The organism is Pseudomonas fluorescens, from assembly GCF_041354075.1.
GTDB lineage: Bacteria > Pseudomonadota > Gammaproteobacteria > Pseudomonadales > Pseudomonadaceae > Aquipseudomonas > Aquipseudomonas fluorescens_CE.
The window spans coordinates 1-51,056 of record NZ_JARZGC010000031.1; the positions used below are offsets into that span (position 1 = coordinate 1).

General features: G+C 62.5%; 43 protein-coding genes. 19 read left to right on the forward strand and 24 right to left on the reverse strand.

Features of this window, described 5'->3' with window-relative positions; genetic code table 11:
* Positions 1–90 precede the first annotated feature (90 nt).
* On the forward strand, positions 91–312 hold the full coding sequence (locus QIW53_RS25435) for a cbb3-type cytochrome c oxidase subunit 3 (protein ID WP_371052328.1): 222 nt from the start codon (positions 91–93) through the stop codon (positions 310–312).
* A gap of 149 nt (positions 313–461) precedes the next feature.
* Here the strand turns inward: QIW53_RS25435 and QIW53_RS25440 are convergent, their stop codons facing one another.
* Positions 462–902 carry a carboxymuconolactone decarboxylase family protein gene (locus QIW53_RS25440; RefSeq protein ID WP_371052330.1) on the reverse strand — a complete coding sequence of 147 codons (441 nt, stop codon included), beginning with the start codon at positions 900–902 and terminating at the stop codon, positions 462–464.
* A gap of 204 nt (positions 903–1,106) precedes the next feature.
* Here QIW53_RS25440 and pdxR point away from each other — a divergent pair, with 204 nt between their 5' ends.
* The 3 genes from pdxR (at position 1,107) to QIW53_RS25455 (ending at position 3,482) form a co-directional block, all read left to right on the forward strand.
* Complete coding sequence (gene pdxR, locus QIW53_RS25445) at positions 1,107–2,540, forward strand: MocR-like pyridoxine biosynthesis transcription factor PdxR (RefSeq protein WP_371052331.1); 1,434 nt, start codon at positions 1,107–1,109, stop codon at positions 2,538–2,540.
* A gap of 123 nt (positions 2,541–2,663) precedes the next feature.
* Complete coding sequence (locus QIW53_RS25450) at positions 2,664–2,957, forward strand: putative quinol monooxygenase (RefSeq protein ID WP_371052333.1); 294 nt, start codon at positions 2,664–2,666, stop codon at positions 2,955–2,957.
* Positions 2,958–3,077: 120 nt separating this feature from the next.
* Positions 3,078–3,482: a cupin domain-containing protein gene (locus QIW53_RS25455; RefSeq protein WP_371052334.1), complete on the forward strand. Its 405-nt coding sequence runs from the start codon at positions 3,078–3,080 to the stop codon at positions 3,480–3,482.
* Positions 3,483–3,677: 195 nt separating this feature from the next.
* Here QIW53_RS25455 and QIW53_RS25460 read toward each other — a convergent pair whose 3' ends face one another.
* Positions 3,678–8,570, reverse strand: coding sequence for an NAD-glutamate dehydrogenase (locus tag QIW53_RS25460; RefSeq protein ID WP_371052335.1), 4,893 nt, complete (start codon positions 8,568–8,570; stop codon positions 3,678–3,680).
* 515 nt (positions 8,571–9,085) lie between these two features.
* Here QIW53_RS25460 and QIW53_RS25465 point away from each other — a divergent pair.
* From QIW53_RS25465 to QIW53_RS25510, 10 genes are all read left to right on the forward strand, one after another.
* Positions 9,086–9,439: a hypothetical protein gene (locus QIW53_RS25465; RefSeq protein WP_371052336.1), complete on the forward strand. Its 354-nt coding sequence runs from the start codon at positions 9,086–9,088 to the stop codon at positions 9,437–9,439.
* A gap of 240 nt (positions 9,440–9,679) precedes the next feature.
* Complete coding sequence (locus QIW53_RS25470) at positions 9,680–10,639, forward strand: AAA family ATPase (RefSeq protein WP_192302915.1); 960 nt, start codon at positions 9,680–9,682, stop codon at positions 10,637–10,639.
* Positions 10,640–10,644: 5 nt separating this feature from the next.
* Positions 10,645–11,589, forward strand: a complete 945-nt coding sequence (locus QIW53_RS25475; RefSeq protein ID WP_371052338.1) for a DUF58 domain-containing protein — start codon at positions 10,645–10,647, stop codon at positions 11,587–11,589.
* The gene (locus tag QIW53_RS25480; protein WP_371052339.1) at positions 11,586–12,080 is read left to right on the forward strand and encodes a DUF4381 domain-containing protein; all 495 of its coding nucleotides are present in this window, start codon (positions 11,586–11,588) and stop codon (positions 12,078–12,080) included. Before QIW53_RS25475 ends, QIW53_RS25480 begins: the two co-directional genes overlap by 4 nt.
* Positions 12,073–13,152, forward strand: a complete 1,080-nt coding sequence (locus QIW53_RS25485; protein ID WP_371052340.1) for a vWA domain-containing protein — start codon at positions 12,073–12,075, stop codon at positions 13,150–13,152. Before QIW53_RS25480 ends, QIW53_RS25485 begins: the two co-directional genes overlap by 8 nt.
* The gene (locus QIW53_RS25490) at positions 13,149–14,885 is read left to right on the forward strand and encodes a tetratricopeptide repeat protein (RefSeq protein WP_371052341.1); all 1,737 of its coding nucleotides are present in this window, start codon (positions 13,149–13,151) and stop codon (positions 14,883–14,885) included. The genes QIW53_RS25485 and QIW53_RS25490 overlap by 4 nt, the downstream gene beginning before the upstream one ends.
* Positions 14,882–16,522 carry a BatD family protein gene (locus QIW53_RS25495; RefSeq protein WP_371052342.1) on the forward strand — a complete coding sequence of 547 codons (1,641 nt, stop codon included), beginning with the start codon at positions 14,882–14,884 and terminating at the stop codon, positions 16,520–16,522. Before QIW53_RS25490 ends, QIW53_RS25495 begins: the two co-directional genes overlap by 4 nt.
* A gap of 453 nt (positions 16,523–16,975) precedes the next feature.
* Entirely contained in the window at positions 16,976–18,220 is a 1,245-nt protein-coding gene (locus tag QIW53_RS25500; protein ID WP_371052343.1) for an exonuclease SbcCD subunit D C-terminal domain-containing protein, read from the forward strand.
* Positions 18,217–21,858: an SbcC/MukB-like Walker B domain-containing protein gene (locus QIW53_RS25505; protein WP_371052344.1), complete on the forward strand. Its 3,642-nt coding sequence runs from the start codon at positions 18,217–18,219 to the stop codon at positions 21,856–21,858. Before QIW53_RS25500 ends, QIW53_RS25505 begins: the two co-directional genes overlap by 4 nt.
* Positions 21,855–22,451, forward strand: a complete 597-nt coding sequence (locus QIW53_RS25510) for a glutathione S-transferase (RefSeq protein WP_371052345.1) — start codon at positions 21,855–21,857, stop codon at positions 22,449–22,451. The genes QIW53_RS25505 and QIW53_RS25510 overlap by 4 nt, the downstream gene beginning before the upstream one ends.
* A gap of 4 nt (positions 22,452–22,455) precedes the next feature.
* Here the strand turns inward: QIW53_RS25510 and QIW53_RS25515 are convergent, their stop codons facing one another.
* From QIW53_RS25515 to QIW53_RS25555, 9 genes are all read right to left on the reverse strand, one after another.
* A complete protein-coding gene (locus QIW53_RS25515; protein ID WP_371052347.1) occupies positions 22,456–22,713 on the reverse strand; it encodes a hypothetical protein in 258 nt (85 codons plus the stop codon).
* Entirely contained in the window at positions 22,710–22,922 is a 213-nt protein-coding gene (locus QIW53_RS25520; protein ID WP_368558581.1) for a hypothetical protein, read from the reverse strand. The genes QIW53_RS25515 and QIW53_RS25520 overlap by 4 nt, the downstream gene beginning before the upstream one ends.
* Positions 22,923–23,037: 115 nt before the next feature.
* Entirely contained in the window at positions 23,038–23,163 is a 126-nt protein-coding gene (locus QIW53_RS25525) for a hypothetical protein (RefSeq protein ID WP_371052349.1), read from the reverse strand.
* A 188-nt stretch (positions 23,164–23,351) separates the two neighbouring features.
* Complete coding sequence (locus QIW53_RS25530; RefSeq protein ID WP_368558583.1) at positions 23,352–23,531, reverse strand: hypothetical protein; 180 nt, start codon at positions 23,529–23,531, stop codon at positions 23,352–23,354.
* A 154-nt stretch (positions 23,532–23,685) separates the two neighbouring features.
* Positions 23,686–24,855: a lactonase family protein gene (locus QIW53_RS25535; RefSeq protein WP_371052374.1), complete on the reverse strand. Its 1,170-nt coding sequence runs from the start codon at positions 24,853–24,855 to the stop codon at positions 23,686–23,688.
* Entirely contained in the window at positions 24,848–25,141 is a 294-nt protein-coding gene (locus tag QIW53_RS25540) for a DUF5629 family protein (RefSeq protein WP_371052350.1), read from the reverse strand. The genes QIW53_RS25535 and QIW53_RS25540 overlap by 8 nt, the downstream gene beginning before the upstream one ends.
* Before the next feature lie 203 nt (positions 25,142–25,344).
* A complete protein-coding gene (locus QIW53_RS25545; protein WP_371052352.1) occupies positions 25,345–26,925 on the reverse strand; it encodes an aldehyde dehydrogenase (NADP(+)) in 1,581 nt (526 codons plus the stop codon).
* Positions 26,926–26,935: 10 nt separating this feature from the next.
* The gene (gene araD1, locus QIW53_RS25550; protein WP_371052353.1) at positions 26,936–27,928 is read right to left on the reverse strand and encodes an AraD1 family protein; all 993 of its coding nucleotides are present in this window, start codon (positions 27,926–27,928) and stop codon (positions 26,936–26,938) included.
* Between the two features lie 158 nt (positions 27,929–28,086).
* Complete coding sequence (locus QIW53_RS25555; protein ID WP_371052354.1) at positions 28,087–29,409, reverse strand: MFS transporter; 1,323 nt, start codon at positions 29,407–29,409, stop codon at positions 28,087–28,089.
* Between the two features lie 193 nt (positions 29,410–29,602).
* Between QIW53_RS25555 and QIW53_RS25560 the strand changes: the two genes are divergently transcribed.
* Complete coding sequence (locus QIW53_RS25560; RefSeq protein WP_371052355.1) at positions 29,603–31,339, forward strand: IlvD/Edd family dehydratase; 1,737 nt, start codon at positions 29,603–29,605, stop codon at positions 31,337–31,339.
* A gap of 198 nt (positions 31,340–31,537) precedes the next feature.
* Positions 31,538–32,257 (forward strand): FadR/GntR family transcriptional regulator, encoded by a 720-nt coding sequence (locus QIW53_RS25565; protein ID WP_371052356.1) that lies wholly within the window; start codon positions 31,538–31,540, stop codon positions 32,255–32,257.
* 174 nt (positions 32,258–32,431) lie between these two features.
* On the opposite strand, the gene QIW53_RS25570 is transcribed toward QIW53_RS25565, so the two are convergent.
* The 8 genes from QIW53_RS25570 to QIW53_RS25605 form a co-directional block, all read right to left on the reverse strand.
* A complete protein-coding gene (locus QIW53_RS25570) occupies positions 32,432–34,807 on the reverse strand; it encodes an efflux RND transporter permease subunit (protein WP_371052357.1) in 2,376 nt (791 codons plus the stop codon).
* A gap of 25 nt (positions 34,808–34,832) precedes the next feature.
* Positions 34,833–35,885: a WD40/YVTN/BNR-like repeat-containing protein gene (locus tag QIW53_RS25575; RefSeq protein ID WP_371052358.1), complete on the reverse strand. Its 1,053-nt coding sequence runs from the start codon at positions 35,883–35,885 to the stop codon at positions 34,833–34,835.
* Positions 35,886–36,142: 257 nt separating this feature from the next.
* Positions 36,143–38,800, reverse strand: a complete 2,658-nt coding sequence (pepN, locus tag QIW53_RS25580) for an aminopeptidase N (RefSeq protein ID WP_371052359.1) — start codon at positions 38,798–38,800, stop codon at positions 36,143–36,145.
* A 10-nt stretch (positions 38,801–38,810) separates the two neighbouring features.
* On the reverse strand, positions 38,811–39,641 hold the full coding sequence (locus QIW53_RS25585; RefSeq protein WP_371052360.1) for a DUF2797 domain-containing protein: 831 nt from the start codon (positions 39,639–39,641) through the stop codon (positions 38,811–38,813).
* A complete protein-coding gene (locus QIW53_RS25590) occupies positions 39,638–39,898 on the reverse strand; it encodes a YeaC family protein (RefSeq protein ID WP_371052361.1) in 261 nt (86 codons plus the stop codon). The genes QIW53_RS25585 and QIW53_RS25590 overlap by 4 nt, the downstream gene beginning before the upstream one ends.
* A gap of 20 nt (positions 39,899–39,918) precedes the next feature.
* Positions 39,919–40,800, reverse strand: a complete 882-nt coding sequence (locus tag QIW53_RS25595) for a rhomboid family intramembrane serine protease (RefSeq protein WP_371052362.1) — start codon at positions 40,798–40,800, stop codon at positions 39,919–39,921.
* Complete coding sequence (locus QIW53_RS25600; RefSeq protein ID WP_371052375.1) at positions 40,797–41,777, reverse strand: metallophosphoesterase; 981 nt, start codon at positions 41,775–41,777, stop codon at positions 40,797–40,799. The genes QIW53_RS25595 and QIW53_RS25600 overlap by 4 nt, the downstream gene beginning before the upstream one ends.
* Positions 41,774–42,664, reverse strand: a complete 891-nt coding sequence (locus QIW53_RS25605; protein ID WP_008028599.1) for an NAD(+) kinase — start codon at positions 42,662–42,664, stop codon at positions 41,774–41,776. Before QIW53_RS25605 ends, QIW53_RS25600 begins: the two co-directional genes overlap by 4 nt.
* A gap of 138 nt (positions 42,665–42,802) precedes the next feature.
* Between QIW53_RS25605 and QIW53_RS25610 the strand changes: the two genes are divergently transcribed.
* Positions 42,803–43,753 carry a DUF1853 family protein gene (locus tag QIW53_RS25610; protein WP_371052363.1) on the forward strand — a complete coding sequence of 317 codons (951 nt, stop codon included), beginning with the start codon at positions 42,803–42,805 and terminating at the stop codon, positions 43,751–43,753.
* Between the two features lie 45 nt (positions 43,754–43,798).
* Here QIW53_RS25610 and QIW53_RS25615 read toward each other — a convergent pair whose 3' ends face one another.
* The gene (locus tag QIW53_RS25615; protein WP_371052365.1) at positions 43,799–45,082 is read right to left on the reverse strand and encodes an arsenic transporter; all 1,284 of its coding nucleotides are present in this window, start codon (positions 45,080–45,082) and stop codon (positions 43,799–43,801) included.
* An 84-nt stretch (positions 45,083–45,166) separates the two neighbouring features.
* Complete coding sequence (locus QIW53_RS25620) at positions 45,167–45,724, reverse strand: NADPH-dependent FMN reductase (RefSeq protein ID WP_371052366.1); 558 nt, start codon at positions 45,722–45,724, stop codon at positions 45,167–45,169.
* A 176-nt stretch (positions 45,725–45,900) separates the two neighbouring features.
* Between QIW53_RS25620 and QIW53_RS25625 the strand changes: the two genes are divergently transcribed.
* Together QIW53_RS25625 and QIW53_RS25630 are read left to right on the forward strand one after the other, a co-directional pair.
* Positions 45,901–46,152: a hypothetical protein gene (locus QIW53_RS25625; protein WP_371052367.1), complete on the forward strand. Its 252-nt coding sequence runs from the start codon at positions 45,901–45,903 to the stop codon at positions 46,150–46,152.
* 85 nt (positions 46,153–46,237) lie between these two features.
* A complete protein-coding gene (locus tag QIW53_RS25630; RefSeq protein ID WP_371052369.1) occupies positions 46,238–47,131 on the forward strand; it encodes a LysR substrate-binding domain-containing protein in 894 nt (297 codons plus the stop codon).
* Here QIW53_RS25630 and QIW53_RS25635 read toward each other — a convergent pair.
* From QIW53_RS25635 to dnaQ, 3 genes are all read right to left on the reverse strand, one after another.
* Positions 47,097–47,711 (reverse strand): GNAT family N-acetyltransferase, encoded by a 615-nt coding sequence (locus tag QIW53_RS25635; RefSeq protein ID WP_371052370.1) that lies wholly within the window; start codon positions 47,709–47,711, stop codon positions 47,097–47,099. The two genes, QIW53_RS25630 and QIW53_RS25635, sit on opposite strands and share 35 nt — an antisense overlap.
* Positions 47,712–47,725: 14 nt before the next feature.
* Entirely contained in the window at positions 47,726–49,981 is a 2,256-nt protein-coding gene (locus tag QIW53_RS25640; protein WP_371052371.1) for an Orn/Lys/Arg decarboxylase N-terminal domain-containing protein, read from the reverse strand.
* 127 nt (positions 49,982–50,108) lie between these two features.
* Entirely contained in the window at positions 50,109–50,858 is a 750-nt protein-coding gene (dnaQ, locus tag QIW53_RS25645) for a DNA polymerase III subunit epsilon (RefSeq protein ID WP_371052373.1), read from the reverse strand.
* Between the last annotated feature and the right edge of the window lie 198 nt (positions 50,859–51,056).

Genomic DNA, 51,056 nt, shown 5'->3' on the forward strand with positions numbered 1-51,056 from the left:
TGATGGCCTACAACGTCTGGCGCACCGTGCGGGTGGCGGACGTGCGCCTGGCCGAACGTGAAGCGCAGATTGCCTGACGGGAGGCTTGAGATGGGCGAGATACTTTTGGATTTACTGTTTGTCGCCGGGTTGTGGCTGGCAGTCGAATACTGCTTGAGACAGGAGACTGCGCAGAGCCTTGACGACGCCAGCCTGATCCCCTTCGCCGACGATCCGGAGGTGGCCAAGCGCGTGGAAGTGGCGACGGGCAAGGTGGTGAAGGCCGTGGCACCGGAAGAGCCGAAGCCTGGTTGGATCAACCTCGAAATCTGATCCGACACAAATCCCCTGTAGGAGCGGACTTGTCCGCGATGGAGTCCCAGACACCACTGGGTGCCAGGCAGTCGGCACCATCGTTGACGTCCATCGTCGGAACGCCGCCCAGGGCAACCTCGCTCCTACAGGAATAAATGACCGACAGATCAGTTGCTCGGCGCCTGCCGAAAGCTCACCGCCAACCGATTCCAGCTGTTGATGGTGGTGACGGCAATGGTCAGGTCCACCAGTTCGCCTTCGCTGAAATGTTGCCGGGCCTGCTCGTAGACGTCGTCCGGCACATGGCTGTCGGCAAGCAAGGTCACCGATTCGGTCCAGGCCAGCGCCGCGCGCTCGCGGGGAGTGAAGAAGTTGCTGTCGCGCCAGACCACGATGGAATACAGGCGCCGGTCGCTCTCACCGAGACGTCGTGCATCCACCGAATGCATGTCGGTGCAAAAAGCGCAGCCATTGAGCTGGGAAGCGCGGATCTTGATCAGGTGCAGCAATTCCGGCTCGATGCTCAGGTGGCTGGTCAGCGCCTCCATGGCAATCATGGCCTTCATCGCCTTGGGCGATGCGCTGTAGTAATCCAGGCGGGAAGTCATGAAAAGCCTCGGGGTCGATGGGTCGTTCTCAAAATTAGGCGCTGACGCCTGAAAGTGACAGAGCCAATTACGCGAAAAACCACTGAGCCATTGCCTGAAAAGACCAATCCCCGATTTTTCGACTACGCAACTTCTGCGCAACAACGCTTGCGGGTAATCTTGCGCGACACAAGCGCGCGACAATTGCCCCAGGAGCCCGTCGGTATGGAACTTCATGTTGTCATCAACGGCCGCAAGGACCTGGCAGGCCAGTTGTACAACCAGTTGCGCGACGCCATCGAATCCGGCCGCCTGGCCGCCGGCACGCAGTTGCCGCCCAGTCGCCTGCTGGCTGAGCAGTTGGGGATTTCGCGCAAGACCATTTCCGACACCTACGCGCAGCTGACCTATGAGAACTACCTCACCGGGGTCACCGGCAAGGGGACCTTCGTCAACACCCGGCCGGCGAAAGCTCAGCCCAAGCAGAACCACACGCAACTGGCGAGCGCCGAGGTCATCGAGTCCTGGCGCAACCTGCCGGTGTTCCTGCGTCACCCGACCCTGGAAGGCTCGTTGCGTTATGACTTCATCGGTGGCGCGACCAGCAAGGGCCAGTTTCCCCAGGACGACTGGCGACGCTGCACTGCCCACGCGCTGCGCCAGATCGCCGGCTCCAAGGGGTTCTACAGTTATGCCGAAGGCCTCCCGGCGCTGCGCAACGCCATCGCCCGGCACATCGCATTTTCCCGTGGGGTGAACTGCCAGGACGAAGACGTGGTGGTGTGCAACGGCGCGCAGCAGGCGCTGGACCTGATTTCCCGGGTGATGACACGCCCCGGCAGCATCGTTGCCATGGAAGACCCTGGCTACCCGCCCGCGCGCCTGCTGTTCGGCACCCACGGCGCCACGGTGGTCGGTGTCCCGGTGGACGCCGAAGGCATTCAGGTCGACAAGATCCCCGACGGCACCCGCCTGATCTATGTGACCCCTTCGCATCAGTTTCCCCTCGGCATCGCGATGAGCCAGGTTCGCCGAGCGGCACTGCTCGAACGGGCCCGCGAATTGGGCGCGATCATCATCGAGGACGACTACGACAGCGAATTCCGCTACGAAGGCCGCCCCACCGACTCCCTGCAAAGCATGGACGAGCACGGGATCGTCGCCTACGTGGGGACCTTTTCGAAGACCCTGCTGCCGGAATTGCGCCTGGGCTACATGATTCTCCCGCCGGCGATCCTCGACGCCGTGGTCCGCGCCAAGCAACTGACCGACCTGCACACCTCCACCCTGCCCCAATGGGCGCTGGCCAAGTTCATCGCCGAAGGTTGCCTGCTCAAGCACATCCGGCGCTGTCATACGATCTATGCCGGACGGCGCGAACGCCTGCTGTCGCGTGTTGCCGGGGATCTGGCCCCCTGGCTCGAAGCGATCCCGAGCACCGCCGGTTTCCACATGACGCTTAGATGCAAAACACCTATCGATATGCCGTTGTTGGTCGAACTGGCGAAAAAAGTCGAAGTCGGCCTGTACTCCATCGAGCCCTTCTACTACCAGCAAACGCCGCAGGCCGGCCTGCTCATGGGCTTTGGCGCCATTGAAACCCTGGACATCGACACCGCCCTGGACCGGCTGCGGGACCTCTTGCAGCAGCTGGCGTAAGGCATTGGCCTGCGGTTTTATCCGGCGATTGGCTATTGGCGGTCCGGGAGTGCAGGCCTATTCTGCATGGGCGTTGTCCCTCAATGAGCAGGATTCGTCCGGCCTGATTCAGGAGTGTGAGTAATGTCCAACGAAGTGATCAATACCGTAAAGGTGCAGGCCGTCTCCGGTCGCTCGGAAGAGCTGGGCAAGCAACTGCAAAAGATTGTCGAAACCCTGCGCGAGTTACCGGGCTGTGAATCCTATATGGTCGACCGCTGCCCCGAGGACAGCAACCGCTGGAACGTCAGTGCCCGCTGGCAATCGGAAGCGGCCATGCACTCGCATTTCAACACCCCGCAAGCCCAGGGCTTCATTGAACTGATGGATTGTCAGCTGGCGAACGCCGTGGACTTCAACAGCTACCCGCTGCGCTGATGCAACCGATGTGGGGATCGGCTCATTGGTCCCCTTGCCTTCCAGAGTATTGGCTGTTTGATTCCCCCTGCTGGCGGACTAACGTTGGTACTGCCAATCAACCACCGCAGGTGAAGAACAATGAAAGCTTTGCGTCTGCTCGCTGCCCCGCTCGCCCTTCTCGTCCTCAGCGGCCCGGCTTTTGCCCACGACCCTTCGGAAAAAGTCACGATCCTGCAGGATGAAGTCCTCAAGAACGTTCCGGACAAAAAAGCCCTGATGCTTGAAGTCGACTACAAACCCGGCCAGTCGTCCATCGCCCACAAACACGAAGGCACCGCCATGGCCTACGTACTCTCGGGAGCGATCGTTTCCCAGGTCAAGGGTGAACCGGCAAAAACCTACAAGGCCGGTGAGTACTGGTATGAACCGGCAGGTTCCGAGCATCTGGTGTCGAAAAACGCCAGCAAGACCAAGCCCGCCAAGCTGCTGGTGTTCATGGTGCTGTCGCCGGACGAGAAAGTGTTGATACCGCTGGAACATTGAACAGACACGCGAGCGGTAACCCCAGTGTCGGAGCGGGCTTGCTCGCGATAGCGGTAGGCCTGCGGACAACTCAGCAGACTGTGCCGCCGCCTTCGCGAGCAAGCCCGCTCCCACAGGGTTTTTGCGGCGAGCCCGATTTCGGCCATAAAAAAACCCCGTATCTTTCGATACGGGGTTTTTTCATTCAACGTCTGATCAGGCCGGTTCCAGCTCCGCGCTGGCCTGGGCTGCTGCAGGCACTACCGCTTGCCCGCTCAACGCCAGATCCAGCAACTCACGGTTGGCGACCGCATACATGGCGTAGTCCGTACCGCTGGCGGCACGGATTTCCACCAGCATGGAGCGCCAGCGCTCGATCATGCTCTCGTGTTGCGCGATCCAGGCGTCCAGACGTGCTTCCACCGAGGCTTCGCACAGTTGCAGGACCGAGATGGTGATTGCGCGCTGTTGCCAGTCGACATCATCGCGGAACGCTTCACGGGCCAGGGCCTGCCAGTTGTTTTCAACCGGCAGGGCGCTGATCTGTTGCAGGTACCAGGTGATGTCCAGCTTCTCGCCCACGGCGAAGTAGGCCTTGGCCACTTCCGCAGGGTCCTGGCCGGTCACGTCGGACGCCTCGATGACAGGCAGCAGGGTGTACAGGTGCGAAGTGCCCGCCACCATCCGTGCCAGCAACTCTGGCACACCCGCCTCGACGTACGCCTGGTAACGCTTCTGCCAGCCCTCGCGGGTCGGCCCTTCCAGCAGTTCGTCGAGCTTCAGGCCCAACTCCTTGAGGTGCGGACCAAAATGCGCAACGTCACGGGCCGCATTCTGCTCGTTGCGGCGCGCACGCAGGAACCAGCGCGTGGCACGACGGCCCAGGCGCATCAGTTCGTCCATCATCTCCAGTTGCACGTCAGCGGACACCTTGTAGTCCAGGGCTTCGATCTGACGGAACCAGTGCGGGAGGTGGAAAATATCCCGAACGATGACATACGCACCCGCCACGTTCGCCGGGCTCATGCCGGTCGACTCCTTGAGTCGCTGAACGAAGGTGATACCCATGTGGTTCACCAGATCGTTGGCGATCTGGGTGCTGACGATTTCGCGCTTCAGGCGGTGACGGCGCATGGCTTCGGAGAACTTGCTCACCAGCGTTGGCGGGAAAGCGGTTTCCATGTCGCGGGTCAGGTAGTCGTCATCCGGTACCAGGGACTCGAGCAATTGTGCCTTGAGGTCGATCTTGCTGTAGGAGATCAGGACCGACAGTTCCGGACGCGTCAGGCCATGGCCCGCCGCGACGCGTTCGTTGATCTGCTCTTCGGCCGGCAGGAACTCGATGGCGCGATCCAGCTTGCCGCGACCTTCCAGGTCGTTCATCAGGCGCTTGTATTCGGCGATGCGCGGCAGGGCACGGCGAGCCGCCAGGGACAACGCCTGGGTCTGCTTGTAGTTGTTGCCCAGCACCAGGCCACCGACTTCGTCGGTCATGCTCGCCAGCAACTGGTTGCGCTGCTTGTCGGTCATGTCGCCAGCCTGAACCACTTCGTTCAGCAGGATCTTGATGTTCACTTCGTGGTCGGAGCAGTCCACGCCACCGGCGTTGTCGATGAAGTCGGTGTTGGAACCGCCACCATTGAGCCCGAACTCCACACGACCCAGTTGGGTCATGCCGAGGTTACCGCCCTCGCCCACGACTTTGCAGCGCAGCTCGTTGCCGTTCACGCGCAGCGCATCGTTGGCCTTGTCGCCGACATCGGCGTGGCTTTCGGTGCTGGCCTTGACGTAGGTCCCGATACCGCCGTTCCACAGCAGGTCGACCGGCGCCTTGAGCAAGGCATTGAGCAACTCGGTCGGGGTCAGCTTGTCGGCCTTGATGTCGAAACGTTCCTGCATCTGCGGGGAAATCGCGATGCTCTTCGCGCTGCGCGAGAAGATCCCGCCGCCTTCGGACATGATGCTGGTGTCGTAATCCGACCACGCCGAACGTGGCAGGTCGAACAGGCGCTGACGCTCGGCGAAGCTGGTCGCCGGGTTCGGGTTCGGGTCGATGAAGATGTGCAGGTGGTTGAACGCCGCGACCAGTTGCAGCTTGTCGGACATCAGCAAGCCGTTGCCGAACACGTCACCGGCCATGTCGCCGACGCCCACCACCGTGATGCTGTCTTCCTGGACATTGATGCCGCGCTCGCGGAAGTGGCGTTGTACGCCGACCCACGCGCCCTTGGCGGTGATGCCCATCTTCTTGTGGTCGTAACCGGCCGAGCCGCCGGAGGCGAAGGCGTCGCCGAGCCAAAAACCGTAGTCGATGGCGATGCCGTTGGCGATGTCGGAGAAGGTCGCGGTGCCTTTGTCGGCGGCGACGACCAGGTACGGGTCATCGTCGTCATGCCGCACGACGTTGGCCGGCGGAACCAGCGCGCCATCCTTCAGGTTGTCGGTGATGTCCAGCAACCCGGAAATGAAGATGCGGTAGCAGGCGACGCCTTCGGCCGCGATCTCGTCCCGGCCACCGCCCAGTGGCAGGCGACGTGGCAGGAAACCACCCTTGGCGCCCACGGGCACGATGACCGAGTTCTTCACTTGCTGGGCTTTTACCAGGCCCAGCACTTCGGTGCGGTAGTCTTCCTCGCGGTCGGACCAGCGCAGACCGCCGCGCGCGACGTTGCCGAAGCGCAGGTGCACGCCTTCGACCCGTGGCGAATACACGAATATCTCGAACTTCGGCACCGGCTTGGGCAGTTCTGGAATCAGGTGCGGGTTGAACTTGAAGCTGAAGTACGACTTGTTCTGGCCGTTGGCGTCGGTCTGGTAGAAGTTGGTGCGCAGGGTCGCCTTGATCAGGTCCAGGTAACGACGCAGGATGCGGTCTTCGTTGAGCACCTGAACCTCGTCCAGCGCCGTCAGAATCGCTTGTTCCAGACGTTGCTGCTTGTCGTCCAGGTCGTCGCCGCTGAGCTTGCGCGCCAGGTAGAAGCGGGTCTTGAACAACCGGGTCAGTTCGCGAGCGATGTCGGTGTGGTTGTTCAGGGTGCTGGCGATGTAGCCCAGGTCGAAGCCCAGACGGATCTGCTTCATGTAACGGGCGTAGGCACGCAGCAGCGCCACGTCGCGCCATGGCAGGCCGGCAGTCAGCACCAGGCGGTTGAACGCATCGTTCTCGGCATCGCCACGCACGATGTGGACGAAAGCGTCCTGCAGCGTGTCGTTGAGCTGCTGGATATCGAGGTCCAGGCCTTCGGCAGCGGTGAACGCGAAGTCATGGATCCAGAACTCGCGGCCATTGGTGTGACGCAGGCGGTACGGGAACTCGCCCAGCACGCGCAGGCCGAGGTTTTCCAGAATCGGCAACACGTCGGACAGCGCCAGCGGGGTGTCGGCGTGATACAGCTTGCAATGCAGCTCGCGCTGGCCGGAGACCTGACCCAGCGGCTGATAGAAGCTCATCACCAGCGGATTTTTTTCGTTCAGGCTCAGCAGGTGCTGCATGTCGACCACCGCCGAATGCGCCGCGAAACGCTCGCGGTAACCGGCCGGGAAGCCTTTCGGGTAGTCAGCCAGCACGTTGGTGCCGTGGGCTTCGCCGAAGCTCTCGACGGTCAGCGCCGCGTAATCGTCCTGCCAGCTGCGGCAGGCCTGGATCACTTCGTTTTCCAGTTGCTGCGGGTCGATGTCGATGCGGTTTTTCGGGTCCACGCGCAGGATCAACTGCACACGGGCCAGCACGGACTCGGAGAAGAAGGTCCAGAACTCGCAATCCGAGGCTTTCAGGCGATCCATCAGCACTTGCTGGATCTTCTGGCGCACTTCGGTGGAGTAGATGTCGCGCGGCACATAGGCCAGGCAGTAGCAGAAACGGCCGTACGGGTCCTTGCGCAGGAACACGCGAATCTTGTTGCGTTCCTGGATCTGCACGATCGACATCACGGTGCTGAACAGCTCGTCCACCGGGGTCTGGAACAGATCGTCCCGTGGCAGCACTTCGAGGACCTGTGCCAGCTCCTTGCCCAAGTGAGCCTTGGCCTGAAAGCCGGAACGGCGCTCGATTTCCGCGACCTTGCGGCGAATGAACGGGATCACCCGCACGCTTTCGCCGTACACCGAGGAGGTGTACAGGCCCATGAAACGGCATTCCTTGATGACCTTGCCGTCGGCGTCGATTTCACGGATCGACACGTAGTCAGGGTAAGCCGGACGGTGAACACGGCTCGGGTGCGCGGCCTTGGCGAACGACAGCAGGGTCGGCTCGCGCAGGTAGTTCACGGCGTAGTCTTCGATGCGGCGGTCTTCATTGGTCAGGCCGACGCGCAGCAGCTTGGTCAGGCCGAGGAAGGAGTTCTGGTCGTACTCGATGTGGCCGCCATCGGCCTGATCGGTGACCACGAACTCTTCGTAGCCGAGGAAGGTGAAGTGGTTGCCCACCAGCCATTCCAGGAAACTCTTGATTTCGTTCTTTTCTTCGGCATCGACGGCGAAACGGCTGTTGTCCAGGTTGGTCAGAATTTCCTGGACCTTGGCCTTCATCGGCTCGAAATCGGTGACGGCGACGCGCACTTCACCCAGCACCTGCTCCAGCTCTTTGGCCAGTACGTTCAGTTCGGCGGTGTTGGCGCAGCGGTCGATTTCCAGGTACATCAACGACTCTTGCAGCACGTCGTCGCCCTGGGTGCCTTTGGGCAGGATTTCCAGCAATTCGCCCTTGCTGCCACGACGCACGCTGAGCACGGTGGTCTGCAGGGTGTGAATGCTGTAGCCGCGGCGGTTCAGCTCGGTGCGCACCGAGTCGACCAGGAATGGCAGGTCGTGGTGCAGCACTTCGACCGCGGTGTGGGTCGACTGCCAGCCGTGGCGTTCGTAATCGGGGTTGTAGACGCGCACTTGCGGTTGCGCGTGATCGAAGCGCTCAAGCAGGCGCCACGCAGAAAGGGTACAGCCAGCGAGGTCGGACAGGCGACGCTGGGTCAGCTCGTCCAGGGAAATGATGCCGAAGAATTGTTCAGCGAACAGCGCCACTTGTGGCAGTGCCTGTTCACTGATGTGCTGCGCCAGTGCCGCTTGCAGTTGGTGCTGGAAGTCGGCTTTGCTGGCTGCGGTGAAGAACGCCATCTGTGGTACTCCGCTTGGGCTTGTTATTGATTGAAGCGTCGCGTGCAACACCCCTTTCGGGGCGATCCGTCATCCTGTTCCTGATTCTCGGGCAGAGGAAACAGGGTGACAGGTGGATGAAGCTGGACGGGACACTCAGGTCACATTCACCTTCCGTGAATGGGCATCTGCAAAAACCACTGTGCGATCAATTGCACACTCTCTTTACAGGCAGGTCTTTACAGGTATCCATTCGATGCGCAGCTTAACCAGTGCGGCAAGGCCGCTGCTTGCAGTGCTGCGACATATTCGGTCATCGGAATGCAGCTGGCGCGACATGCCTCGGACAACACTAGCAGCCGCAAGGGAAATTGGGCGTTTTATCCCCGTATTTACGGCACTGGCGTACCAGAAATGACCGACAGGACAGCGGATGTTCACGAAGGATTCGTCGAGTCAGCCAAGCAGAAATGCCCAAGGGCTGGCAGAATTGCCTTTTGTCGCTTTCACAACGCTCGTCGAGCCAGGAATTCCCCATGCAAATGACCACCGCCCTGTTGATCGTCAACCCGTGCGACGACGAAGAAGACAACATGGCCATGCTGGCCTGCCACAGCAACCAGGGGGAAATGTTCCTGATGACCCGCTATCCGGACGAGGACGAGCTGGAAATCACCCTCGACGGCGAACCTTCGACCCTGGACGGCGTGAAAGTCACCCTCAGCCCGACTCGCCTGCTGATCGAAATCGCCGCCGCGGATGCCGACGCGCTCAATGGTGATGATTCGCTGGAAATCATTCACGGCACCGATGCGGATGACCTGGCGGAGGTCGAGGAGACCTTGCGCAACATTCTCAAGGGCAGCGGGACCTACATCAGCGAGCTTTGAGGGTGTTTGGGCGGGCCCCGTCGCGAGCAGTCTCGCGCCCACAGGGGCCATGCAAACTGCCTCTTTGTGGGAGTGAGCCTGCTCGCGATGGCGCCCGCTAGGTCGCCATCGTTCCCATCATTTCCCACACTTTGCACAAAATGCCGTTAGTCGCCGCCCCCCGCGATGGATTAAAGTAACGCCCCCAGCCCTGGCGTTAATTCGAACGTCTTCGGTCTCCCTTTCCAGGAACAGTCATCGATGGAACATCGTGAAGCGCTGATCGCGCTGCGAACCTTTCTTTCAACGCAGATTCTCGGCCAGGAAAAACTCATCGAGCGCTTGCTCATCGCCCTGCTCGCCGATGGCCACATGCTGGTCGAGGGTGCACCGGGCCTGGCCAAGACCAAGGCCATCAAGGAGCTCGCCGAGGGTATCGAAGCCCAGTTCCATCGTATCCAGTTCACCCCCGACCTGCTGCCCGCCGACATCACCGGCACGGAGATCTATCGCCCGGAAACCGGCAGCTTCGTGTTCCAGCAAGGCCCGATCTTCCACAACCTGGTGCTCGCGGACGAAATCAACCGGGCGCCGGCCAAGGTGCAATCGGCCCTGCTCGAAGCCATGGCCGAGCGCCAGGTCAGTGTCGGGCGCAGCACCTACGAGTTGTCGCCGCTGTTCCTGGTGATGGCCACGCAGAACCCGATCGAGCAGGAAGGCACCTATCCGCTGCCCGAAGCTCAGCTCGACCGCTTCCTGATGCACGTGAAAATCGGCTTTCCGGACGCCGCGGTCGAACGCCGCATCCTGCAACAGGCCCGTGGCGAAGCGCTTAACGGCGAAACCAAGCCGGAACGCCGGGTCAGCCAGCAGGCAATCTTCGCCGCGCGCAAGGAAATCCTCGGCCTGTACATGGCCGACGCCGTGGAGGAATACCTGGTGCAACTGGTCATGGCCACGCGCACCCCGGCCAAGTTCGACCCGGAAATGGCCGAGTGGATCGCCTATGGCGCCAGCCCGCGCGGTTCGATCGCCCTGGACCGCTGCGCCCGGGCCCACGCCTGGCTGGCCGGTCGCGACTTCGTCAGCCCGGAGGACATTCAGGCCGTGCTGTTCGACGTGCTGCGCCATCGCATCATCCTGTCCTTCGAAGCCGAGGCCGCCGGCATTGACCAGGACCGGGTGGTCCAGCGAATTCTCGACGTCGTAGCCGTCGCTTGACCCCGATGAACGCCCACCTGCCGCCCGAGCCGGGCATCCGCATCAGCCTCGCCGACCTGATCGAGATGCGCCATCGCGTGCGCGAAGTGCAACTGTTCTCCACGCCAAGCCAGCGCAGCCCGCTGATCGGCCTGCACCACTCCAAGCTGCGAGGCCGTGGGGTGGATTTCGATCAGGTGCGGGTCTACCAGGCCGGCGACGACGTACGCACCATCGACTGGCGCGTCACCGCCCGAACCCAGGAACCGCACACCAAGCTGTTCCATGAAGAGCGCGAGCGACCGATCTTCATCATGGTCGAGCAAAGCCGTCGGCTGTTCTTCGGTTCCGGGCTGATGTTCAAATCGGTGCTCGCCGCCCAGGCCGCGAGCCTGATCGGTTGGGCGGCGCTCGGTCATAACGACCGGGTGGGCGGGCTGGTGTTCGGCGACAACGAGCACTACGAGATCAAGCCGCGCCGCAGCAAACAGAGCCTGCTGCAACTGCTCAACCGGCTGGTGCGGGTCAATCAGTCGCTGCACACCGAAACCGAACAGAATCGCGACACCCTCAACCTGGCCCTGCGCCGCGCCCGTGAAGTCTTGCGCCCGGGCAGCCTGGTGATCCTGATCTGCGACGAGCGCGCCTTGACCGAGGGCACCGAGCAGCAGCTGAGCCTGTTGTCGCGCCATTGCGACCTGCTGCTGTTGCCGGTATCCGACCCGCTGGACCACGCCCTGCCCGCCGCCGGCCTGCTGCGCTTCGCCGAACGGGGAGCACAACTGGAAGTCGACACCCTCAATTACGACCTGCGCCAAGCCTACCGCGCCCAGGCCGAGGCGCGGATCGCCCGCTGGGAACTGCTGGCGCAGAAGCTTCGGGTGTTGCTGATGCCATTGAGCACCCAGAGTGAAATGGTCGAGCAACTGCGCGAGTACCTCAACCCACAAAACGCGGGGACGGGTCGATGAGCAGCCTGGACCAGTTGCAACCGTTGATTTCGCCGCCGCCCATCAGCCTGTGGCCGCCAGCGCCGGGCTGGTGGCTGTTGCTGCTGGCACTGGCACTGATTGCGTTCGGCCTGTGGAAAGCCCGAAGCCTGCTACCGAACAAACGCCTCATCGTGCGTGCCGAACAGCCCTTGGACCCGGTGCGCCTTGCCGCGCTGGCCGAACTTGCGCTGCTGCCCAAGCCCTACGACGGCGCTCCGGCCGGCGCTTGGCTGCAACAGCTCAATGGCCTGCTCAAACGTCTGTGCCGCAACCATTACCCCTACAGCCAAAGCCACACCCTCAATGGCCGTAAATGGCTGGCGTTTCTCGACAACCGCTGCCCCGCCGCCGGTCTGACGCGCTGGATGGTACTGGTCGAAGGCGCCTACAAGCCCGAATGCAAACTCGACGACAAGGCCATCGCCGGCCTGACCCAGGCCGTCGACACCTGGATTCGCAAACATGTTTGAGTTCGCCTGGCCGTGGATCTTCGCCCTGCTGCCGCTGCCGTGGTTGATGCGCCTCGTGCTGCCGGTGGCCGACAGCGGCGAGCCGGCGCTCAAGGTCAGCTTCCTTGGCGACCTCGAAGGCCTGGCACGACGCCGGGCCCGGGCCAACCTGCCGGCCTGGCGCCAACAGGCACCGTTCATGCTGCTCTGGCTGTTCCTGCTGATTGCGGCGGCGCGCCCGCAGTGGCTCGGCGAACCGCTGCCCATTGCCGCCAGTGGCCGCGACCTGCTGGTGGCGGTGGACGTGTCCGGTTCGATGGATTTCCCCGATATGCAGTGGCAGGAGGACGAGGTCAGCCGCCTGACGCTGGTGCAACACCTGCTCGGCGACTTTCTGGAAAGCCGCGACGGCGACCGGGTCGGCCTGATCCTGTTCGGCAGCCGCGCCTATTTGCAGGCGCCGCTGACGTTCGATCGCCGTACGGTGCGGGTCTGGCTCGATGAAGCGCGGGTGGGCATTGCCGGCAAGAACACCGCCATCGGAGACGCCATCGGCCTGGCCCTCAAGCGACTGCGCCTGCGTCCGGCGCAAAGCCGCGTGCTGATCCTGATCACCGACGGCGCCAACAACGGCGGTGAAATCGACCCGTTGACGGCGGCGCGCCTGGCGGCCCGAGAAGGGGTAAAAATCTACACCATCGGCATCGGCGCCGACCCGGAGCAGTCCGGCACCCCGGGCTTTCTCGGCGTCAACCCGAGCCTGGACCTCGATGAACCGGCGCTGCAAGCCATCGCTGCCGCCACCGATGGGCAGTATTTCCGTGCTCGCGACGGCGCGCAGCTGGACGCGATCAAGGAAACCCTCGATCAACTGGAGCCCGTGACCCAACAACCGACCCAGGCCCGCCCCGCCCAGGCGCTGTACCACTGGCCGTTGGCGATGGCGCTGCTGCTGAGCATGTTGCTGGTGGTACGCGAACGCTGGCCGGACAACCCGTTGCAGCGTCTGTTCACCAAGGACCTGCTGTCGCAGACCACCCTGCCTGACTGGCGCCAGCGGCTCAGGCGCCTGCGCCTGCGGAGGCGCCGATGAGTGCGCTTTGGCCCTACTGGTTCCGGCCCTGGTGGCTGTTGCTGGTGCCGCTGCTGGGTTGGCTGCTCTGGCAACTGTGGCACCGGCAGAAGCGCGCCGGACGCTGGCAGATGATCCTGCCGCCGGTCTTCCACGCCGCGCTGCTCAGCGGCGGCAACGGTCGCGACAGCAAGTTGCCGTGGGCGGCGCTGGGCGTGGCCTGGTTGCTGACGATTCTGGCGCTGCTCGGGCCGAGCTGGGAGCGTGTCGAGCAAAACAGCCAGAAACCGGCTGACCCGCTGGTGGTGATCCTGGAGCTGACCCCGGAAATGCTCGCCACCGACGTCACGCCCAACCGGCTGGAACAGGCACGCCGCAAACTGTTCGACCTGTTGCAGAACCGCAGCGACGCGCAGACCGCCATCATCGTCTACGCCGGCAGCGCACACACGTTGGTGCCGCTGTCGGACGACCTGGCCACCAGTCGCAACCTGCTGGATGCGCTCAAACCGTCGCTGATGCCCCAGGCCGGCCATCGCGCCGACCTCGCGGTGACCAAGGCGCTGGCGTTGCTCAAGCAAGGCGCACTGGGCGATGGCCGGATCCTGCTGGTCGGCTCGTCCTTGAACGAGCTGGAACGCGAGGGCATTCAGCAGGCGCTGGAGAGCAAATCGACCCAGTTCCTGATGCTCGGCGTCGGCACGGCCGAAGGGTCGCCGATCACCCAGGAAGACGGCAGTTTCCTCAAGGACGATCAGGGCGCGATCCTGGTGCCGCACCTGGACGAGCCGAGCCTCAAAGCCTTCGTCAACGGCCTCGGCGGCCGTTATCGCCACGCACGCCTGGAAGATGCCGACCTGCGCGGCCTCGGCCTGCTGGCCGGTCCACGCAACCTGCGTGATGATGGCCAGACCCTGCGGCTCGATACCTGGGCCGATCAAGGTTACTGGCTGTTGCTGCCCCTGTTGTTGCTGGCGGCCTGTGCCGGGCGAAGGGGCTGGTTGTTCTTTGTGCCGCTGCTGTTCCTGCTGCCACAACCGAGTTACGCCTTCGACTTCAAGGATTTGTGGTTGCGTCCCGATCAGCAGGGCCTGCACCTGCTCAAGCAGAAACGCCCGGCCGAGGCCGCGCAGCATTTCGAGAATCGGCAATGGCAAGGCGTCGCGCTCTATGAGGCGGGCGACTACAGTGGCGCCGCCCAGCGCTTCGCCGAAGGCAATGACGCCCACGCCCACTACAATCGAGGCAACGCGCTGGCTCGCAGCGGTGAACTGGAAGCCGCGCTGGACGCGTACGAACAAGCCCTGGAGCTTCGGCCGGACCTGCGACCGGCGCTGACCAACAAGGCGCTGGTGGAAAACCTGCTGAAGCAGAAGAACGCGCCCAAGCAGGCCGAGCCGGAAAAAAGTCCGGACGAACCGGCCGGCGCCCCACAGGCGCCGCAGCCGGGTGCCGCCACCCCGCCGGCCAACACCGACGAATCCAGCCCCGACGCCCAGGCGCCGGCCACCGAAGCGCAGGACACGGCAACCGCACCGCCACGACCGGGCAGTAACGAAGTGCCCGGCAGCGAACTGGGCGACGAACAAAGCACCACCCCGCCCATGCGCCCGGCCAGCGATGCCATCGATGGCGAACAGCGCCAGGCGCTGGAGCAATGGCTGCGCACGATCCCGGATGATCCGGGGGAGCTGCTGAGGCGCAAATTCTGGTACGAACAGCAACAACATCAGGATCAGGAAAACATTCGATGAACCGCTTCACCGTTTTCTTCGTCAGCACGCTGCTCTGGTCCCTGCAGGCCCAGGCTGCGGAGCTGGTCGCCAGTGTCGACCGCACTCGCCTGAACTCCGGCGAAACGGTCGAGCTGACCCTGGAAACCAACGACGTCACGCAATTCGGCAAGCCTGACCTCGCGGCACTGGAACCGCTGTTCGAAGTGCGCGGCACGCGCCAGGTCAACCAGTTGACCACCATCAACGGCGACAGCCGCGCCACCACCCGCTGGATCATTACCCTGCTGCCACGCCAGAACGGCAGCGTGGTGATTGCCCCGCTGAAATTGGGCGAGGCGCAGAGCCAGCCGATCACCCTGCAAGTGGTTGAAAGCGAAACCCGCGAAGACAACGCCAACCAGGCGCCGGTTTTCATCGAAGCCAGCCTCGATCAGTCCAGCGTCTACGTGCAGGCCCAGGCGATCCTGACGCTGCGCATCTACCATTCCGTTTCGCTGTATGACGACAGCAACCTGACGCCGCTGCAGATTCCTGACGCACGTATCGAGCAGTTGGGCGAATCACGCACCTACGAAAAGGACATCAATGGCCTGCGCCACGGCGTGATCGAACTGCGCTACGCGATCTATCCGCAACACAGCGGCCAGTTGACCATACCGGCACAGATCTTCAGCGCCACCCTGGTCGACCCGCAGCCGGCCCAGGACATCGAAGCCCAGGTGCCGAAATCCGGCAAGTTGATGCGTGTCAGTTCCGCCGTACTGGCGCTGACCGTCAAGGCCAAGCCCGCGACCTATCCGGCTGATGTCCCCTGGCTGCCGGCGCGCAGCCTGAGCCTGAGTGAAAGCTGGAATCCGGAACCGGATCACGCACAGCTCGGCGACTCGCTGACGCGCAGCCTGACCCTGAAGGCCGAAGGCCTGGCCAGCTCGCAACTGCCGCCGCTACCGGCCACCGAGGTCAACGGCTTGCGGCGCTACCCCGACCAGCCGGTGCTGGGTAATCAGAACACTGAGCGCGGCCTGGTGGGCAGTCGTGAAGATCGCGAGGCCCTGGTGCCCGTGCACAGTGGCGATATCGAGCTGCCGGCTGTGGACGTGGTCTGGTGGAACACCTTCGAGGACCACCTGGAGCACACCAGCCTGCCGGCCCGGACCCTGCACGTGGCGAATAATCCGGGCCTGATCGTCGATACCCCGGCCGGCGCGCCAGCGGTCATCTCCGCTGCGGACAATGAAGCGCTGTGGTGGTGGAAACTCAGTACGCTGATCCTGGCCTGCACCACCCTTATGGGCTTCGGCCTCTGGTGGCGCGCCCGCTGGCAGCCGGCGATCCTGCGCGCCGCACAGACCGGCCCGAGCCCGCGCACCGTGCTGGACGACCTCAAGCGTGCCTGCCAGGCCAATGACACCCACGCCACCCGCCAGGCCCTGGACGCCTGGGCGCGCCAGCAACCGGAAACCCTGGCGGACATGGCCGCGCGCTTCGTCCCGCTGTCCGATGCCCTGGACGGCCTGAACGGCGCCCTCTACAGCGAAACCGGCCAGCACTGGCAAGGCGAAGAGCTGTGGCGCGCCATCCGCACCATGCCAATCGCCGAACGCGCCCAGGACCCGCTGGGCGACAGCGGGTTGCCGCCGCTTTACCCAAAATGAACAGCATCATTCCTGCCTGATCCACCGCCATCTTCGGAGCGCCGCCCGGAGCAGGCTCGCTCCCACACTGCCCAAGCTAGCGAGTACAGCGCAAATCCCTGTGGGAGCGGGCTTGCCCGCGAAGAGGCCGACAGATCCGACATCAATGGCGGCTGATACTCCGCCATCGCGAGCAAGCCAGCTCCCACACTGCCCGAGGCATGGCCAAGATACCCGGTGCAACGCATATCCCTGTGGGAGCGGGCTTGCTCGCGAAGAGGCCGGCACATCCAGCATCAATAGCGGCTGATACTCCGCCATCGTCGGAACGCAGCCCGGAGCAAACCGGCCCCCACCCTGTCCAATTTCCACGGCGAGCGTTAGGTATCACCCACGCTTTACCCTTAAACTCTTCCCCCTTCCGCCGCCGTCCATTTCCTCGCGGCCATTACCTTATTTCCTACGGAGCTCGCCTTGCGTCTGTTTCACACCTCCGACTGGCACCTTGGGCAGAACCTGCACGGCCAGGATCGCGATTTCGAGCACGGCTGCTTTCTTGAATGGCTGTTGCGTCAGCTGAAGCTGAACCAGCCCGATGTGCTGCTGATTGCCGGCGACATCTTCGACACGGTCAATCCACCGGTCAGAGCTCAGGAACGCCTGTACGATTTCATCGTCAGCGCCCACGAACAACAACCGAAGCTGACCATCGTGATGATCGCCGGCAACCACGATTCCGGCTCGCGCATCGAACTGCCGGCGCCGCTGATGCGCCGCTTGCGCACCCATGCGCTGGGTCGTGTGCTTTGGCTCGACGATGGTCAACTCGACGTCGAACGCCTGCTGCTGCCACTGCCGGATGCCAAGGGCAAAACGGTCGCCTGGTGCCTGGCGCTGCCGTTCCTGCGCCCGGCCGAAGTCACCGGCGCACATCTGGGTGACGACTACCTGCGCGGCATCGGCCAGGTGCACGAATGGCTGATAGAGGCCGCCAACGCCAAGCGAAAGAAGGGCCAGGCCCTGATCGCCATCAGCCATGCGCACATGGCCGGTGGCTCGGTGTCCGAAGACTCCGAGCGCAGCCTGATCATCGGCAATGCCGAAGCCCTGCCCGCCAGCCTGTTCGGCCCGAGCATCAGCTACGTCGCCCTCGGCCACTTGCACAAGCCGCAAAAGGTCAACGGTGAGGAGCGCATTCGCTACAGCGGCTCACCGATCCCGTTGTCCTTCTCGGAGATCGCCTATCAGCACCAGATTCTCGACATCCAGATCGATGGCGAAAAACTGGTCAGCGTCGAGCCCCGGCTGATTCCCCGCGCCGTCAATCTGCAACGCATCGGCCCTGCCCCATTGGCCGAGATCCTGTTGCAACTGGCCGACCTGCCCAACGTCGATTTGCTGGCGGACATCCAGCGCCAGCCGTGGCTGGAAGTGCGGGTGCGTCTCGACGAACCGCAGCCCGACCTGCGCAACCAAGTGGAGACCGCCCTGCAGGGCAAGGCCGTTCGCCTGGTGCGCATTGCCGCCGAGTACGCCGGCACCGGCAGCCGCGATGGCGTCGCCGACGGCGCGGCCTTGATCGAACTCGACCAGCTCACGCCCCAGGAACTGTTCAGCCGCGCCTGGCAGGACAACTACGGCAGTGAGGTCGACGCGCAAACGCTGAAGGACTTTGCCGAGTTGCTGCAGGACGTGCAGATGGAGCAGGAGCAGCCATGAAAATCCTCGCCATCCGCCTGAAAAACCTGGCCTCGCTGGCCGGCCCGTTCGAAATCGACTTCACCGCCGAACCCCTGGCCAGTGCCGGCCTGTTCGCCATCACCGGGCCTACCGGCGCGGGCAAGAGCACCCTGCTCGATGCCTTGTGCCTGGCGCTGTTCGGTGCCGTGCCGCGCCTCAACAGCGTGCAGGGCTCGGCCAAATCCCCCGACGTCGACGGTGAAATCAACACCGACGACCCCCGCACCCTGCTGCGCCGTGGTACCGGTGACGGATACGCCGAAGTGGACTTCGTCGGCATCGATGGTCGGCGCTATCGCGCACGCTGGGAGGCCAATCGCGCCCGGGACAAAGCTGCCGGGCGTTTGCAAGCCAGTCGCCAAAGCCTGCGTGACATCGATGAAGACCAGTTGCTCGCCAGTCAGAAGACCGAATTCAAGACGCGAATCGAATCCGTCCTGGGCCTTAATTTCGAGCAATTCACCCGCGCGGTTCTGTTGGCACAAAGTGAGTTCAGCGCATTTCTCAAGGCCAACGACAACGAACGCAGCGAACTGCTGGAAAAGCTCACCGACACGGCGTTGTACACACGCCTGGGCCGGCGGGCTTTCGACAAGACCAAGGATGCCCGCGAGGCCCACAAGCTGTTTCAGGATCAGGCGAGCGGCGTGACGCCATTGACGCCAGAGGCGCGGGCCGAACTCGATGAGCGTTTCAATCAGGCGCAGCAGCAGCTCAAGACTCGACAGGCGCAACTCAAGCAACTGGAGCTGCAGCACGCCTGGCTGAAACAGCTGGGCCAATTGCAGGACGAACGGCTCAGCGCCCACGAGCAACTGTCCAGTGCCGAGCAGGACTGGCAACAACTGGCCGGCGAACGCCTGACCCTGACCCGCCTGGAACAACTCGCGCCGCAGCGCCATCAGTTTGCCCGTCAGCGCGAACTCAAGGCCCAGCTCACACCGCTGGCGGCGCAGATCGAGCAGCACACCCGGCAGGAACAGGGTTTACAGGCGCGTCAGACGCAACTCGAACAGAGCCTGGTTGCCGCGCAAGCCGCGCTGATCGAAGCCCAGAACCAGCACACCTCTTGCGCGCCGCTGTTGCGCCAGGCCTTCGAAGCCCAAAGCACCCTCGCCCGCCTGACCCGCGAAGCCGGTCTCAGCGCGGACCTCAGGCAGCAAGCCGAATTGGCCTGCACCGACGGGCAGAACACCCTTCAAGGTCTGCTCGACCAGCAGCAACGCGTGGCCGAGCGCCTGCAACAGATTGCCGCCGAGCTTGAGCAAAGCACGCCGCTGGCGCCGATCAGCGAGGCCTGGAACGCTTACCGCGACCGCTTGCAGCAGTTGATGCTGATCGGCAATCGCCTCAACAAGGGCCAGGCCGAACTGCCCGCGCTGGAGCAGAACGCCAGCCTGGCCAGCGCCGAATGGGCAGCGCAACAACAACAGCTCGAAGTGCTGTACCAGGAAGCCGGCGCCGAACCTGAAGCGGTGACGGAACAGATTCAGTTGCTCGGCAACCTGTTGCAGGACAACCGCAAACAGCTGCGCGCCCTGGAAGAACTCACGCGTCTGTGGAGCAGCCAGCAGGCGCTGGATCAACGCCTCGCAGAATTGCAACAACGTCAGGCCAGCGCGCTCCAGGAACGCGAGCGCCTGACCCAGGACGGGGTAAAGACCCGCAACGAACTGGCGGTCGCCGAACAGACCCTGAGCGTCACTCGCGAGCTGCTCGAGCGCCAGCGCCTGGCCCGTAGCGCCAGCGTCGAAGAACTGCGCGCGCAACTGCAGGACGACCAGCCCTGCCCGGTGTGCGGCAGCCCGGATCACCCCTACCACCAGCCCGAAGCACTGCTGCAGAGTCTCGGCCGCCATGACGAAAGCGAACAGGCCAACGCGCAGACAGCGGTGGATTCGCTCAAGGAGAAGCTCACCGATCTGCGCACCGAGGTCGGCGGCGTGATCGCCCAGCAAAAGGAACTGCTGCAACAGCAGGAACACCTGCTCGCCCAGCAACAGGGCATGGCGTCGGAGCTTGAGGCGCACCCGTTGTCCGCGCAGCTGTTCAATCAGGATCACGCCAAACGGGATGCCTGGCTGGCCCAGCAGAACAGCCAGTTGAACCAGAGCATCAGTCAGGACGAACAACGTCAAACCGCCCTGCTGACCCTGCAACAGGACGCCGCGCGCCTGCAGCAGCAACTGCGCGATGCCGAGACTGCCAGCCAGCAGGCCAGCCAGCACCTGATCAATCAGCAGCGTGAGCTGAGCAACGATCACCAGCGCCTGGACGAGGAACTGAACGCGTTCAGCAGCCTGCTCCCGGCCGACACACTGGAGGCCTTGCGCGTCGAGCCGGCCGCGACCTTCATCCAGCTTGATCAACAGATCGCCCAGCGTCTGGAACAACTCGATCAGCAGCGCGACGAACTCGGCGAGCAGCAACAACGCCAGCAGACGCTGGAGAAGGAACAGGACCGGCAACTGACCCGCGTCCAGCACCTCGAAGCGGCGCAACAGCAATTCGCGGCGCTCGCCGATCAGCAGCAGGTCTGCCAGCAGCAATTGGCACAACTGCTCGGCGAGCACAGCAGCGCCGAACACTGGCAACAGGCGCTGGATCAGGCGGTCGAACAGGCGCGCCAGGCCGAAGCCACGGTCAATCAGGACTTGCAGGCGGTGCGCACGCAACGGGTGCAACTGGCAGCCGAACTCAAGGCTCAGCAGGAGCGCCTGATCGCCCTGGAAGGTGAAGACCAGCAACTGGGCGCCAGCATTGGCGACTGGCGGGCACAGCATCCGGAACTCGATGACAGCGGCCTTGAACAACTGCTGGGCGTCGACGACCAGCAGCTCGGTCAATTGCGCCAACGCCTGCAGCAAAACGAAAAGGCCATCGAACAGGCCAAGGTGCTGCTGCAAGAACGCGAGCAGCGCCTGGCCACTCACCAGGCACAGCTCAATGGCAACCTCGACGCCGAGCAGTTGGCCAGCGCGCTCGCCGACCTGCAACAGCAATTTACCGTCAGCGAACAGCTGTGCGCCGAGCTACGGGCCGAACAGGCCGAGGATCAACGCCGGCAAAACGCCAATCAGGCGCTGGCGCAACAAATTGCCCAAGCCTATGCCGAGTACCAACGCTGGGCTCGGCTCAATGCACTGATCGGATCTGCCGACGGCGGCACTTTCCGCAAGATCGCCCAGGCCTACAACCTCGACTTGCTGGTGCATCACGCCAACGTGCAGTTGCGCCAACTGGTGCGGCGCTACCGGCTCAAGCGCGGCGGCAGCATGCTCGGCCTGCTGGTGATGGACACGGAAATGGGCGATGAGCTGCGTTCGGTGCATTCGCTGTCCGGCGGCGAAACCTTCCTTGTGTCGCTGGCACTGGCGCTGGGCCTGGCATCGATGGCATCGAGCACGCTCAAGATCGAATCGCTGTTCATCGACGAAGGCTTCGGCAGCCTCGATCCGGAGTCGCTGCAACTGGCGATGGACGCCCTCGATGGCTTGCAGGCCCAGGGCCGCAAGGTCGCGGTGATCTCCCACGTACAAGAAATGCATGAACGGATTCCGGTGCAGATCCAGGTGCAGCGCCAGGGCAATGGCCTCAGCACCCTGGAGGTGAAGTGACCACCCTCTACTCCTTCCGCCGCTGCCCGTATGCCATGCGCGCCCGCATGGCACTGCGCTATTCGGGCGTGGCGCTGGAGGTGGTCGAAGTCAGCCTCAAGGCCAAGCCGGCCGAAATGCTGGCATTGTCGAGCAAAGGCACGGTGCCGGTGCTGAACGTCGAGGGCCAGGTGATCGATGAAAGCCTGGAGATCATGCGCTGGGCGCTGGAACAGAACGATCCGCAGGATTGGCTGCTCAAGGATGACCCGCACAGGCAAGCGGCAATGGCAGCCTTGATCGACGAGAATGACCAGGTGTTCAAAGTGCACCTCAATCGCTACAAATATGCCGAGCGCTATCCCGAGCAGCCGATGGCGTTCTATCGCAGCGAAGGTGAGCGATTCCTAGGCAAGCTGGAGCAGTTGCTGGCGCAGCACGCCTATTTGCTGGGCACTCAGCCGAGCCTGGCGGACGTGGCGCTGATGCCGTTCGTTCGGCAATTCGCGCACGTCGATCGCGAGTGGTTTGCGCAGACGCCGTATGTGCGGTTGCAGGCGTGGTTGCAGGGGTTTCTGGAATCAGAGTTGTTCGCCGCCATCATGAAGAAATAACCCTTCAGGCAAACACCTCACACATCTGTACCGCCGAGCAATCAATCTGGAACGGACCGAAAAAATCGCCCTGGCGTTTCACCGGCGGATTGCCGGCCAGCAGGCCCATGGCCTTGGCGGTTTCAATGTTGTGCGCGAGGTTGTGATTGGCCTCTATCGAGCGTGCCACCGAGCCGGCGGAGCCGTGGGCAAAGCCGAGCAACGAAGGCCCGTTGGTCATGAACGCCAGGAAGGCAACGACCCAGAGTCTGACCCCTTTCATATCCCTGCCACTCCGGCCGCGTCGACGTGATCGACCACGGCGTTTTGCACGCGATGTTCGAACTGGATGCCTGGGTGAGCGACCTGGATCGGTGCGTCCATGTCACGTTGAGATTGCGCCGAAAGGCTGACGACCAACACCAGCGCCACGTAAAGACCGATGGCCAGGTAGGCGCCGTATTTGGCTGAAGTAAGAATGCTGCTGGCCATGATGTTCTCCGTGGGCATGTTTCGATGTCCACAGAATCGATCAAAAAAGCAGTGATAACCACTCAGGGTTATCCATAGTGACCATCAGCTTTATTGATCATTGAGCCAGTCTATATCAGCCTTCAATAAAACTTATCATGCGCTCGCGCGCAGCATCGGGCTCGCCCGGAATGGGCGTGTGAGCGGACAGGATGGGGCTTGAATAGAGGCAGAGAAGTACCATGGCCAGACGCATCGCCATACTGTCGATCCTTTTTATGGGGGGAAGGAGTCAGAACGTCAGCGACAAATCTAAACATATGGCCATGTGATATCAAGCATTGCACTGATAGCACTGTGACAGTGTCGTGAACGCGTTATGCAGGAGCGATATCACTCGGGTTTCAATCAAGTGACTTCGCTCCTGCATAAAGGGTGCAGGGCTGGCTTTCAGGCTTGGGTCTTGTGATCCAGTGCGGCGTAGAAGTTGGCGCTCTGTTGCAGGTATTTCTGGGTGTAGCTCTGGGTGTGGGACTTTTTATCGCTGACTTCGACGTTGGCACTGGCTGGCAGAGCCACGGTGGCGGAGATGGCGGACGCGGCGATGATGGAGAAGAGATTGAAATTCATGGGGTATTCCTCGGAGTCGTTGGGGTTGCTTGCCGTTTAAGGCCGTGGAGCAAACTTAACGTCCGAGGTGGGCGCGTTGAAATGTTTTGTAGCACTAACGCATATCATCGACATTGATAGAAAGCTACAGGCCCCATCAACCGGGGCCTGCGGTCTATTGCCGCACCAGGAATTTCAGGTCGCTGGGCGCATCCATCGGCAATTTCTGCACCGTTTTACCCAGCAGTCCGCTCTTGGCATCGCGTTCGAGCACGACAATCTGATTGCTTTTCTGGTTGGCGATCAGCAGGAACCGGCCACTCGGATCGAGGCTGAATTCGCGCGGGTGATCGCCTTCCACCGAACGACGCTGCAACTCCTTGAGGTGGCCAGTGGCGGGATCGATGGCAAATATCAGCATCTGGTTGGCGGTGCCACGGTTGCTCACGTAGAGAAAGCGCCCATCAGCCGAGGCATGCAGCGCCGCAGCGGCCTTGTCCGACACCGGCTTCCCGGCGGCCAGGTCGACCATCTGCGTTTGCTCGAGCCTGCCGTCGCGGTAGTCGAACACCGCCACCTGTGCGCTCATTTCCATGGTCAGCCAGGCGTGCTTGCCATCGGCGCTGAACAGCAGATGCCGAGGACCGCTGCCCGCCGGTAACTGCACGAACGCCGGATCGGCAGGCACCAGCGGCCGGTCCGGGTTGGCCTTGGGATCAAAGCGATAGACAAACACCCGGTCGGCGCCCAGGTCATTGGAGAACACAAACCGGCCATCCGGCGACGACACCGTGGAGTGCACATGCGCCGACATCTGCCGCTCGGGATTGACCCGACTGGCAGGATGGCTGCTCATCTGCACCACAGGCCTGAGTTGGCCATCGGCGCCCAGCGGCAACACCGCCAGGGTGCCACCGGGGTCTTCAGCGACTGAATAATTGCTGACGAACAGGTGACTGGCGTCCTGACTGAGGCTCGAATGGGTCGGCTCATTGCCCAGGCTCTGCACCTGGTTGATCAGACTCAGCGCCTGGGTCTTGGGATCGATGGCATAGCTGCTGACGCGTCCGACCGGGTCGGCCTGTCCCGGACCGTTTTCGTTGACCACGAACAGGTAACGCAGGTCCTTGGACAGGGTCAGCCAGGACGGGTTTTCGCTCTTGACCACTTGCAGTGGTTTGGCCCCGAGCTGGCCGCGGACGCTGTCGAAGTCCAGGCGATAGATCCCCTGGCTCTGGCCCGCGGTGTACGAACCCACCAGCACCTGGTAGTGCTCGGCAGGTGCTGCCTGCACGCCCATGGCGCCGACACTGCCAGCCATCAACAGCGGCCAGAGCTTACGCATCCTCATGCACATCGTCCTCGTTGTCACCGCCAATGGCGTCCAGACAGACCAGACGGTGCTCGCCGGACTGACCGCTGATGACCCAGCTTTGCAGGGAGGCATCGAAGGTCGCCGCTTCAATTTGTGCCATGTTGAACACCCAACGCTTGAGCGCACGGCCGTCCATGCATTCGATGTGCAGTTGGTCCTCTTCATCAAGGGAGAAATCGAAGGCGTGCAGCCCGTCGATTTCCAGCATGTCGCAGGTTTCGAGGGCGGCGAGCAAGGTGTGGGTTACGGCAGTCATGGCAGTCGTCTTTATCGGTAAAGACGCAATGATAGCTCAATGTGATGCTGGCCCCGATGCTGCGACCAACATAGAACGAAGGTGGGAGCGGGCTTGCTCGCGAAGAGGTAGTGTCAGTCGCCGATGATGTGACTGATAGACCGCTTCGCGAGCAAGCCCGCTCCCACCCTTGAACCGTGTTGCGACGTGGCGGTTTTCAGCCGTTACAACCCCTCACGCGACGGCTGTCCATCCACCAGCCGCTGGATGCCTAGCGGGTTGGCATTCTTCAGCGGGTCCGGCAGCAAGCTGTCGGGGTAGTTCTGGAAGCACACCGGGCGCAGGAAACGGTCGATGGCCAGGGTGCCCACCGACGTGCCACGCGCATCGGAGGTGGCCGGGTACGGGCCGCCGTGGACCATCGAATCGCAGACTTCGACACCGGTCGGATAACCATTGAGCAGGATCCGTCCGACCTTCTGCTCCAGCAATGGCGTCAATTCGCCGAACTGTTCGAAATCGCCCGGCTCGCCAATGATCGTCGCCGTCAGCTGCCCGTGCAGGCCGTGCAAGGCTGCACTCAATTGCGCCTGGTCGGCGACTTCGACAAACACCGTGGTCGGGCCGAAGATCTCTTCCTGCAACACTTCATCGCCATCGATCAGCAGGCCGACATCTGCCTTGAACAATTGCGGTTGAGCCTGATTGCCCTGCTGCGCACTGCCGGCCAGATGAGTCACGCCCGGGTGCGCCAGGAGCTTTTGCAGCCCCTTGCCGTAGCTGCTCAAGGTGCCTGCGTTGAGCATGGTTTGCGCCGGCTGATCGTTGATCAACCCCGCCACCTGCTGCACGAACGCACTGAATTGCGGCGAGCGAATGCCAATCACCAGGCCAGGGTTGGTGCAGAACTGGCCACAGCCCTGGACCACCGACGCCGTCAGGTCACGGGCCACGGTTTCGCTGCGCGCTTGCAGTGCCTGTGGCAGGACGATCACCGGGTTGATGCTCGACATCTCGGCGAACACCGGGATCGGTTGCGGCCGGGCGGCCGCCATATCGCACAGGGCACGACCGCCACGCAGCGAACCGGTGAAGCCCACGGCCTGGATTGCCGGGTGCTTGACCAGCGCCTCGCCGACCCCGCCGCCGTAGATCATGTTGAACACACCGGCTGGCATGTCGGTTTTTTCCGCAGCACGAATGATCGCGTCGGCAACCTGTTCTGCGGTCGCCATGTGCCCGCTGTGGGCCTTGAAGACCACGGGGCAGCCGGCGGCCAGGGCCGAAGCGGTGTCGCCACCCGCCGTGGAAAAGGCCAGCGGAAAGTTGCTCGCGCCAAACACGGCGACCGGGCCAAGACCGATACGGTACTGACGCAAGTCCGGACGCGGCAGCGGCTTGCGCTCCGGCAAGGCCTGATCGATCCGCGCGCCGTAGAAGTCACCGCGCCGCAGGACCTTGGCGAACAACCGCATCTGGCCGCTGGTGCGACCGCGCTCGCCCTGAATCCGTGCCGCCGGCAGCGCGGTTTCGCGGCAGACCACGGCGACGAAATCATCGCCCAGTGCGTCCAGCTCATCGGCAATCGCATCGAGAAACTGCGCACGGCGTTCGGCGCTGAGGCTGCGATACGCCGGGTAAGCGCCAGCCGCTGCCTTTGCGGCGGCATCCACCTCCTCCACCGTGGCCTGTACGAACGTGCCCGGCAGCGCCTCGCCGGTGCTGGCGTCGACGCTTTGCAGTTTGACCGTGCCGGCCGCGCTGCGCTGACCGCCGATGTAGTTGTGACCCAGTAGCTGACTCATTGAGGTTTCCTTAAAGAGTACCGATGGTGCCGGGTTCGAAGACTGCTTCAACCGGCGCAATACCGTTGATCAAGGGTGCGCCGAACTCGGCCTGACTGATTTCGAAGACATCCCCCGGCTGCGTACGAACGCCGTCGGCAAACGACAGCGTCGCTGTGCCGAAGAAATGAATGTGCACGTCCCCCGGGCGCAGGAACTGACTGTACTTGAAATGGTGGTATTCGAGGTTCTCCAGGCTGTGGCACATGTTCGCCTCGCCGCTGAGGAACTCGTTCTGCCACACCACTTCGCCGTTGCGCACGATGCGGCTGGTGCCCGCCAGATGTTGAGGCAGTTCACCGACCCGAAGTTCCGGGCCGTAGCTGCAACTGCGCAATTTCGAGTGGGCCAGGTACAGGTAGTTCTTGCGCTCCATGACATGATCGGAGAATTCGTTGCCGACTGCAAAGCCCAATCGATAAGGCTTGCCGTCGCGGCCAATGACGTAAAGTCCACTGATCTCCGGCTCCTCGCCGGCGTCTTCGGCGAATGGCGGCAACGGGAACGGCTGACCCGGGCGCACGACGATGCTGCCATCACCCTTGTAGAACCATTCCGGCTGCACGCCCGCCTGGCCCGCCGCCGGCTTGCCGCCCTCCACGCCCCACTTGAAAATGCGCATGGTGTCGGTCAGCGTCGCTTCGTCGCCGGACTGCTGGTGCATCTTGTCCCGGGCCGAGGCGCTGCCCAGGTGTGTCAGGCCGGTGCCACTGATGAGCATGTGCGCCGGGTCCGGATGGTCCAGCGGCGGCAGGATGCGACCTTTGGCCAACAGTTCCGGATAGTCGTGGCTGATCCCCAGGCCCAGGACCTCGACCTGCCGCTCAAGATTGACGCCCGCCTCGATCGCCGCCAAAGCCAGATCGCGCACGCTGCGCGCATCCTGCACTTCGCGGACAAGCCCACCCTCGACCACGCCGACCCGGCGCTCGCCGTTGATCAATTCGAATTGAACCAGATGCATGAAAAGTCTCCTGTTTAAGTCCACACCGCCAACCCCAGGTGGGAGCGAGCCTGCTCCGGGCAGCGCTCCGACGATAGCGGTGTGTCAGTCGCTGTAAATGTTGAATGGGATATCCATCGCGAGCAGGCTCGCTCCCAAAGGGGCTATCCGGTGCTGAATCAGGTCCGGCTCGCCCCACGTGCGCTCGCCGCAAACTGGTCGGCCGGCAACACGTGCTTGCGCTCGAGCTGGCGATACACCACACCGGTCAGAATCAAGCCGAACACCATGACGCCGGACAGGAAGTACAAGCCCGAGGCGAGATTGCCGGTGTACTCCTTCAATGCGCCAATCACGAACGGACCAATGTAGCCGCCCAGGTTGCCCACCGAGTTGATCAAGGCAATCCCCGCCGCCGCGCTGGCACCGGCAAAGAAACGGCCCGGCAACGTCCAGAACACCGCGGTGCAGGAAAACAGCGCAAACGCCACCAGGCACAACGCTGCCAGTTGCAGCACGGGCAACGTCAGCCAGGCACTGAGGAACAGGCCGATGGCCCCCAGGACATACAGCACCGCCAGGTGACCGTAGCGATCATTCAGGCGGTCGGAACTGCGCGGAATGATCAACAGGCCGACGATCCCGAAAATGTAGGGAACCGAGGAGACGAAACCGGTGACCAGGTCACTGCCGCCGAACTGCTTGATCAACGTCGGCAGCCACAGGCCCAGGCCGTAGATGCTCAAGGTCACCGGGAGGTAGAACAGCGCCAGCAGCAGCACCCGGGTGTCCTTGAGCGCATGCAACGGGTTGCCGTGGCGCGTCTGCCCGTACTCCGCCAGATCCTTTTTCAGCTCGCCCGCCAGCCAGTCCTTCTCGGCCTGGTCCATCCATTTCACCTGTTGCGGGCCATCCGGCAACCAACGCAGGACCGGCCAGGTCAGCACGATCGCCGGGGTGCCGATGACGATGAACAGCCACTGCCAGCCATGCAGGCCGAGGATCCCGTCCATGCCCAGCAGGCCACCGGACACCGGGCCGGTGATCAGCATGGCGATCGGTTGGGACAGGATGAACAGGCCGAGGATCTTGCCGCGATGGCGCACCGGAAACCATTGGGTGATGTAGTACAGAACGCCCGGGAAGAAGCCGGCCTCGGCAGCCCCCAGCAGGAAGCGCATCACATAGAAACTGTGTGGCCCCTGAACGAAGGCCATGCCGATGGTGATGGCGCCCCAGGTGATCATGATCCGCGCAAACCAGCGTCGCGCGCCGAAGCGTTCGAGCATCAGGTTGCTGGGTATTTCGAACAGGAAGTAGCCAATGAAGAACAGCCCCGCACCGAGGCCGTAGGCGGCATCGCCAATACCGATGTCAGCGCCCATGTGCAGCTTGGCGAAACCTACGGCGGAGCGATCCACATAGGCGATCAGGTACAGCAGGATCAGGAAGGGAATCAGTTTGAGTGTGATGCGACGAATAAGCCGCAATTCCTGGCTCATGAGATCGGTCTCCGATTGTTGTTGTTATGGAACCTCGGGGGACGCCTCTCGCGAAAATCGCCAGGGCCATCCCTCCAGTGAAAGCGACTATATAGTAATACTATTTAATCCGGCAACACTTCCAAAGCGGAGAAATTGCGCTTATGGTACGCCTCAGCACGAACAATATAGTCATACAATAAGAGAATCGATCATGTCTGATAAGAAACCCACCCTGCGCTCCGCCCAATGGTTTGGCACGGCCGACAAGAACGGCTTCATGTACCGCAGCTGGATGAAGAATCAGGGCATCGCCGACCACCAGTTCCATGGCAAGCCGATCATTGGCATCTGCAATACCTGGTCGGAACTGACCCCCTGCAACGCGCATTTCCGTCAGATTGCCGAGCACGTCAAGCGCGGCGTGATCGAGGCCGGTGGTTTCCCGGTGGAGTTTCCGGTGTTCTCCAACGGTGAATCGAACCTGCGCCCGACCGCCATGCTCACCCGTAACCTGGCGAGCATGGACGTGGAAGAAGCCATTCGGGGCAACCCGATCGACGGCGTGGTGCTGCTGACCGGTTGCGACAAGACCACCCCGGCCCTGCTGATGGGCGCCGCCAGTTGCGATGTGGCGGCCATCGTCGTCACCGGTGGGCCGATGCTCAACGGCAAGCACAAGGGCAAGGACATCGGCTCGGGCACCGTGGTGTGGCAACTGAGCGAACAGGTCAAGGCCGGCACCATCACCATCGACGACTTCCTCGCGGCCGAGGGCGGCATGTCCCGTTCGGCGGGCACCTGCAACACCATGGGCACCGCCTCGACCATGGCCTGCATGGCCGAAGCGCTTGGCACCTCCCTGCCCCACAACGCGGCGATTCCGGCGGTGGACGCACGCCGCTACGTGTTGGCGCACATGTCCGGCATGCGTGCGGTGGAGATGGTCCGCGAAGACTTGCGGCTGTCGAAGATCCTCACCAAGGAAGCGTTCGAAAACGCCATTCGAGTCAACGCCGCGATTGGCGGTTCGACCAACGCGGTGATCCACCTGAAGGCCATCGCCGGACGGATTGGCGTTGAACTGGACCTCGACGACTGGACCCGCATCGGTCGTGGCATGCCGACCATCGTCGACCTGCAGCCGTCCGGGCGTTTCCTGATGGAAGAGTTCTACTACGCCGGCGGCCTGCCTGCCGTACTGCGACGCCTGGGTGAAGCCAATCTGATCCCGAACCCGAACGCCCTGACGGTCAACGGCAAGTCCCTGGGCGAGAACACCAAGGACGCGCCGATCTATGGCGAGGACGAAGTGATCCGCACCCTCGACAACCCGATCCGGGCCGATGGCGGGATCTGCGTGCTGCGCGGCAACCTGGCGCCGCTCGGTGCCGTACTCAAGCCTTCGGCGGCCACGCCCGAACTGATGCAGCATCGCGGACGCGCCGTGGTGTTCGAGAATTTCGACATGTACAAGGCCCGGATCAACGACCCGGAACTGGACGTGGACGCCAGCTCGATCCTGGTGATGAAGAACTGCGGGCCGAAGGGTTATCCGGGCATGGCCGAAGTCGGCAACATGGGCTTGCCGGCCAAACTGCTGGCCCAGGGTGTGACCGACATGGTGCGCATTTCCGATGCGCGCATGAGCGGCACCGCCTACGGCACCGTGGTATTGCACGTGGCGCCGGAAGCGGCGGCTGGCGGTCCTCTGGCCGTGGTGAAGGAAGGTGACTGGATCGAACTGGATTGCGCCAGCGGCCGCCTGCACCTGGACATTCCGGATGCCGAACTCGCCGCGCGCATGGCTGATTTGCAACCCCCGCAGCAACTGCTGGTGGGTGGCTATCGCCAGTTGTACATCGACCATGTGCTGCAAGCGGACCAGGGTTGCGATTTCGACTTTCTGGTCGGCTGTCGTGGGGCCGAGGTGCCACGGCACTCGCACTGACCCTCTTCCAAGGGACGGCCCCCATCCTGTGGGAGCGGGCTTGCTCGCGAAAGCGGTGTATCAGTCGCCCATGTGTTGATTGGCACACTGTCTTCGCGAGCAAGCCCGCTCCCACATATGTTCTGCATCTGCCTCAAGACCGTGCCGTGGCTGCTATCATGCGCGGCATATCCCCCCGCACAGGATCGCGCCGTTCCAATGGACTACCGCAAACCCTCCGACCGCAAGAGCATGCATTCGCGCATCGTCCAGGAACTGGGCATGCAGATCGTTTCCGGTCGCTTCAAGCCGGACGACAAACTGCCCGCCGAAGCCCTGCTGTGCGAAGAGTACGCGGTCAGCCGGCCGGTACTGCGCGAGGCCACTCGCGTGCTGGTCGCCAAGGGCCTGGTGTATTCCCGTCCGCGGGTCGGCACGGTGGTCAAGCAGCGCAAGGAATGGCACATGCTCGACCCGGACGTGCTGCACTGGCTGATGCAAAGCAGCCCGCAAAATGAATTCTTCGACCTGCTGACCAGCGTACGCAGCATCATCGAGCCAGCCGCTGCGGCCCTGGCTGCGCAGTACGCCACGGACGCCGACATTGCCGCCATTGGCGAAGCCTACCAGCGCATGGAAACGGCGCCTACGCCCGAAGCCCTGCTGCAACCGGACCTGGACTTCCACAGCCGCATCGCCGATGCCACCCACAACGACCTGCTGGCCAACCTGTGCAACATGCTGGCCGTCGCGATCGCCGAAGCTTTGAAGCACTCCAACCAGCGGCCTAACCTGCATGAACTGGCACTACCCCGCCACAAGGCGATCCTCACCGCCATCGAGAACCGTGACGCCCTCGGCGCACGGCATGCGACGCTGGTTCAGCTCGATGATGCGCGCAGTGCGTTGAGTGTGGTGTTGGGTTCAGAGCCTTCCTGAACACCCGCGCCCCCTGCAGGAGCGAGCATGCTCGCGATGGAGTTCAGTCGTTGCTGAGCATCAGGGTGCAAGCGTCATCGTTCACGACCATCGCGAGCATGCTCGCTCCTACAGGGAAGCGGTGTACAAAAAAGCCGCAACACAGGTTGCGGCTTTTGTGTTTCTGCTCGTGGATCAGTGAGCGAACAACGAGTTGCCCTTCTGCCCCGCCAGTTTTTCCGGCTTGATCAGGAACCGCGCCAGTGCCGGCAGCAGCCACAGCGCGCCAAACATGTTCCACAGCAACATGAAGGTCAGCATCAGGCCCATGTCGGCCTGGAACTTGATGGCCGAGAAGATCCAGGTGCACACGCCGATGGCCAGGCACAGACCGGTGAACAGCACTGCCTTACCGGTGGACTTCAAGGTCTGGTAATACGCCTCTTGCAGCGGCAAACCGGCGCGCAGGAAGCTTTCCAGGCGACTGTAGATGTAGATGCCGTAGTCCACGCCAATCCCCACGCCCAGCGCCACCACCGGCAGGGTCGCGACCTTCACGCCGATGCCCATGAAAGCCATCAGGGCGTTGCCCAGGACCGAGGTCAGCACCAGTGGCAGGACGATGCACAGGGTCGCCGCCCAGGAGCGGAAGGTGATCATGCACATCACCGCCACGCAGATGTACACCAGGATCAGAATGGTCAGCTCGGACTTCTTGATCACCTCGTTGGTGGCCGCCTCGATCCCGGCGTTACCGGCCGCGAGGATGAACTCCAGGCCATCCCTGTTGTGTTCCTTGGCGAACTCCTGCACCGCATGGACCGCCCGGTCCAGCGTCTCGGCCTTGTGATCGTTGAGGAACACCAGCACCGGCGCCAGGGAGCAACTGTTGTTGTACAGGCCATCGGCACGGGCGATGGAGTTGTTCAGCACGTCGGAGTTGCGCGACAGGGTTTCCCATTTCAGGTTGCCCTCGTTCATGCCCTTGATCATCTGCTTGGACACGGTCACCAGGGAAATCGCCGACTGCACGCCCTCGGTGTTCTGCATCTTCCACATCAGTTCGTCGATCGGCGCCATGGTCTCGTAGTGCGAACAGGCTTCGGCCTTGGTCTTGACCATCACCACCAACACGTCCGAACTGGTGGAGTAGTTGCTGATGATGAAATTGTTGTCCTTGTTGTAGCGTGAATCCGGACGCAGTTCGGGAGCTCCCTGGTCGAGGTCGCCGATCTTCAGGTTCTGGCTGTACCAGAGGCCGCCACCGAAGGCGATCAGTGCCAGGGCAATGGAAACCGGAGCGACTTTCGGGCTGGCGAAGCTCGACAGCAGGCGCCAGAACGGGTGCTCGCGGTGCGCGTCCTTCTTGCTGCGCTCGACCGCACGCTTGCTGATGCCGACATAGGAAATCGCCACCGGCAACAGGATCAGGTTGGTGAACACGATCACCGCCACACCGATGGACGCGCCGATGGCCAACTCGCGAATCACGCCGATATCGATGATCAGCAGCGTGATGAAACCCACCGCATCCGCCAGGATCGCAATCATCCCCGGCAGGAACAATTGACGGAAAGTGCGCCGCGCAGCCGTCAGCGCGTTGTCAGCCTCGCTCGACTGCAAGGCGATCCCGTTGATCTTCTGGACGCCGTGGGAAATGCCGATGGCGAAAATCAGGAACGGCACCAGCATTGAATACGGATCGAGGCCGAAACCGAAGAAGTGCATCAGGCCCAGTTGCCAGATCACCGCGACCAGCGTCGTGCTCAACACCGCCACGGTGCTGCGCATGCAGTTGGTGAACCAGTACAACAGGATCAGGGTGATGACGAAGGCGACGCCGAAGAACAACACCACCATCACCAGCCCGTCGATCAGGTCACCGACCTTCTTGGCGAAACCGACGATGTGGATCTTGACGTTGGGGTTCTGTTTCTCGAACTTGTCCCGGATCTTTTCTTCAAGATCGTGGGAGAACTTGCGATAGTCCAGTGCCAGCAGCTTGCCCTGGTCCTGCGGGTCCGGGTAGGACTCCAGCAACGGGATGTCGACGATGCTCGACTTGAAATCGTTGGCCACCAGGCGGCCGATCTGACCGGACTTGAGCACGTTGTTGCGCAGCAGGTCGAGGCTTTGCTGTGAACCGTTGTAACTCTGCGGGATCACTTCACCGCCGGCAAAGCCCTCCTCCGTCACCTCGGTCCAACGTACGCTCGGGCTCCACAACGACTTCAGGCCGGAACGGTCAACGCCGGAGATGTAGAACACTTCGTCGTTGATCTGGCGCAGCGTCTCCATGTATTCCTTGGAGAAGATGTCGCCATCGGTGGCTTCCACCGAGATGCGCACGGTGTTGCCCAGGTTCGCCAGATCGTTGCGGTGCTCCATCATCTTTTGAATGAACGGATGCTCCAGCGGGATCATTTTTTCGAAGCTGGTGGACGGCCGGATCAACGTCGCCTGCCAGAACAGGAAAATGCTGACCAGCAGGCAGATGAAAATCACTGCCGGGCGGTTGTTGAAGATCAGGCGCTCGAGGAACGTCGCCTTGTCCTGGTGATGGCTTGTCATGGATGTCATAGCTCCGCCCTTCTTATTATTTGCCCAGCTCTGCGCCGGTTGGCGAAGTAGCGCGAACGCCGCCCTGTCCTGCCAGAATCAAGTTGCCATTGCCCGCCGCAGTCACCGCCGAAACGGAGATGCGATCCGGGCGGTTGAATACGCTGAAGGTTTCGCCGTCGTCGTTGCTGCGCACGATGCTGCCACCGTTGCCGACGATCACGATGGTGCCGTCATCCAGCAGCGTAGCGCCTGACAGCCCGAACTCCAGCGCGCCACGGGCGGCCCTGAGTTCGACCGGTTCCCAGGTGCCGCCAAAGTCGGTGGAACGAAACAGGTTGCCGCGCAGGCCGTAGGCCAGCAGCGTATTGGGCTGGGCCGTGCCGATCACGCCAAACAGCGAGCCTTCATACGGGCCTTCGAGTTTTTCCCAGGTCTGGCCCCAGTCGGCCGAACGGAACATGCTGCCCTGCTCGCCGACGATGAACAGCCCGGCATCCTTGACGGCGGCGATGGCGTTGAGGTGGTACTGGTCTTCGTTGTCGAGGCGGTCACTGGCATCTTCCCAGTGCTTGCCGCCGTCGGTGGTGGCCATCAGCGAGCCGTAGGCCCCCACGGCAAAGCCGTTGCTGGCGTCCTGGAACCAGACGTCGAGCAGCGGCGATTCGCGGGTCAGGTCTTCGAATTGCTTGGTCCAGGTGACGCCGCCGTCCTCGCTGGCGAGGATCTGGGCGTCATGGCCCACGGCCCAGCCGTGCTTGTCATCGACAAAATACACCGAGGTCAGCAGTTGCCGGGTCGGCACCTTGGACTGGGTCCAGGTGGCGCCCTGGTCATCGGAATAGAGAATGTGCCCGCGATCGCCGACCGCGACCAGGCGCTTGCCCGCATGCACGACATCGAGCATCAGGCTTTTGCTGGCCTTGGCCGATTCCACGGAATAGACAACGTCGGACGCCGGCGTCGCAGCGGCCAGCACCGGCGCCGACCACAGGACGCAACCCAGCAGCGAGAGCGCTGTGGCCAGCAACGCGAATTTACGCAGTGCCGGCGGGCGGCAGGTACCCACACCCATGACAGGCTCACTCATAGACCTTCCCCCATTATTATTGTTAGGTCATTCAACCTTTCAGGGCGCCGCAAGGGGTGCTCAAAGGGATTGAATGTTCAGGAGCATAGTCCTGAAACCCGCAATCCAGAGCCCCTTCGGAAGCTGGGCTTATCCTATCGGGCTTTGGAAAGGTCTGACAATCGACGCCACGTTATCTTTTGTTAACCCGGCGGGGTCGGGAGGGAGGCTGAATGATGGGGTATCAGGCGGGGTTATACCCCCTGTAGGAGCCGGGCTTACGCCAGGCTCTTGCTCACCACTTCAAAGACATCGCTGGACAACTGCCCCGAAGCGCGAATGCGCTCCAGTTCGCCTTTCATCAAGGCCTGGCGCGCATCGTCGTACTTGCGCCAGCGGGTCAGCGGCGCCAGTTGGCGGGAGGCGATCTGCGGGTTGAAGCTGTTGAGTTCGATCACCAGGTCCGCCAGGAAGCGATAGCCCGAGCCATCGGCCGCGTGGAAGTTGATCAGGTTCTGCCCGGCGAACGCACCGATCAGCGCGCGCACTTTGTTCGGGTTCTTCAGGTTGAACGCCGGGTGCTGCATCAACGCCTTGACCCGCTCCAGCCCGCCCGGCAGGGTGCTGCCGGCCTGGACGCTGAACCACTGATCCATGACCAGCGGGTTGTCCTTGAAGTGTTCGGCAAACGCCGCCAACGCCCGGGCCTTCTGCTCTTCGTGCGGCGAATTGACCAGCACGGCCAGCGCGGTCAGGCGTTCGGTCATGTTGTCGCTGTTCTCGAACTGCTCGAGCGTCGCCGCCAGCACGTCGGATTGGCCGCTCAACATCAGGTAGGACAGCGAAATGTTCTGCAACGCGCGGCGGGCAAAGTGCTCGGCCTCGGCAATATACGGGGTCTGCCTGGACAGGTCGCGATTGGCCTGGTAACGCAGCCACAACGCTTCGAACAAGCCGTGGGCCAGTTGCTTGCGGGCAAATTCGCGGGCGGTATGGATGGCCTCGACATCGGCCACCTCGCTGATTTCGGTCAGGTAGGCCTCGCCGGGCAACGCGAGCATTTCGGCGACCATCGCCTGGTCCAGCGTCTCGTCCGACAGCACCGTGCGCAAGGCTGACACCAGGCGCGGGTCGAGCACTAGCGGCTCGCCCTTCTGCTGCTGGGCGATCAGCTCCTGCAGCACCTGCACCGCCAGTTGCTGACCGGCATCCCAGCGGTTGAAGCCGTCGCTGTCATGCTGCATCAGGAACATCAACTGGTCGCGGTTGTACGGGAAGCTCAGTTTCACCGGCGCCGAGAAGCCACGCAGCAACGAAGGCAGCGGTTGTTCGGCGATGTCGACGAAGGTGAAGGTCTGCTCGGCTTCGGTCACCGAAATCACCCGCGAAGTGCCTTGGGCGCTGTCTTCGCCGGACAGGCGCAAGGCAATGGCCGCGCCTTTGGCATCCAGCAGACCGAGTTCAACCGGAATCACGAACGGCAGCTTCTCGACCTTGTCCGGGGTGGCCGGGCAGCTCTGGCGGAACGTCAGGCTGTAGGTTTTTGCCGCCGCGTCATAGGACTCGGTCACTGCCAGACGTGGCGTACCGGCCTGGCTGTACCAGCGCTTGAACTGGGTCAGGTCGACGCCGTTGGCATCTTCCATGGCCTTGATGAAGTCATCACAGGTCACGGCCTGGCCGTCATGGCGCTCGAAATACAGGTCGCTGCCCTTGCGGAACCCTTCGGCGCCGAGCAGGGTGTGGATCATGCCGACCACTTCCGAACCCTTTTCGTACACGGTCAGGGTGTAGAAGTTGGAGATCTCGATGAAGCTGTCCGGGCGGACCGCGTGGGCCATGGGGCCGGCGTCTTCGGCAAACTGGTGCGTGCGCAGGTAGGCCACGTCCTGGATGCGCTTGACCGTGGCCGAGTTCATGTCGGCGGAGAAGCCCGAATCACGGAACACCGTAAAGCCTTCCTTGAGCGACAACTGGAACCAGTCGCGGCAGGTCACGCGGTTGCCCGACCAGTTGTGGAAATATTCGTGGGCGACGATCGCTTCCACGCGCTGGTGCGCGGCATCGGTCGCGGTTTCGGCGCGGGCCAGCACGGCGCTGGAGTTGAAGATGTTGAGGCCCTTGTTCTCCATCGCGCCCATGTTGAAGTCGTTGACGGCCACGATCATGAAGATGTCCAGGTCGTACTCGCGACCGTAGACTTCCTCGTCCCACTTCATGGACTTCTTCAGGCTGTTCATCGCGTGCTGGCACTTGTCGATGTTTTCCGGCTCGACATAGATACGCAGCGCAACGGTGCGCTCGGTCATGGTGGTGAAAGTGTCTTCGACACACCACAGGTCACCGGCCACCAGGGCGAACAGGTAGGCCGGTTTCATGAACGGGTCTTCCCAGGTCGCCCAATGCCGGCCGTCTTCGCCCGGACCGCTGGCAATCGGGTTGCCGTTGGACAGTAGCACCGGGTAGCTGTGCTGCTCGGCGACCACGGTGGTGGTGAACTTGCTCATCACGTCCGGGCGGTCGAGGTAATAGGTGATCTTGCGGAAGCCTTCGGCCTCGCACTGGGTGCAGAACATCGTGCCCGACTTGTACAGGCCTTCCAGCGCGGTATTGGTTTCCGGATGGATCCTGACGCTGGTGTCGACCGTGAAGGTGGTGCTGGTCGGGTGCAGGGTCAGGTGGTTCTCGCTCAGTTGGTAATCGGCAGCGCCCAGTTCGCGGTCGGCCAGGGTCACCGACAACAGTTCGAGCTGTTGGCCGTCCAGCACCAGCGGCGGCAGGCCCGGGCCACGGTCGGGGTTGCGGCGCATCACCAGTTGCGCGTGGACCAGGCTGTGGTCCTCGAACAGCTCGAAGGTCAGGTGCGTCTCGTCGATCAGGTACTCGGGGGCCTGATAGTCCTTCAAATAGATCATCTTCGGTTGTTCGGTGCGCATGCTGGAGTCCTTACTGATGCACGGCGAGCTGATAAGCCGTGTACTTACGAATATTGATCACGCCGGTGTCGAAAATCAGGTATTGGCCCTTGATCCCCAGCAGCGTGCCTTCGGCAATCGGGTTCTTGTCCAGGTTGAAGCTGACGATCTTGGCCGGGTACTGCTGGACCGGGAAGCGGATTTCCAGCGGTTCCACGTCGGCAATGGTCTGGATCGCCTGCAGGCCGAATCGTTCCTGCAAGGCCTGCAATCCCTCGGCGCAGCTGTCGAACAGCTGGTCGCGAATTTCGGCCAGGTCAACCGACGCCGCCTCGCCCTTGAGTAAAGCACGCCAGTTGGTCTTGTCAGCCACCTGGCTGCGCAGCAGATCCTCGACAAACCCCGACTGCTGGCGGGTCGCCACGCGCATGATCGGCAGTGCCTGGCGGGCACCCTGGTCGATCCAGCGGGTCGGCAGTTGGGTGGCCCGGGTGATTCCGACCTTCACCCCGGACGAGTTCGACAGATACACAATGTGATCCGTCATGCAGAATGTCTCGCCCCACGCCGGATCACGGCAGGTGCCGGCGTCGTAATGGCAGCGCTCCGGGCTCATGATGCACAGGTCGCACTGCGCCAGCTTGGTCATGCACGGATAGCAGTAACCCTGGCTGAAACTGGTCTTGGTCTTGCGCCCGCAATGGGAGCAGAAGATCGCTCCCAGGTATTCCAGGCGGACCGTGCTGCCGATCAACGGATTGACCGGCACCTCGATCTCACCCAGACGAAACGCGTATTGCACCTCGGCACCCTCAAGGCGTGCCGACATCTTGCTGATTGCACCGCGGCCAATCTCGATCAATGGACGGCATCCGACTTGAACAGCACGTTCGGAATCTCGATCGATTTGGAGCCGCACTCCTGCACGCCCATGTAACCGGTGCGCTGGTCTTCCGGCAGGTTCTGGATTTCCCAGGCGATCATGGCCTGCAGCGACAGCTCGCGCTGTTCGGCGGTGAGCTTGCCACCGTCGGACCATTTACCGATCTCCACCGCCACTTTCAGGCTGTTGTAGATATCCGGGGTGATGTTCTTGATCATTTCGTTGAAAGAGGACATGGAGTCTCCGCGCAATGGATTCAGATAACAGTTTTGGACGGCAGTTTACGGCGGTTGTACAAACCACCCAACAAACCGGTCAAGCATCCGACGAGCAACCCGCCGACATGGGCGGCGTTGGCGATTTCACCGAAGCCGATCAACGAGACCAGCCCCGACAGGCACAGCAGCAGCCACACCAGCATCATCACCAGCACACCACGGGGCAGGCGATAGGCCCGGTTCGGCGACAGCAGCTGGAAAATCCAGCAATGCCCCAGCAGGCCGTACAGTACACCCGACAACCCGCCGAACAAGGTCGGGCCGCTGAAAATGAACTGGGCGTAATTGGACACCAGGGCAAACAGCAGCGTCAGGCCGATCAGGTTGATGCTGCCCTGGCGCGACTCGATGCGCCGCCCCAGCTCCCAATACCACATGCCGTTCATGGCCAGGTGCAGGAAGCCGAAGTGGATCAGCATCGGCGTGACCAGGCGCCACCACTGCCCCGCCGCCAGGCTGTCGGCCAACGGGGTGAAATGGATGTATTCGCCGACCACCCGGAAGTCGAGGAAGGTCAGCCAGCGCATCGCCTCGAGGTTTTCGCCCAGCAGCGTCACCGCGCCGACGATCAGGCTCAGCAGCAACACCAGGGCCGTGGCCCTGGCGTGGCGCAATTGTTCGACGAAACCGGGGCGTGTCGGGGTTTTCACCACCGGAATATCGAGCTGCTGATCGGGGTCGCCGGCCGGATAACGCTCGTACAGCGCACGCACATCTTCGCTGATGCTCGCGGGCACCCACAGCACTTGCTCGCCCTGCTCTTCGCTGACCCGATGCGGCACCTGCATGCGTTCGAGCAGTTGCACGAAACCGCTCAGATCGATCGCCAGCGGCAGGCGCAATACCGCGACGACACTCATCGCAACGCCTCCGGCCGCTCGACATCGACCCAGACGAACTTGTGCGGGTCCAGACGCGTTTCCTGATCCAGGCGATAGGCAACCAGCTTGCCGTACAGCACGGCGCTGTAGTCCAGGCACGCCAGGTTCGGCCGTATGGGCGCCGGCTTGCCGCTGCGCCAGTAGTGGCCCACGAACAGCAAGGGCTCGTCGGCGCCGTAACGCAGCAGCGTGTTTTTCTCGCTGGAGGTCAGCGGCGTGCGCGCCACGGGCTCCGGCAGCGCATCAGGCTGGAACACGATGTCGCCGTAGGTTTGTGGATCCTCTTCCTCTTCCCAGAACTTGGTGCGGAAGAACGAACGGGTCAGGCCATCGCCGCTGGTCATGGTCAGCCCATGGGGCAGCCGCATGTCGGTGCCACGCAGCAGGCGGTCGAATACGGTGCAGGCAAAACTGCCCGGCATGCCGGACGCCTGGAGGAAATGCTCATCGACGCGCCCATCGGGGAACAACGCGCGCAGCGGCTCGATCAAGCCAGCGTCCCAGCAGGCGTGGACCACGCGAAAACGCCCGGCATCGACGAACAGCGGCAGCTCGTAGAACCATTGCTGGAAGTCGTGCCAGTCAGCGGGATGATGTTCGAACTGAGTCAGGGTCTCGCCCAGCAGCCGCGCGTGACGCGGGGTGTGTTCACGCACGAACTGCTTGCCACTGCCCGGCGGCGCCGGCGTGCTCCAGCCCAGTGCGTTGAACTCATGGTTACCCATGATGCACAGCGCCTGGCCGGCCTCGACCATGTCGTGAACGATGTGCAGGGCCTCGCGGATTCGCGGCCCACGATCGATGATGTCGCCGACGAACACCGCCATGCGCGAAGCGTGCCGCCAGACGCCGCCCTGTTTGTGATAACCGAGCTGATCGAGCAAATGCTCAAGGGTCAACGCGCAACCATGGACGTCGCCGATCAGGTCATAACTTCGCGCGGGATCGAGCATCAGTCGCCTCCACCACCCAACTTGCTGCCCCAGCCCAGCTTGGTCCGGCAGACTTCGTAGTAGTTGTGGTCGAGCGGGTGGATCAGCCGCAGCTTCTGCGCTTTCTTGCTGACGGTGATGGTGTCACCCGGCGCGCAGGTGAAGTGGTTCTGCCCGTCGCAGGAGACCTGCGGGTAGATCTGCATATCCTTGGACACGACGATTTTCAGCTCACTGTTGCCATCGACCACGATCGGCCTGCCTGACAAGGTATGGGGGTACATCGGCACAATCACAATAGCATCGAGCTTGGGATGCATGATCGGCCCGCCCGCCGAGAGCGCGTAGGCGGTCGAACCGGTGGGTGTCGAGACGATCAGGCCGTCGGCCTTCTGGCTGCAGACGAACTGGCCGTCAATGTACAGCTCGAACTCGATCATCCGGGTCGATTTGCCCGGGTGCAGGACCACGTCGTTCAGCGCATCGCCCTGGCCGATGGCCTCGGCGTGACGGCGAACCTCGGCCTGCAACAGGAAACGGTTTTCCACCAGGTAGTGGCCGTCAAGCACTTCGGCAACCTTGACTTCCAGTTCGTCGGGACGGATATCGGTGAGAAAACCCAGGCTGCCGCGGTTGATGCCGAGCACCGGGATGTTGTGCCGGGCCAGTGCGCGGGCCGCGCCAAGCAGGCTGCCATCACCACCGACCACAATCACCATGTCACAGACTTCGCCGAGCATCTTGCGGGACGAGGTTTGCAGGCCATGCCCCGGCAGCACTTCGGCGATGGTGTCTTCGAGGATCACATGCAGGTGACGATCGAGCAGAAACCGTTTCAGTCGGCGGACGGTATCCAGCACCTGCGAACTGCCCAGGCGACCGATGATGCCGATATTACGAAATTGCTCCATGGGGCTCCTATAGCGACACGGGGTGCAGGGACGCGGGGGCCTGCGACGGCTAAAAACACGATTATGGGCGAAAGCGCGGGATAGACAAAATCCTTTCAGCGACAAGGGTGTACTCATGTTTGAGGCTATGCTCGCAAGATGATCCTATTTCCCGACCTGTTGCAGTTACCCCATCAGTTGCGTCACCCCGAGGTGCGCGACCTGGCGTGGGTCATCCTGGCGCCGCCGATGCTCGACATCACGCCGTGGCCGCAGCGTCATCCGCTGGCCGGCAGTGACTGGGTCCAGGCGCCGGAGCGCCTCGAACACTGGCTGCGCCAGCTGGATCGTGACAGTTATGATTTGCTGCATTGGCTGGCCCAGGCCCGCACCCGGCGCCTGGGGCTGTATTACGAACGCCTGTGGCAGTACGCGGTGCGCCACGCCCCGGGTATCGAGCTGCTGGCCGCCAACCTGCCGATCCGCCGTGAGGGCCACACCCTGGGCGAGTTGGACATGCTGTTGCGCGACCGCGATGGCGTGCATCATCTGGAACTGGCGATCAAGCTCTACCTGGGCCCACAGGCGGGCAATGGGCATGACGCCGCGCACTGGCTGGGCCCCGGCTGCCACGATCGCCTGGACCGTAAACTGGCGCACCTGAGCCAGCACCAGTTGCCGATCTCCAACCGCCCTGAAAGCCGCGAAGTGCTGGCAGCGCTGGACATCCGCGAATTCAGCGCCCATCTGTGGCTCGGGGGTTACCTGCTGTATCCGTGGCCGGGGCATTCAGGACCGCCGACGGGCGCGCACCCACTGCACCTGCGTGGTTGCTGGCTGCATCAAAAGGACTGGCCGGATTTTATCGCCCAGCGACCGGCCGGCCGCTGGCAACCCCTGCCCCGCCACGCCTGGCTGGCACCGGCGCACTATCCCGCCGAGCAGACCTGGCGTGCACAACAATTGCAGGCCTGGCTCGAGGCGCTGGAACCGCTGGCACCGGCGCAACTGCTGGTGCGACTGGTCGAAAATGCCGACGGCGACTGGGAGGAAGCGGAGCGCCTGTTCCTGGTGGCCGATGCCTGGCCGAATGTGCCAGGTAACGGCTAACCGTCCCTGTAGGAGCGAGCCTGCTCGCGATGGGGGCAACACGGTCTAGATGGACAACCGCACCGCCAACGCCGCCAACGTCACCAGCAACACCGGCAGCGTCAACACGATACCGACCTTGAAGTAATACCCCCAGCCGATGCGAATGTTCTTGCGCTCCAGCACGTGCAGCCACAGCAGTGTGGCCAGGCTGCCGATCGGGGTGATTTTCGGCCCCAGGTCGCTGCCGATGACATTGGCGTAGATCATCGCCTCTTTCACCACACCTGCGGCCTGGCTGGCGTCGATGGACAGCAGGCCGATCAGCACGGTCGGCAGGTTGTTCATCATCGACGACAACAGTGCGGTCAGCACGCCGGTGCCCAGCGCCGCGCCCCAGACGCCGTAGCCGCCGAAGACGTCGAGCCAACCCGCCAGGTACCCGGTCAGCCCGGCATTGCGCAGGCCGTACACCACCAGATACATGCCCAGAGAAAAAATCACGATGTGCCACGGCGCTTCTTTCATGACCTTGCGCGTGGAAATGCGGTGGCCACGGGCCGCGATGGCCAGCAGCAGCGCCGCGCAGACCGCCGAGATGGCACTGATGGGAATGCCCAGCGGCTCCAGCGCGAAACAACCGAGCAACAAGATCGCCAGTACCGCCCAACCGGCGAAAAAAGTCGCCCGGTCGTGAATCGCACTGGCCGGATCCTCCAGTTGCTCGGGGTCATAGTCCCGAGGAATGTCGCGTCGGAAGAACCACAGCAGCACCACCAGCGTCGCCGCGACGCTCACCAGGTTGACCGGAACCATCACCGCCGCGTAGCGATTGAAACCGATGTCGAAGTAATCGGCCGAAACGATGTTCACCAGGTTCGACACCACCAGCGGCAGGCTCGCGGTGTCGGCAATGAAGCCGGCGCCCATCACGAACGCGAGGGTCGCTGCCGGGGAAAAGCGCAACGCCAGCAGCATGGAAATCACGATCGGCGTGAGGATCAGCGCCGCACCGTCATTGGCAAACAGCGCCGAGACCAGCGCGCCCAGCAGCACCATCCACGCGAACAACCTGCGACCGTTGCCCTGGCCCCAACGCGCAACGTGCAGCGCCGCCCAGGCGAAAAAACCGGCCTCGTCCAGCAACAGGCTGATGATGATCAGGGCCACGAAGGTGCCAGTGGCGTTCCAGATGATCTGCCACACCAGCGGGATATCGCTGAGGTGCACTACACCGAAGATCAGCGCCAGCACCGCGCCCAGCACCGCGCTCCAGCCAACCCCCAGGCCTTTGGGCTGCCAGATCACCAGGGTAATGGTCAACAGGAAGATCAGTGAAGCTGCGAGCATGAAAAGCTGCCTGAGAGAAAACAAAGGCGCAGATTCTGGAACAGTCCACGCCTTTGTGGCAACGAGATCAGGGCGCGGCCGGCATCAATCCTTTTTGTGCTGCTCCACCCACTTGGCGTAGGCGTTGATGAAGTTCTGCAGGAACGGCTTCACCGACTCCGACAGCTTGCCCGCCTCGTCGAACGCCGAACCGGCACCGCCGAGATAGGCTTCCGGTTGTTGCATGCACGGCACATCGAGGAATACCAGGGACTGGCGCAGGTGATGGTTGGCACCAAAACCGCCGATGGCCCCCGGCGACACGCTGATGATTGCCCCTGGCTTGCCACTCCAGGCGCTTTTGCCATAGGGCCGCGAGCCGACGTCAATCGCGTTTTTCAGCGGCGCCGGAACCGAACGGTTGTATTCCGGCGTGACGAACAGCAACGCGTCGGATGAAGCCACTTGGTCGCGGAAAGTACTGTAGGCTGCAGGCGGTGAGACATCGATGTCTTCGTTGTACAGCGGCAAATCGCCAATTTCTACGATGTTCAGTTTGAGATTTGCCGGGGCCAGATCGGCCAGGGCCAGGGCGACCTTGCGATTGATCGATTCCTTTCTCAAGCTGCCGACTACAACGGCGATGGTGTACACGTTGCTCATGAAGATTCTCGACTGTCTGATTGAAAGAGCTAGTAGTTATAGATGACCAGAGGGCAAGCAGGCCAGCTATACCCAGGTTCAGTTGACTATTTTTTTCCTGTAGGAAAACTTACGGCGCTTTACGACGGTCTACTGAGCCGCGAATCAAGTGTTCTATCCCCAGAGGTTTTAAGCAGATGGCAGCAGTACTCGTCGGTCAGTTCCATGCAAGAGACGCGGAAGGCCGCGTCTATTCCGTGCATGAGTTCCAGGAATCCACCCCATCGGCAGAAGGTCTTGCGCCCGTCACCACCTACAAGCTGGCCATCGGGGACCGCGTCAAGAAGCTCGATGACAACCAGTTCCTGCTGGTGCAATCGGACATCACCCTCGTGCGCGAACCGGATTCCTTCATTACGGACGTGGCCGAAACCACCGTCGCTTCATAACGTTGCGTTATGAGCAGAAGTCATGTGCGGACTTGAGTTAGGATTCAACCACTGACTCTTCACCCGCTGAACATGGACTTCACGCATGCGTTTACGCCACATCGAAGTAATTCAGGCGCTTTTGCAGACCGGTCACCTGGGTACCGCCGCCGAATGGCTGCAACTGCCGGTGGCCGACATCGAAAGCACGCTGCGCGATGTCGAGAGTCAGTTGGGTTTCATGCTGTTTTCCAGTGTGCGCGGGCGTTTGCAGGCCACGCGCGAAGCTCGGGAACTACAGGTCGAGATCGCCCATGTCTATGAGGCGCTGGAGCCGGTCCAGCGCCTGGCCAGCAGCCTCAAGCAATATCACGCCCCACCCCTGCGCATCATTTGCACACCGCCGCTGGCGCAACAGTTGTTGCCCCAGAGCATCGCGGCCCTGCGTCGGCGCCTGCCGGACGTGCCCTGCAGCCTGTTGAGCCAGCCGACCCGCGACATCGTCAAGCACTTGCTGTTGCGCGAAAGCGACCTGGGCCTGAGCCTGCACGATCCCGAGCATGCGGACATTGATTGCCAAGTGATCGCCCAGGGCAAATTGCAGTTGCTGGCCCCCCATGGCTGGCTGCAACCGAAACAGAAATACATCGCCCTGCAAGACCTGGCAGGCCAGGCCATGATCGGCCTCGAAGGCCATGACCCGCTGAACCCGGCGCTGGACAACAAGTTGCACGCCCTGCGCCCTGCCCCGGTGATCCACACCCGGGTACAGACCCACCAGATGATGCGCAGCATGGTCGAGGCCGGTGAAGGCCTGGCGATTGTCGACCCGTTCACCGCGCTCGGTGCCAGGTCCGCAGGCCTGGACATGTGCCCGCTGGCACCCGCCGTACCGATCAGCGTCTACGCGCTGTCGCTGAAAAATGCCGAACCGTCGCCGGCGGCTCAAGCCTTGCTGGACATCGTCAGGGAACAAGCCGCGGCGATGTTGGCGAGCTGATCGGGTTTTCCAGCGGATTATCGAAGAACCGATACCAGAACAAGGCCACCTCGGCCGTGTTCGGGTCGATGCCGCGATAACGCAGGTGGTCGACGCCGCCAATCACGTAGCCGCAACGCTCATACAGCCGACACGCCCCCAGGTTGTTGTTCTGGGTCTCGAGCATGATGCCCGGCAATTTCTTCTTGCGGCTCCAGAACTGCGCCACGTCCAGCAGCGCCTTCGCCACCCCGTGCCGTCGGGCCGGTGCATGCACCGCCAGTTCGTCGATATGGGCAAAGGCATTCCAGTTGGTGCTGATCACCAGATGCCCCACCGGCTCATCGTCGAGGTAAGCCATGAAAATCGCGCTGTCAGCGGCATCGTGATACGCACTGAACTCTTCTGGGTCGATGCCATAGCATTTGCGGTACGCATTGATCGGCGTGACCGGCCACTGGTCCACCGGCTTGCCAACTTCGGCTGCTCCGTAGGCGGCGACCTCGAAGCTGAAATCGCTGCTCCAGATGTAGGCGGCAAAACCTTCGTCGGCCACCCGCACCGACAGGCCCGGGTATTTCGGATTCATGACCGGTTGCATTTTGGGAAATGTCCTCACGCCTTGATGCAATCGACGGTGTAACGCCGCCCATCGCCCTCGTCTTCGTGTTGCAAGCCGTGCACATCGGCGACAAACCCCGGGAAGCTGCTGTCGAAAGTGCGGGCAAATGCCAGATAATCGTTGATCGAGCGGGTCGACTCGGTGAAGCGTTCACCCGGCATGATCAGCGGGATCCCTGGCGGGTACGGCACCAGCATCACGGCGGCGATGCGACCTTGCAACTCATCGATCAGCACCGCCTCCACCTGCCCGCGCACCAGATGGTCATAGGCATCTGCAGGCTTCATCGCAACTTCCGGCAGCACCGTATACATGCGCTTGAGGTGCCTGGCCGTGGCGTTGCTGCGATAGCAGGCGTGCAACTGGTCGCACAGGTCCCGCAAGCCCATGCCCTTGTAACGTACGGCGTCCTGCTGAGCCACGCACGGCAGGCAGTTCGCCAGGCTGACGTTGGCATCGTAGCTGCGCTTGAACTCCAGCAGTTCGGTGAGCAGCGTGCTCCATTTACCCTTGGTGATGCCCATGGAGAACAGCACCAGGAAAGAATACAAACCGGTTTTCTCGACCACCAGCCCACGCTCCCACAGGAACTTGCTGACCACCGCCGCCGGAATCCCGCGCTCGCTCAGCGCACCACCCGCTGTCAGGCCTGGCATCACCAGGGTGACCTTGATCGGGTCGAGCAGCACATAGTCGTCGGTTACGCCACCAAAGCCATGCCAGTCGGCATCGGGCTGCAGCAGCCATTCCTGGGTCTGCACATGATCGATGCCATCTGCCGACGGCGGCTGCCAGATCGAAAACCACCAATCATCAGCAGCGATGTGTTGACGCAGGTTGGCCAGCGCCCGCCGAAAACTCAAGGCTTCATCGAACATTTCCTGTAACAGGGAACGTCCGGCCGGACCTTCCATCATTGCCGACGCCACATCCAGCGACGCGATGATGCTGTACTGCGGCGAGGTGGAGATGTGCATCATGAACGCTTCGTTGAAACGGTCATGATCGAGCTGGCGCGCACCGCCGTCCTGGACATGGATCATCGAAGCCTGACTGAACGCTGCCAAGAGTTTATGGGTGGAGTGTGTGGTGAACACCAGAGGACTGTCTTCGGTACGGGAGGTGCCCATGCCGTAGCGGCCGGCGAAGAACTCGTGAAACGCCGCGTAGGCATACCAGGCCTCATCGAAATGCAGCACTTCGACGCTGTTGCCCAGTTGCTGCTTGATCAGCTCGGCGTTGTAGCACAGGCCGTCGTAGGTCGAATTGGTCACCACCGCCAGTTTCACTTTCGGCTCGCGCCCCTTGGTCAGGGGGCTGGCGTCGATCTTGGCCTGGATCGATTCGCGGCTGAACTCACTCAGCGGGATCGGGCCGATGATCCCCAGTTCGTTGCGTTCCGGGCAAAGGTACAACGGAATTGCCCCGGTCATGATGATCGAGTGCAGCACCGATTTGTGGCAATTGCGATCCACCAGCACCAGGTCGTCCCGCGCCACCATGGAATGCCAGACGATCTTGTTGGCAGTCGAGGTGCCATTGATCACGAAGAAGGTGTGATCGGCACCGAAATTGCGCGCCGCGCGCGCCTCGGCTTCGGCCAGCGGTCCGGTGTGGTCGAGCAGCGAGCCGAGCTCCGGCACCGAGACCGACAGATCCGAACGCAGGGTGTTTTCCCCGAAGAACTGGTGGAACGCCTGCCCCACCGGGCTCTTGTGATAGGCCACTCCACCGCCATGACCGGGGGTGTGCCAGGAATAGTTGGAATCGGCGGTGTGCTGCACCAGCGCCTTGAAAAACGGCGGCAGCAGACCGTCCAGGTATCGGCGTGCGGCGCGTGCCACCTGCCGCGCGAGGAACGGCACGGTGTCTTCGAACAGATAGAGAATGCCGCGCAACTGGTTGAGTTCGTCCATGGCGTCTGCGGGTGCGTTTTCCAGGGTCACCTGCTCACCGAGGGCAAAGATCGGCAGGTCCGGCGCACGCACCCGTGCCAGAGCGATCAATTCATCCATGTTGTGCAGCAGATGGGAATTGGCGCTGGGGTCTTCGGCGGCGATCAGCATGCACGAGAGGCCGTGATGGGTCGACGCGACCAGCCGCCCCTCGTTGTAATCCACCGCCGAGACGACACTGAAGCCTTCCTGCTCCAGCTCCCGGGCGATACCCCGCACACGATCACCTGCGACGGTGTCGGCCTTAATGTCGCGGTGGACAATCAAGACCGGAAATTTCAAATCTTTGTACATGAGGCACAGCGTCCTGAGGCGACAAGCCTCAGCTTGCCAATTACCTCAGGGTAGAGGGTTGAAGCGGATGTGGCGAGTGCCGATACCCTGACGCAGGTCAAACGACGCAGCATCATCTGACCACATTTCAGGCCTGGGCCTTGGCCTCGGTCAACTGCTGCCACAGCGCTGGTGCGCCGGCGGACTTGGCGATCGCTTCGAGCCTCGCGAGATGCTGGGCCAGGTCGTCTTCGCTGGCGCGGATGATCCGCGTTGGCTGGCGATCGGCCGGCAGGCGACGGATCTCGCTGCCGCTGCTGCCGCCTTCGCCGGTGCCGTCCGAAGCGTTGCCGGCCAGTGACAGGCTGGTCTGGCCGCCGGTCATGGTCAGGTAGACGTCGGCGAGAATCTCCGAGTCGAGCAGAGCGCCGTGAAGCTCACGACCGGAGTTGTCGACGCCGTAGCGTTTGCACAGCGCATCGAGGCTGTTGCGCTGACCGGGGTGACGCTCCCGGGCCATCATCAGGGTGTCGAGGATCGAGCAGTGTTGTGCGATATCCGCGCGGTCGTGCTGACCCATCAGGGCGAATTCGTTGTTGATGAAGCCAACGTCGAACGCCGCGTTATGGATGATCAGCTGAGCGCCCTGGATGAATTCGAAGAACTCGTCGGCCACTTCAGGGAAACGCGGCTTGCCCACCAGGAATTCGTTGGTGATGCCGTGGACGCCGATGGCGCCTTCGTCGCTTTCGCGATCAGGTTGCAGGTAGACATGAAAGTGCCGGCCCGTCAGGCGTCGACCGAGCAACTCGACACAACCGATTTCGATAATCCGGTGGCCGTCGGTCACCGGCATGCCGGTGGTTTCGGTATCGAGTACAACGGATCTGGTGGCCATCAGTGTTCAGCTCTCAATCGGTGGAACGGGTAAAAGGTGGGGATGGTAGCATGGCTGTGGGGTGTTTCAGGGGGACTGAGTCGCTCCCATCGCGAGCAGGCTCGCTCCCACAGGGAACGGGGGGCGGGGGCGGGGCGGGGGGCGGAAAAGTGCAACCGGTTGGAAGCCCGGCGTGTTACCCCCCCCCACCAACCCCCC

Bases quoted from the DNA above. Each gene is read 5' to 3' on its own strand.
- QIW53_RS25490 (WP_371052341.1), top strand. From the start codon at position 13,149: ATGAGTGCGCTTTGGCCCTACTGGTTCCGGCCCTGGTGGCTGTTGCTG.
- pdxR (WP_371052331.1), top strand. From the start codon at position 1,107: ATGGAACTTCATGTTGTCATCAACGGCCGCAAGGACCTGGCAGGCCAG.
- QIW53_RS25460 (WP_371052335.1), bottom strand. From the start codon at position 8,570: ATGGCGTTCTTCACCGCAGCCAGCAAAGCCGACTTCCAGCACCAACTG.
- QIW53_RS25570 (WP_371052357.1), bottom strand. From the start codon at position 34,807: ATGACAAGCCATCACCAGGACAAGGCGACGTTCCTCGAGCGCCTGATC.
- QIW53_RS25560 (WP_371052355.1), top strand. From the start codon at position 29,603: ATGTCTGATAAGAAACCCACCCTGCGCTCCGCCCAATGGTTTGGCACG.
- QIW53_RS25625 (WP_371052367.1), top strand. From the start codon at position 45,901: ATGGCAGCAGTACTCGTCGGTCAGTTCCATGCAAGAGACGCGGAAGGC.
- QIW53_RS25615 (WP_371052365.1), bottom strand. From the start codon at position 45,082: ATGCTCGCAGCTTCACTGATCTTCCTGTTGACCATTACCCTGGTGATC.
- QIW53_RS25440 (WP_371052330.1), bottom strand. From the start codon at position 902: ATGACTTCCCGCCTGGATTACTACAGCGCATCGCCCAAGGCGATGAAG.
- QIW53_RS25515 (WP_371052347.1), bottom strand. From the start codon at position 22,713: ATGAAAGGGGTCAGACTCTGGGTCGTTGCCTTCCTGGCGTTCATGACC.
- QIW53_RS25575 (WP_371052358.1), bottom strand. From the start codon at position 35,885: ATGAGTGAGCCTGTCATGGGTGTGGGTACCTGCCGCCCGCCGGCACTG.
- QIW53_RS25480 (WP_371052339.1), top strand. From the start codon at position 11,586: ATGAGCAGCCTGGACCAGTTGCAACCGTTGATTTCGCCGCCGCCCATC.
- QIW53_RS25495 (WP_371052342.1), top strand. From the start codon at position 14,882: ATGAACCGCTTCACCGTTTTCTTCGTCAGCACGCTGCTCTGGTCCCTG.
- QIW53_RS25525 (WP_371052349.1), bottom strand. From the start codon at position 23,163: ATGGCGATGCGTCTGGCCATGGTACTTCTCTGCCTCTATTCAAGCCCC.
- QIW53_RS25630 (WP_371052369.1), top strand. From the start codon at position 46,238: ATGCGTTTACGCCACATCGAAGTAATTCAGGCGCTTTTGCAGACCGGT.
- QIW53_RS25470 (WP_192302915.1), top strand. From the start codon at position 9,680: ATGGAACATCGTGAAGCGCTGATCGCGCTGCGAACCTTTCTTTCAACG.
- araD1 (WP_371052353.1), bottom strand. From the start codon at position 27,928: ATGCATCTGGTTCAATTCGAATTGATCAACGGCGAGCGCCGGGTCGGC.
- QIW53_RS25450 (WP_371052333.1), top strand. From the start codon at position 2,664: ATGTCCAACGAAGTGATCAATACCGTAAAGGTGCAGGCCGTCTCCGGT.
- dnaQ (WP_371052373.1), bottom strand. From the start codon at position 50,858: ATGGCCACCAGATCCGTTGTACTCGATACCGAAACCACCGGCATGCCG.
- QIW53_RS25565 (WP_371052356.1), top strand. From the start codon at position 31,538: ATGGACTACCGCAAACCCTCCGACCGCAAGAGCATGCATTCGCGCATC.
- QIW53_RS25590 (WP_371052361.1), bottom strand. From the start codon at position 39,898: ATGTCCTCTTTCAACGAAATGATCAAGAACATCACCCCGGATATCTAC.
- QIW53_RS25640 (WP_371052371.1), bottom strand. From the start codon at position 49,981: ATGTACAAAGATTTGAAATTTCCGGTCTTGATTGTCCACCGCGACATT.
- QIW53_RS25535 (WP_371052374.1), bottom strand. From the start codon at position 24,855: ATGCGTAAGCTCTGGCCGCTGTTGATGGCTGGCAGTGTCGGCGCCATG.
- QIW53_RS25465 (WP_371052336.1), top strand. From the start codon at position 9,086: ATGCAAATGACCACCGCCCTGTTGATCGTCAACCCGTGCGACGACGAA.
- QIW53_RS25455 (WP_371052334.1), top strand. From the start codon at position 3,078: ATGAAAGCTTTGCGTCTGCTCGCTGCCCCGCTCGCCCTTCTCGTCCTC.
- QIW53_RS25520 (WP_368558581.1), bottom strand. From the start codon at position 22,922: ATGGCCAGCAGCATTCTTACTTCAGCCAAATACGGCGCCTACCTGGCC.
- QIW53_RS25435 (WP_371052328.1), top strand. From the start codon at position 91: ATGGGCGAGATACTTTTGGATTTACTGTTTGTCGCCGGGTTGTGGCTG.
- QIW53_RS25605 (WP_008028599.1), bottom strand. From the start codon at position 42,664: ATGGAGCAATTTCGTAATATCGGCATCATCGGTCGCCTGGGCAGTTCG.
- pepN (WP_371052359.1), bottom strand. From the start codon at position 38,800: ATGCGCACCGAACAACCGAAGATGATCTATTTGAAGGACTATCAGGCC.
- QIW53_RS25530 (WP_368558583.1), bottom strand. From the start codon at position 23,531: ATGAATTTCAATCTCTTCTCCATCATCGCCGCGTCCGCCATCTCCGCC.
- QIW53_RS25635 (WP_371052370.1), bottom strand. From the start codon at position 47,711: ATGCAACCGGTCATGAATCCGAAATACCCGGGCCTGTCGGTGCGGGTG.
- QIW53_RS25620 (WP_371052366.1), bottom strand. From the start codon at position 45,724: ATGAGCAACGTGTACACCATCGCCGTTGTAGTCGGCAGCTTGAGAAAG.
- QIW53_RS25595 (WP_371052362.1), bottom strand. From the start codon at position 40,800: ATGAGTGTCGTCGCGGTATTGCGCCTGCCGCTGGCGATCGATCTGAGC.
- QIW53_RS25485 (WP_371052340.1), top strand. From the start codon at position 12,073: ATGTTTGAGTTCGCCTGGCCGTGGATCTTCGCCCTGCTGCCGCTGCCG.
- QIW53_RS25555 (WP_371052354.1), bottom strand. From the start codon at position 29,409: ATGAGCCAGGAATTGCGGCTTATTCGTCGCATCACACTCAAACTGATT.
- QIW53_RS25610 (WP_371052363.1), top strand. From the start codon at position 42,803: ATGATCCTATTTCCCGACCTGTTGCAGTTACCCCATCAGTTGCGTCAC.
- QIW53_RS25540 (WP_371052350.1), bottom strand. From the start codon at position 25,141: ATGACTGCCGTAACCCACACCTTGCTCGCCGCCCTCGAAACCTGCGAC.
- QIW53_RS25545 (WP_371052352.1), bottom strand. From the start codon at position 26,925: ATGAGTCAGCTACTGGGTCACAACTACATCGGCGGTCAGCGCAGCGCG.
- QIW53_RS25475 (WP_371052338.1), top strand. From the start codon at position 10,645: ATGAACGCCCACCTGCCGCCCGAGCCGGGCATCCGCATCAGCCTCGCC.
- QIW53_RS25505 (WP_371052344.1), top strand. From the start codon at position 18,217: ATGAAAATCCTCGCCATCCGCCTGAAAAACCTGGCCTCGCTGGCCGGC.